This is a genomic window from Desulforhopalus singaporensis, from assembly GCF_900104445.1.
Lineage (GTDB): Bacteria > Desulfobacterota > Desulfobulbia > Desulfobulbales > Desulfocapsaceae > Desulforhopalus_A > Desulforhopalus_A singaporensis.
Map to the genome: position 1 here is coordinate 3,028 of NZ_FNJI01000014.1, position 57,671 is coordinate 60,698.

The window sequence follows — 57,671 nt, forward strand, 5'->3', positions numbered from 1 at the left end:
GACGAGGGTACCACCAGGGGCGAGGGGGATTACACCTATAAGGCACAGATAGTCGACAAGGCCGGCAATGTCGGCAACGTCGACACCCAGGATGTCACCATCGATCTGAGCGGGCCCCAGGATAACACCATCGACATTACTGGAATTACCGAGGATACCGGCCTGGTCGCCGACGATTATTATACCAATGACAGGACGCTCGTTGTCTCCGGTGTGCTAGGGGTGGCCCTGTTAGCGGGAGAGAGTGTTCAGGTTCAGCTCGATAATGGTAATTGGTATACGGCAACCATCGACGGAACCGGTACCGGTTGGAGTTTTGATTTCTCCTCCACAACTCTTGATGAAGGTGATCATGTCTTTAATGCAAAGATAGTCAACGCTGCCGGAAATGACGGTGCCACTACAAGCAAGACGGTAACCGTTGACCTTACTGCGGATACTGCGGTAGCCGAGATCACCTCCATTGCCGACGACACCGGAATGGTAACAGACGATTTTGTCACCAATGATACCACGCTCACCGTTTACGGTACCCTTGACAAGGCGCTGGGAGAAGGCAGTTATATCGAGATCTGGGGTGCAAGGGAAGGACAGACCCCTGTCAAAATCGGGGTTGCCACTGTCGACGGAACCGGCACCGGCTGGTCGTTTGACAACAGCGGCAACCCCCATGAGGACGGCGAGTATACCTACACCTACGAAGCAAGGGTGTTTGATCAGGGAGGAAATTCCGGTAGTGTCGATTCCAAGAACGTGCAGATAGACAGCGTCGGTCCTGAACGATTGAACCTGGATACCACCTTCGAAGTTCTTACCGATACGTACCACGGACTTGACCTGGATCCCGAAGATCCTGTCAGCGGAATCAACAACGATCTCATAACCAGGGATTATTCGATAACCATCGCCGGAGAGTTGAGCTCGTCCCTTCAGGCGGGTGAATATTTCCAGATTTCCACCGATGGGGAGAACTGGGAGACACTGCTGCAGGACAGCGGCAAAGCGTGGAGCTGGAAACCTGTCGATCAGGATTATAATGTTGACACCACGACAACCTATTACCTGCGCCTGGTTGACGCCGCCGGAAATGAGGCGACAGGTACGGTTTTCAAAACCGATAACGGGTATGAGGTAACCGTTGATCTCACAGCGCCGGACCCCATTCTGGTGGCACCGGGGGGGGTACCGGAGGTTACCAGCACCACGGAGGAATTCACCTTCGACAGCAATACGTATGGAAAGGTCGAGGCGAACTGCTATGTTGCGCTCTACAACGATGTGGCTAACGACGGTTCCTACCAGTTGGGGGTTGACAGGGCGATCCATTACGTCCAGGCGGATGCTAGCGGCAACTGGAGTATGACCACCAAACTCCCTGCAGGAAGCAACAACCTGACCTTTGCAGTATGGGACGAGGCGGGTAACAGGTCGCAGTTCGGACCGTCTACCAGCGTCGGCGTAAGTGAGGGCACCGGCAGTGAGCTCGACACCCTGACCTGGGGCGGTACCGTAAATCCCGGTCTTGGCCTCAACTCGGCCGCGGTGACTATCAATGAAGACGGCCTCTGGTCCTTCTTCCAGTCCTCTGCTGCTTTATCAGGAACCACTACCGCAAACGCCGGCTGGGTTTTCGCTGCGAAGAATCAGGACGACTACGGTGCGACATACCTGGAACAGCCCCGTGATGTTACGTCTGCAGCCTATGAGCGTTTCGTCAATGCCGCACTCTTTGCAGATTATAACCGTGACGGCTACGCCGATGTCATCTCGCAGGTGAGCTCTTACGGTAATGCAAGCCGTACTGCCATGTGGACTAATAACGGCGACGGTACCTACACGCCCGGTTCCATCAACCAGGGTACGCTCAACCACCTTGGCGGGGCCATTGCGTACGATAAGGAAGGTGACGGATATCTGGATTTTGTCCTCGCCGATTCCGAGGCTGACTCCCTGAGTTTTCTCAAAAATGTTGACGACGGCAGCGGAGGCAGGAAAATCACCTACGAATCCAATGCTGGCTATTACAACGGGGTACCGGCAGGGGTGGACAATTACACCAGCATCTTGCACGAGGTGAGCGCCGTCGACCTGGATAACGATGGATCTGTTGACATTGCCGCCCATACCGATAGGCTTGGGGGGGGGAACCCAGGTAGAGTGCTGACCGTTTTTCATAATGAATTCAATGACAGCAGTTCCCAGCAATTCACCATGCAGGACTACACCAATGTCTTCAGGAATGATGGTTACGTTGATTACGGCAACTTGTCCTACTCCATGACCTGGGGCGACTATGACGGGGACGGATATCTCGACCTGTTCCTCAGCAGGGGTAATATCAAGGGCGGGGTCGGCAATTCCGATGAGAGCCGGATCTACTTCAACGATGGAAGCGGAGGGCTGAAAACCGCGACTGAAGATGTAACGTGGATGGGTGATATTCTTGCAGGCGGGACCTCTTTTGCTGTGGACTGGAACCATGACGGCTTGATGGATATAGTGGAGCTTCCCAACTCCCGTGCTGTTCAGTTTGGCCCGACCTTGTATCTCAATCAGGGTGACGGCACCTGGGAAAGGATGACGATGACCGAAACCCTGGGAAGCACGATAACCGGTGGTGTGGCGCTCGACTATAACTGGGACGGTGCCATGGACCTGGTACTCTACCAACCGTCGTCCACTTCGTTGCAATCAGGTGCAGACCCGAACACTGCACCCTCAAAGCTTGTGAACAATACCAACATCGCCGCCGACGGGACTTCGCTGCAGTTGAGGATTCTCGATGCCGAAGGAATGAATGTTTACTACAGTAATACGGTAAAGCTATACGATTCCGCAGGAAATTGTGTGGCTACCACCTTGATGAATCCTCAGGGGTCGGGCTCAAGCAACGCCATGGGACTTGTCAGCTTCTACGGACTCGATGCAGATGAGACGTATTCCGTGCAATTGTTGAGGACCACTAATGGCGAAACGGACCATGTCGGTTCTGTTGCCAGCCAGGGAGGTTTTACCAACAGCACCGTTAATTCGAGCTGGGGAGGGTTGACCACCGGAAAGAGTCATGACGCCTATATCCTTGTCGGAGAATCCGACTCGTCCACCGCGAGTTCAACCAATGAGATCGGAATAGTCGGTAGCGGGTACAATGATACCTTTGTCAGCTCCGCTGGCGACGATATCTTCAACGGCTCCGGTGGATGGTCCCAGCTTGTAATTTCGGACAGCGTGTGGGAAGCCGACGGTGGATTGGATACGGTTGATTATTCTAAGGTCACCGGCGGAGGTGTCCAGGCCAACCTGGCAACTGGTGTTGTCACCGGAGCCGCCGGCAACGACACGCTCATCAATATCGAGAGGCTGCTTGGAACCAGTGCTGACGATACGTTTACCGATAACGCTGCCAATAACGTTTTTGAAGGCCGCGGTGGAAACGACACCTATATTCTGACAGGCGGAGGCAGGGACACCTTGCTCTACGAAGTCCTGGCGGATGGGGACGCTACCGGTGGTAACGGTTCGGACCGTATAAACGATTTTACCGTAGGGCTGGTCAAGGATGTTGCTGATGCAGACGTTATCAATATCTCCGATCTTCTCAACTATGGCGGCACCGTAGGTACCTACCAGGACAGCAGTGGCACCTATCATCTGGACAGGGCGTCAGAGGGGGTAAACGATTTTGTCAAGGTCACTACCTCTGGCGGCAATACCGAGATCGCGATCGATCGTGATGGTGCAGGCAACTATACCACCCTGGTTACCCTGGAGAACACCGAAACGGATCTGTTGTCGCTGCTGACCAATCAGCAGCTGATTGTCGAGTCCTCGGCGGACAGCGGTGCATCGGGTGCGGCTGCGTCTCAGCAGGAGGATGCTGAGGGTTCCACCGGGTCAACCGGCGGAGATGATCTCACTGCGTCGGACAGCTCGACCACGGCGCCGATTGCCGATCCTTCCGGGAATACAACGGATGGAAGCGGTGTTGTAGATCCCGCCGATGCGGTAACCACCCGAGTTGAGGATGATCTGGTAACACAGCTGAACAGCCCGACCGTGATTTAGCGGAATATCGTTGGGTTACAGCAGTAATTACAATGGACAACCAGGGCCTGAGTGCCCTGGTTGTCCGACTTATTTAGACAGGAAGGTGACGAAACCCAAATGGCTTTTCGCCCGGCCCTTCTCCGTATTCTCTTTTATATGACCAACAATTTACACGGTGGCGTTGCAATTGGAAGAGAGGGGACAGGAGGTCTATTGGAAAAAAAAATACTCTTGACAACCTGGTGAGTGGTGCAACATGGAAGTTGCTTCTATATTTTTAAAAAGATTGTTTCGGTCAGCCATTTTTGTGTGGGTTGGCATCCTGATTCTGAGTGGAAACGGTGTCACTGCTGTTGATCCGCAACAGGCTGTGCCGGAACTGGAAAGCGATCGTCAGCATAGTACAATTGACAAACCGACTCGGGGGGATATAGGTCAGATGTTTCCCGGATTTGCAGTGAAGGTTCTGGCCGTGGAGAAACAGCAGGATGATCACAACAACAACGAAGATAAAATAGCTGCCAAGATGAGGCAGCGATATCAGTCGCAGTTGCAGGCGAGTGAGGAACTGGCAAGCGCCGAGGCTGGTGAGACAGACCCTGACACACCAGCGCCGGCCGCTGCAACTATGCAGGGTGAAACCGCTGTTGCCTCGTCCGCTGGAACGGACCGTCAGGCTGATGCGGGCAAAGGTGATGTGTCCGGATTGATCACCGAGTCTTCCTACCCTGGAGATGATGATGGCGGCATCAAAGATTACAGTCGGATTGCGCCTGCCCCAGCCACTGCCAAAAGGAGCCACAACATCACCCTGGCCAAGAATCAACCACGAGGTGGCGGAGTTGCCGGTAACCTACAAAGCGATGGTGCAACCGCCGGTGCGGCGACAAAGATAGAAGCCGATCTTGGCAAAACAGATAATAAAACGGTGAGGGGGAAAACGGCAACGAAGTCTGTCTTTCCTGGGAGTCAGAAACTGGAAAGCCAATTTTACGATGAATCGGAATTTCGTCTTCTTGAGTATGAAGGTGTGTATCTGCGGCCAAGCAATCTCGCCATCGGCAGAAGTGACCGCCATGGTCCGGTCAGGCAATCCAGTCCTCTTGATTTGAGAGGTGCTGTGTTGCTGGCGCTTAACCGGCATCCCCTTATTCTGGAAAATATCAACGAGATAGCCGAAAAAAAAGCTGCAACTAAAATCCGCAAGGCTGACTATTACCCGATAGTTTCAGCCGGTTTTTCCGCCGGTCACCAGACTGATCCGGGAACACAGCACCTGTTCACCGTCTCCTTGACCCAGATGATCTATGACTTCGGCAGAGTGGGGGGGACCGTTGATGAATATGAACACAACGTAAGGGAAAAGCAGGCGCTATTGCTGCAAAATATAGATCAAATCTCTTTGGACGTTCTGGAATCGCTTGTCAATATCAGTCGTAACGGCAGTATTCTCGAGATTAACCGGAAAAAAGAGCAGGCGCTTCAGGAAGTAGTTGAAATCACGAAGCTGCGGTCGGAATCGGGAGTCGCATCAAAAACCGATATCATGCAGGCCAGGACACGTCTTGAAGATGCCCAGGCCAGTATCCTGAGCGTTGAATCGACCCTTTCCCAATGGCGACAGAAACTGACCAAGCTGCTCGGCTTCAACCATCCATCCGTCGCTGAGGATTTTGATGAAACGATACTCATGCAGGCTATAGAGCGTAGTAATAATGCAGATTTCAGGAAACATCCGAAGATTCTGATAAATATGGCGAGATATATGGCGTCCAAGGCTAATCTCGAAGTACAGAAGGCGGGTTTTTACCCTGTGTTCACCCTGGAAGGGGGCTACAGGCATGTGCTGAACTATGATGACTACTCGGAAGAGGACCGGTTAAATGAAGATGAAAACAGCCATAATATCATGGTTGCAACATCGATGCCGCTTTTTCAGGGGGGACGTGTTGTCGCAAGTGTGACCGCAGCCAAGCAGCTGATCAGGGCGAGAAAAGCCTCCATCAGGGATACCTTGAGAGACTCATATGAAAGAGAGCGGCTGCTCGTTACGAAGATGAAGTCGGACAAGGCAAGACTTGAGGTGTTGAGACAGCGCAAAGCCACCATAACCACCACCAACGAATTGTACCGCGACCAGTACCGGGTAGGTAACCGATCCGTTCTTGACTTATTAAACTCAGAGGAAGAAAAATATCAAGCTATGATTACCGAAGAAGAAAATTACTATGACCTATTACTGTCCTATTTTCGGGTGCTTGAAGCGCGCGCGATGCTTCGGGAAGTGCTGGGATTGCATGGGGCGGTCATCCAGGGAGTGAGCATCGAAAAGTGAACAGATATCACCTTTGGATAGAGGCATTTACCTATGTGGCCAGGTTTTACGGCGTCGGGTTCTCCCCGGAAAATCTCAAGGTCATGGCGGACTGGGATAAAGACTCGCCGGTTGAAGAAGCCGTTTTGCAAAAATTGGCAGATCAGATCGGGCTTTCGCTGACTGTAGATAAGTTTCGGGTAGGCAAACTGTCCCCATGGCGGGTGCCATTCGTCCTTGAGCTTGAAGATGGCACTATTGGTACGGTGGATAAAATTGACAGGAAAAAGAATATCAGTTTTATCGTTGCCGGAGAGAAAAACAAGATCGAGAAAATCAGCGTCGACCAGCTGAAAAACGAAAAAGGCCGCATCTTCTATCTACGGCCTCCATCTTCCGTAGCTGACGCCCGGGTTGATGAATACCTTAAACCATTTCGCAAAAACTGGCTGTGGACCAGAATACTGAGGGACTGGCGCAGGTATATCGATATTGTTCTTGCATCGTTGGTGGCAAATTTACTTGCGTTGGGTGGCATCATGTTTTCGATGCAGGTCTATGACCGGGTGGTGCCGTCGCAGTCAACCAGTACGCTCTGGGTTCTTTTTGCCGGGGTGTGTATCGCCTTTGGCTTTGAGTTTATTCTTAAGATCTGTCGAACAAGAATCTCCGATCTTATAGGCAAAAAAGTTGATCTGGGAGTCAGCGATCTGGTCTTCGGCAGGGCTTTGCGTATAAAAAATCAGGCGCGGTCAAAGTCAACCGGTACGTTTATTGCCCAGATACGCGAGGTGGAGAGTGTTCGCGAGCTGATCACATCGACCACCATCAACGCCTTGATCGATCTGCCTTTTCTGTTCATGTTTCTGGCAATCCTGTTTCTGATAGGCGGACCGTTGGTGCTGGTGGTGGTGTTGCTGCTGCCCGTTCTTATCCTTCCCGGCCTGATCGCGCAAAAACCTCTGGCCAGGCTGTCCAACGAGGGGATGCGGGAAGCCGCGCTACGAAACGCGATGTTGATAGAGGCGGTTGAAGGCATTGAGGATATAAAGCTTCTCCGCGCCGAACCCAGGTTTCAGAATCTATGGAACCAGATGCAGTCGGTGACGGCCAAGATCTCAATGGAGCAGCGGTTTATTGTCAATGGGCTGCAGACATGGACCCATCAGGTGCAGAGTTTCGTTTTTGTTGCAGTGGTCCTAACCGGCAGCTTTCTCGTGATGAATGGCGACATGACGACCGGCGCCCTTGTCGGTACGTCGATTTTATCCTCGAGAATGATGGCGCCGATTACACAGCTTGCCGGGGTAATGACTCGCTGGCAGAACGCTAAAGTTGCAAAACATGCTCTCGATGAGTTGCTCAGCCGTCCTCTGGATAATCCCGAGAAGCTATCGCTGGTTCACAGAACGAAAATAGATGGAAACTTCAATCTGCAGCGGGTCTCCTTTGCGTACAACAAGGACTCAAAGAAGATCGATCTGGCCATCGGAGGAATGAAGATTAAAGCGGGGGAAAAGATTTCCCTTGTCGGACGGATAGGTGCAGGGAAAACAACACTGCTGCATCTCCTTGCCGGGTTGTTGACCCCGGAACAGGGCAATGTACAGTTGGACGGCATGGAGATGGCGTTGCTGGACCCGGGTGATGTTCGCCGTGACGTTGGAATGTTGTCGCAAAACGCCAGGCTATTTTTTGGAACCGTACGGGAAAATCTCCTGTTGGGCCGACCTCTTGCTTCCGATGAGGAAATTCTCAGCGCGCTGACTATAAGCGGCGCCATAGATTTTATACAGTCGCTTCCCGGGGGGCTCGATTACCAGATCTGGGAGGGCGGGATAGGGTTGTCCGGTGGTCAGAAACAGTCACTGCTGCTGGCCAGGACAATATTATGTGACCCGAAGGTAGTTCTCCTTGACGAGCCGACCAGCTCATTTGACGAGGTAACGGAAAAGAATGTGCTGAAAAATCTCAGTGTTTGGGCGAAAGACCGCACGGTGATAGTTGCCACCCACAGGATGGCGCTCGTCGAGTGGAGTGATCGATTAATCGTACTCGAACAAGGCAGGATAATAAAGGATGCTCCGGTAAACGCGTTGCATCGGAAAACGCAGAAGAGAAGTGATATTAATGTCGCGAAAATGGAGAAGACGGGAAGTTGAACGAGAACAACGATCAATTTGATAGCGGCAGAATTTTTCTGAAATACTCCGTTGTCGTCTGGGTAATTTTTTTAGGCGCCCTGGTTTTCGGGGTGTGGGCATATAAATTCAAGCTTGATGAGGTTTCTACCGGTATTGGCAGAGTGGTTGCCACTTCCAAAGAGCAGCTGATTCAATCACTTGAGGGGGGCGTACTGCACCAGCTCGAGGTCCGGGAGGGGGATATTGTGGAAAAAGGTCAACTCCTGGCCCAGCTCGATCGAACGAAACTGGAATCTTCCGTCCAGGAGAGCAGATCGCGCTATTTAGCTTCCCTGGCAGCGGTTGCACGGCTCGAGGCAGAAGCAAATTCCAGGGCGATTAAGTTTCCTGAAGAAATTAAGGATGAGAAGGATCTTATCAAATCCGAGACCGCGCTGTACCAGTCGCGCAGAAGGAATCTCGACGATGCGCTCAAAGGTCTCAGGGAAGCAAAACGACTCATCGAAAAAGAGCTCGCCATGATGAGTCCGCTTGTTGAAAAAGGAGCTGCCAGCAACGTAGAGATCCTGAGACTGAAAAGACAGCTCAATGATCTCAATATTCAGTATAACGACACCAGAACTCGCTACTTTGTTCAGGTTCGCGAGGAACTGGCCAAAGGTAATGCTGAAATAGAGTCGTTGCGAGCGGTAATCATAGGCAGGTCTGACTCGCTCAACCGAACTCATCTCTATTCCCCGGTCCGGGGGGTAGTGAAGAATATTTCAATCACTACTGTCGGTGGGGTTATCTCTCCAAACGGAACCTTAATGGAAATTATTCCACTCGATGAAAAGTTGCAGATTGAAACGAAGATCATGCCAAAAGATATCGCGTATATTCATCCGGGGCAAAGTGCAACGGTTAAGGTCACGGCCTATGACTACTCGATTTACGGAGGACTCGACGGTGAAGTTGTGTTGATTTCTCCGGACACTATCCGCGATGAAATAAGTAAGGACTACTATTATCGGGTCCATATCAGAACTTCAACTGACTCTTTGAAAAGCAAAGACGGGCAGATAAAATCCATTCTACCCGGAATGATTTGTTCGGTTGACGTTCATACCGGATCAAAGACCGTTCTGCAGTATCTCATCAAACCGTTCAACAAAGCCAGGGAAGCCTTGAGGGAGCGCTGATGAAATTTTGACGTGGTATATTCCTGCACATTCGCATCACTGATATTCGTGCAGCTGTCGTTCACAGAAATGGACATCTGTGAAGACTCAATAAATACTGTTTACTGTTAGGAGAATTACTATGAATCGAGCTGCGTTTGTGTTTTTTTCATTGCTACTTGCTGTTTCGGCCGGCTGTTCTTTAAACAAAAAAGCTCATCAAGGGGAAATATACAAGGAATTGATGAGTGGAAATGGATCAACCTCCAGGTATACCGAGGAATTTTTTATTATCGATTTTGATGCTAACGACCGGAAAATAAGCTGCTGGACCACAAATCCCAACCTGGTAGACAGGCATGAAAAATGGGAAACCGTCTGTTTTCCCGGCAGTGGTGCCAGCAGCGGAAAATATATATCGATTGAGACCAGTCTTCTGTTCGACTTTGACTCTTCCGAGCTGAAACAGGATGGTGATACCCAGAGAGTTCTCGACAGTATTGTCACCGCAATAGCAAATTTTGAGTCGCTCTCCACGGTGACGGTGATTGGCTATACCGACGAGATCGGCTCAAGTGATTATAACTCCAGGCTTTCGTTGGCAAGAAGCAAAACGATTGGCCAGATCATTCAGAAATTAGGCGTTGACCAGTCAATAATTACCGTTATCGGACGTGGAAAAGAAAATCCGATTGTATCCTGTCCTGACGACGGCGGAATAGTGAATGCTGAGCAGATCCAATGTCTTGCACCGAACAGAAGGGTTGAGATTATTATAGAAGGTGAGGTGAGAACCGCTCAAAACAGTCAGGCTGATGCAGCAAAGCTTGGGGCGTGACGTTTGCCTCGAAATACATCCTCAGCAAGAGCGACCTGCCGCCCCTTGATCCTGGATGCAACAGCGGCACAATATAAAGCCAGGGCCATGGCCCTGGCAAGCAAAAATCAGATGCCTGAGGTGGTGCCAAAATTGCGGGCACTTAAGGTTTAGGCTGTAAGTGCTTTTTTTCTTACGGGAACTTTTTTCATCCCCCTTCTTTGAGGTAGATCCAGTAAAGCATCATTTATACGCTTTCAGTTGAATATTATGCTTTTTCAACTTGTACGCTAGGGATTGTCTTGAAATACCAAGGAGTTCTGCTGCTCTGGACGCATTTCCGTGAGTCTGTTCAAGCCTGAGTCTTATTGCCTTTTCTTCCGTCTGATCCTGAATTTTTCTTATTCCGCCTTCGGGCCAGTCGTCTTTGCCCCGGTGGTGCAGGAACTCTTCTTCCTGAATGGAAATATTACGTTTGAATATCCTGGGTAGGTGACGGGTTTCAAGCTGAGTCTCCATGGGGCTGGCTCGGTTCATAGCCCCCTCAAGTATATGTTCAAGCTCTCTGACATTTCCGGGCCAGTGATATTGGGTGAAAAACATCATGAGTTCCGGGTTTAGGGTTTCTATTTGTCGCCCAAGTTTCATGTTCATCTTCTTAATGAAAAAATTACACAGCAGTTTTATATCCTTTTTGCGCTGTCTCAGGGGGATGATTTCTTCAAACACAACTGCCAATCTGTAATAAAGGTCCTTCCGTAAAAGGCCCTGATCAAATAATTGCTCGGGCAGGTTGTGTACTGTACTGATCACTTTTATATCGAGTCTGATCTCATGGCTGCCCCCAACCCTTCTGACACGAAAATCCTGCAGAACCCTCAAAATTTTGGCCTGAAGTTCCAAGGGCATAGAATCAATCTCATCCAACAGCAGGGTGCCGCCGTTAGCTTCTTCAAAAAGCCCGGGTTTATCCACGGCCCCTGTGAATGCCCCCTTTGTTGTGCCGAAGAGCATACCTTCCAGGAGATTTTCAGGGATAGCTGAACAGTTGACAGCAATAAACTGTTTCCTGTCTTCGCAGTTGTTGTGTATAGCTTTGGCAACCAACTCTTTTCCTGTTCCAGTTTCACCGCAGAGCATGATGGGGGATGGTGATTGGGAGGCATTCATCAACACGTCCAGGGTGTCGATAAAATATGGATCATTGGTGATAATATCCTGGAATCGGGAAGCTTCAAATGGAATCTCAATCTTTTTTTCATGCATAGTCCCTTTATGCATCAAACCGGATTTAATCTGGGGATACACCCTGACGAAACAAATGCATCCGGTCATTTCGTCGTCCTGAACAAGTGGGAAAGCACTCTGGTTTGCATTTACAGCCTTCCCTTTGATGGTTTTATACACGGTCGAGTTATTCAGCACGGGTTTTCTTGTTTTAATGCATTTAAGAGTGGGACTTTGGAGAGTTCTAAGGTCATAGGCATCCATCATGTGCTTGCCCACCACAGACGAGGATGAAAGCTCATCCAATTTTGACAGTGCCTCATTATAGTAGACAATTACCCCGTCCATGTCGGCAATCAGCACACCTTCATCGAATACATCCAGATACTGGATGAACATATCTTCATTGAGATTAAACCTGGATTTCAGATCCATACCTTATCCTTACTTCTTCTAAGAGATTAAATGTAAAAAAATGTTTACATAAATTAGTTATGTAAAAAAGATTTTACAACATGTTTGCCAAAGAAAAATCCCGGAACTAGGAAATTAAAAAGACAATTTTTAAAAAAACAAGAATTACAGTTAATTATTGCTGCTGTTCATCTTGTGTTTTGACTCCCCGGTTTACCTGGCGCATTTATTGCTTTATGCATTGACGTTAAGAAGGTTGGTATTCAAAGATGTTAAAAGCGGAATACTGTCGACATACACTGTAAAAATGTAATTAAAAATAGGAGCATCAATGAAAATAACGAGTGTAAAAGCAATAGCGGTGAACATTCCTTTTAAAACCCCTTATAAATGGTCAGTGGGTGCCTACACCGGTATCACACGTGTCATCATTGAGGTGCACACCGATGAGGGCATTTCCGGATACGGAGAATCTCCTTCTTGGGAAAGTGAAGAAGAAATCAATACCTTTATGGCCCAAAGGCTTATAGGGATGGACCCTCTGGATATGGAAGGTTGTGAAAGGGCTTGCGTTCCCGAGATGAGGGTGCTTGCAAACACCGACGGCAATACTCCTTTGAAATCTTTTGGCGGTATTGAAATGGCCCTCTGGGATATCAAGGGTAAATATTTCAGGCTTCCACTTTATATGCTTCTGGGCGGAGCAGCTCGAAAAAAAATCCCCATGTGTGAGTATTTTTCATACAGGATGCTCAATAAAGGAGGCACGGATGGTGGAGAGGCCACGCCCCTTGATGTGGCCAAATACTGCGCAAGGATGCGAGAAGAACACGGTTCCACCTTTTTTGAAGGCAAGTGCTATACCGGTGATGTCAAGGCTGAGATCAAAATGGTAGAGGAAATTCGGTCAGCTCTTGGCGAAGATGCCATGATCCGCCTAGACGGAAATATGGCTTGGTCTATGAGCAGCGCAAGGGAATTATTAAAAGGTCTTGAGCCATACAATATCAGGAACTTCGAAGATCCTGTAGCTTCTTTTTGGGACATGAAAAAACTGCGCATGCACAGCGCTATTCCCTTTTCAACACATAACCCTGATCCTGCCCTTGCCTTCCACTTAGGAGTACCTGATTCTTTTGTTGTCAACCTTACTGTTCTAGGCGGACTGAGAAAGACTCTTGGCTTTATTCATACATGTGAAAACTTAGGGTTGAATGTATGGTGCTACAGTGGGGATACTGGTCTTGCAACTGCTGGATATCTCCACGTCAAGGCAGCTGTTAACCATATGCATGAGCCCAGCCAGTCCCTTTTTAGGTTCATGGAATTCGATATCATTGAAGAGGGTCCCTTTTCTCCCAAAAATAACTTTCTGGATGTGCCTGAAGGCCATGGTTTGGGTGTCAATATCCATAAAAAGAATCTTGAATACGGCCATAAACTATACAAAGAGAACGGTCCCATGGACCAATTCTATAATGAGGCCGATCCCAAAAAGTTTATCCGCCTTCCCATCAATTAGGAACCACTGCCAAGGTTGGAAAAGGAATTTTTATGACCAGCACATTAGAAACAATTCACGACGCTTCCCTTGCGATTCTAAAAAACACGGGAATGATCTTTCACGCCCCCGAAGCGGTAGACATTTTGCACAAAAAGGGATGTATTGTAGAAGGCAACAGGGTCTTTTTTCCTGAAAATGTCCTCATGGACCTAATCTCAAGCGCTCCGGAAAGCTTTACCCTATTTGCCAGGAATCCTGCTTTTTCCATTGAAATCGGAACCGGAACTCCTACATATAGCGTCGGATACGGGTGTCCCAGCATCATTGAAAGGGACGGAACCAAAAGAAATGCAAATTTCGATGATTATCTGAACTTTGTCAAACTCATCCAGGGAATCGACAACTTAAGAATTAACGGCGGTATCCCTGCCCAACCAAATGACATCGACATGGAAACATGCAGCCTGTTAATGGTTGCCACAGCTCTTCTGTATTCGGACAAGTGCATTATGGCCCAACCCGGATCCCGGCAGCAGGTGGAGGAGATGTTCAACCTAGCTGCTTTAACCTCCGGTGGCATGACACAGATGAGAAAAGAACCCAGGATCATTACCCTGATCAACACCCTTACACCCCTTCAGATGGATGCCCATGCAGTGGACACTCTTATGGTCCATGCTGAAAACGGCCAGCCAATTGTTATCTGCAGCGGATTTATGCAGGGCACCACCGCCCCCATGACCATGGCCGGTTCCATGGCACTTGGAAATGCAGAAACCCTTGCAGGGGTCGCACTGACCCAGGCCATCCGACCCGGAACACCTGTGGTCATGGCCATAAACGGATCACCTGCGAACATGCGTACTGGTGCCCTTGATATTGGCTCTCCCGCCCATGCCATTGAGGTCAAATGCTGTGCGGCACTTTCCAAAAAATACGGGATCCCATGCCGTTGCGGAGGAACAAGTACTGACGCCAAATCCGTTACGGCCCAGGCCGGTTACGAAGCTATGATGACCATGCAGACATCCATGGAAAGTGGGGTAGATCTGATCATCCACTCAGCGGGTATCCTCAATTCTTACGCCGCGATGAGCTATGAAAAATTCATGCTGGATCTGGAAATCATCTCTAAGCTCGAATACATTGCCGCCGGCATTCCCATCAACGACAAGACCCTAGCCCTTGGGGTAATTGATACGGTGGGTCCGGGAGGACAATATCTTACCCATATGCACACAATGGAAAACTGCCGTATTGAGCCTTGGCAATCCCCCATTGAATCCCTGGTAAAGCAGGAGAGTAATGAAGGGGACAATGATTTTCTCATCAGGAATCTTAAAGCTAATGTAGATAAACGAATCGCAGCTTATGAGCGTCCGGTGTTGCCTGAAGAAACCGTCACTTATATAAAAAATTTTCTCCGTGAAAAAGGGGTTCCGGAACAGGATATCAAAAGGTTGAACTGATCCTGAAACTGGCATTTTTTTCATGTGAGGCTTTTGCAAAAGCAGAGTACTCGTTCAAGATTAAGGCATGTGAAAATTATACCACGGAATATAAGTGATATTCAGATGGTAAAATTTTTCACATAACATAGAGATTGGGCGAAAAGGCAGTTTGGCAAGTGGCTCATATGCTAAGCGCCAACCAATTAAAATGAGGAGTATATAGATGAGTTCCAATGGAAGTATCGTTGATGAAAGCGTTCAGGTTAGTCAGAGCCGGTCGGAGGGTTCATTTTTCGACCGGGTTGATATGTTTATTCTGAAGTTTTCATGTGTATTTATTGTCGCCTTTCTCGGGTGGGCCCTGCTGGATTCAGACAATATGGGGGACAGCATGAAGACCATATTCCATTTTGTCACTAATCAGCTGGGATCATTTTACCTATTTACCGGGGTGTTCTTTGTATTGTTTGCAATCTGGCTGGGGTTCGGTCCTTATGGAAATGTAAAGCTTGGAAAAGAAGATGAAAAACCCAGATTCTCCTATCTGAGCTGGTTTACCATGACCTTTGCCTGCGGCTATGGTATCGGTGTTGTGTTCTGGGTGGCAGCAGAGCCCCTGAACTTTCTGGCAAGTCCTCCATTCGGGCTGGAACCCATGAGCAAAGAAGCAACGGAAATAGCATTGTCCTATGCCTTTTTCCACTGGGGATGGACACCTTGGGCCATCTATCTGGCCATATCCGCTCCCCTGGCCTATATAATGTACCGCAAGGGACAGCCCCCGAAATTCTCAATTATGCTACGCCCCTATCTTGGGAAAAAAGTCGATGGTCCCATTGGAAAAACCGTTGACACCTTTCTAATTCTGGGCACCATCTTTGGCATCATTACTTCGGCGGGCCTGGGAATCAAGCAGCTTCTCGGCGGTCTTGATTTCGTATTCGGCATTGAGACCAGTACAACGCTTACCATTGGCATCGCTTTGCTCTGGTTCTGTATCTATACGTTTTCAACGGTATCTGGTCTTGATAAAGGCATCAAGGTTCTGTCCAATATTAATATTCCTTTAACCATGATTCTCATGCTGATTGTATTTCTTATCGGCCCGTCACGGTTTATAATGGACTATTTTTCAAACTCCCTAGGCGAATATGTTTATAACTTCCCCAAAATGAGTTTCTGGACGGATCCTGTGGGCAAAGGCGGATTCCCCCAGGGATGGACCACTTTTTACTGGGCTTGGTGGATTGCTTGCGCTCCCGCCACAGGTCTCTTCATTGCAACCACAAGCCGAGGCAGAACCATAAAGGAAGTGGTCATCATGCACATGACCGTTGCCCCCTTTGCCACTTGGGCCTGGTTTGCAACCATCGGCGGAACAGCTGTATTTCAGCAGACAGTTCAGGGAATTGATTTGGTAGGGGCTATGAAATCCGGAGGCGGCGACATTGTTTATACTGTACTTGCCAACCTGCCTATGGGCACTACCCTGACAGTCATGTTTATGGCGCTTGTGGTCCTCTTTCTATCAACAACCCTGGACTCTTTCTCCTATGTCTGCGCCCAGGTCATGACACCTGTTGATAAAAATCCTGAAACCCCCCATGTAGGCCTGAGGTTGTTCTGGTCTACCACAATTGGTGGAATAAGCCTCATCCTCCTTCTTGTAGGCAAGGGAATTACAGGCCTTCAGCTATCGTCCATTGCAGCCAGCCTTCTGATCATTTTCATCATGATCGCCATCTGTTTCAGTATGGTTAAAATGCTCAAAGAAGAAGAAGGGACAATAAACAGGAATTAAAGATGACTCTGTATCCACAGTTCTTACCCCAAAAGTAAAAGTAGCCTAGCAGTATAAGGGCGAGGGGGGCATGGACCAAACTATAACGCCGGTAATCAGTCTGCATCACCAGCGTTCACTTGTTCTAATCCTGCTTGCTCCCCCGCTCATTATCTATAGGATTGATCGGCAGGACCGCAGAATAGTTGCGGTCCTTTTCTATGTAAGGAGAAAAAATGAAGGAAATCTTTGGCAATATAGTTGAACAGGGGGAAGGGGAAGTGCAACTTTTTTGAGACGTTGGGGAGTGTTCAGGAGTCTGTGTCATCTTCCTTAGTACCCCCACTATTGCCTCAAACGGTAGCGGAGGTAAAAGTCGGCACCGAGAATGGGCCCTTGAAGCATGCTCGTCGGAGGTGCTGGCTTTTGTCGATGGTCGAGTCCGTAATCATGGCCCGTCTAGCCGCCCAGAAAAACGATGAAACAGCGATCGTTGATCCTTTGCAGGAATTGTCAGCGAAACACCTTTCGCTGTGCAGGATGATACACGGCAAAAAAACCTGCTGTTTATCTATGACAATGTATAGAGGAAGAATCTGCCCAAAAGGGTCAGGCTGCCATTTTCAACAGATTGATTAGACCAGCAACCACAAAATGTCCTCCAACTCAAGTTAAATCGTTTGTCATACAAAAAATATTTTACCGTCATTACCGACGGCAATTGACGCTACGTCGCTTACGTCAGTAAAATTTCGAAATTATTTTATAGCAACATCATTACGCTTCAGCCAGTTATACAGATTCGGCAAGGAAGTATCATAACGCCTGGCGACAAATTGAGATGCTTCGGGCCAGTCCTTTTCGACCGATGCAAACGCTTGGAAAGACCCTGATGAACTGGCTGAACCCTGTGGTTCGAATGTTTCGTTTCTATAGAAGCAATGGAATTCTAGAAGGCTTCCATCGAAAGATGAAGCTTATCCAACGAAGAGCTTACGGGTTCAGAAACTTTGAAAATTACCGATTACTGGCAGGTAGTGCAGCAAGAGTGCAGCAGAAAGCAAAAAAGGGTTAGTGCAAAATGCACTAACCCTTTGATATTAGTGGTGGAGCTAACCGGGATCGAACCGGTGACCTCTTGACTGCCAGTCAAGCGCTCTCCCAGCTGAGCTATAGCCCCACATGAGTTGCGATCAACGAGCGCTATCAATACCAAGTTATAAAATCGGTGTCAACAAAAAATAGAAATAAACGATAATTGTATTGTCCATAGTTGTTGATTATGAAATTGAGGTTTGGTATGTTTCATGGTCTTCTGGAAACAACCTGTTATCCTTCATCTTCACGTTAAAAAACCGACGGATTTCACTCGCTTACTTACTGCTGATATTTTATATAGTTTCGGTGTCTTGACACCCTAAACCCTGAGGAAAAAATGCATGTACTCACCGTTTAATTTTTTGTTCGGCTGGCTGTCCAACGATCTTGCCATTGATCTGGGAACGGCAAATACCGTGCTCTATGTCAAGGGCAAGGGTATAGTTTTAAGAGAACCGTCGGTTGTTGCCGTACGGCAGGATGGACGAATGAACAAGGTTCTTGCTGTCGGCCAGGAAGCAAAAATGATGCTTGGCAAAACTCCCGGCAATATCAACGCGATCCGTCCGATGAAGGATGGTGTGATTGCCGATTTCGAAGTGGCGGAGGCTATGTTGCGCTACTTCATCAATAAAGTGCATAACAGGAGAACCCTGGTTCATCCGAGAATCATGATTTCCGTACCATCTGGTATAACCCAGGTGGAAAAAAGAGCAGTGAAGGAATCCGCCGAGTCCGCAGGAGCTCGCGAGGTCTATCTGATCGAGGAACCGATGGCCGCGGCGATCGGGGCCGGGTTGCCGATCACCGAGCCCACAGCCAATATGATCATCGACATCGGCGGGGGAACCACCGAGGTTGCGGTTATCTCGCTGGCGGGTATTGTGTATGCGAAATCGGTCAGGGTCGCCGGAGATAAGATGGACGAGTCGATTCTCCAGTACATAAAGAGAAAACATAACCTTGCAATAGGTGAGAGAACGGCGGAAATGATAAAGACCACCATCGGCAACGTGCTTCCGGAAGAACCCTACGAGACCATGGATATCAAGGGCAGGGATCTGGTGTCAGGTGTTCCAAAGACGCTGCAGATTACCGCCAAGGAGATACAGTCGGCGATAGGTGAGCAGGTCGACGTTATCGTCGAGGCTGTACGTGTCGCCCTTGAGCTGACACCGCCAGAACTTGCCGCAGATATTGTCGATAACGGTATCGTCCTCACAGGTGGCGGAGCGTTGCTGAAAAACCTTGACCAGTGCCTCAAAGAGGCGACCGGTATGCCGATAATTGTAGCGGAAGATCCATTGTCGTCGGTGGTTATCGGGTCTGGCAAAGCTCTAGACAACCTGGATATATTGCGCGAGGTGACCATCGACTGAACACTTTGGCGGTCCCCCAAGACCGATTGTTGATTATGGCCGGGTTCTGCGTCTATCAATACTGTTATGTAGTTTGATCCGTGAGAAAAAAAACAAAAACCAACAAAGGGCGATCGCTCATAGCAACAATCAGAATTTCTTTGTTGATCCTGATTCTTGCCATGGTGGTGCTGCTACTCCTGGCATCTATGCTTGGCGGTCGTTTCGGAACCCCCCATCAACTCACCCTGGATGCCATCGGACCGTTGCAGAGTATTGTAACCCGATCCGTTACCGGGCTGATCGAGTTAAAACATGACTATCTGGATCTCCTGAATGTGCGGGATGAAAACAAGAGGCTGCAGCAGCTTGTCGACAAGTATCTTGAACAGCTGGGTACCTACCGGGAGGGGTATGTAAGGTATCTGCACTTTGAGGAGTTGCTTGAATTCAAAAAAAAATCTAACTTTAAACCGGTTTCCGCCCGCGTGGTCGGCAAGGAGCCGGGCTTCTGGTACCAGACCATTATTGTCGATCGCGGTAGAAAAGACGATATTCTCGAGGGGATGATTGTGTTGTCGCCTGCAGGAGTGGTGGGCCAGATCATTCATACTTCGGAAAACTATTCCAAAGTGCTGTTGGCCAATGCGCCCAGCAGCGCCATTGACGCAATGATCCAGAAGAACCGGACTCGTGGTATCTTGAAGGGTACCGGGGAAAATGGCTACATTCTCCAGTATGTGTTGAAAAATGCCGACGTTGCCATTGGCGATTATATTGTAACAGCTGGAATTGGAGGGATATTTCCAGCCGGGATACCTCTTGGCCGCGTTTCTGAAATTCATCGGAAACGGCGGGGAATGTTCCAGGAGATAGAGGTGCGGCCGCTGGTGGATTTTCAAAAACTGGAGTATGTATTTATTGATCCCACAGACCGAAGAAAGATTCTCGAGTCAATGAATCTTTCAACCGAGAGGTAGTCTCCTTGAAGCTGGCGGTAATTTTCTGGTTCACCGGTGTGTTGTTAGTTGTGGCTCAGACCACGATTCTGCAGTTTTTGCCGTCTTGGCTGGGACGTCCTGACTTCCTCTATATTTTTGTTGCTTTTATCGCCTATCGCTTTGCCTGGATTCCTGGTATCGTGACGGTATTCAGCCTGGGGTGGATAGTGGATGTGATTGCCGGCATTCAGCTTGGGTTTTACCCGCTACAATGTCTTATCACCTTTGCCACCCTGAAGACACTTACCCACAAAAGTCCGGTTAAGGAAACGACATACCAGATTCCGCTGGTCGGCCTCAGCTATTTTGCGGTGCAGATGCTGCTCTATTTTGTCTATTCCCTCGCATCTCCGGAGTTGCTTTCTGAATGGTCCTGGGGGGTGATGCTGCAGAGAACCGCACTGATTACCGTTTCGGCCATTCCGGTATTCGTGTTATGTACTAAATTTTACGAATATCTTCTCAAAAAGCAGCTTAAGGCAAAATCACTGAAAAGACGCCCTAGAAAGTATTAGACCGGCAGATAAGATGGAACTGAAACTTTTGCTCAATGATGAACAGAAAATTGAAGAAAGAGACGATGCAGCGCTCAACCTCCTGAAGAGAAGGCTGCTCGCCGCCGGAGCAGTAGTGCTGTTTTTTTTCACCGTTGTAGTGCTGCGTCTGTGGTATCTGCAGATTTCCCATGGCAAAGACTATGAAAATCGGGCGTACAGTAACCGGGTCAGGGTCACAACCCTGGTTCCGCCCAGGGGGCACATATATGACCGTTTCGGCAGGGAAATAGTAACCAACCGCCCATCTTTTAACGTGGTGCTCACCAAAGAAGATTCGGCTGATATGAGCGATGTACTGACTCGTATTGCCCCGGTGCTTGACACCGATGTTACTGAACTGTGGGGAAGGGTGCGAGAGGCAGCGGGGGCTCCCCGGTATATGCCGATCACCTTGAAAGAGGATATCGACTGGCAGACCCTTGCCTATCTGGAAAATCACAACCAGGAATTTTCCGGGGTCCGCACCGAGGTGAAACCGGTGAGGGTATATCATTATAGCGATCTTGCCGCCAACGTGCTGGGTTATCTTGGGGCGATTTCGAAAAAAGAACTGGAGATGATGGATCCGGATATTTATCATGGTCAGGACATCATCGGCAAGCGCGGCCTTGAAAAGCTGCGCGAAGCGGACCTGCGCGGAGAAAAAGGACGCCGCTATACTGAGGTTGATGCGCGGGGCTTCGAGCGTCAGGTGATGAAGACCGTTGAGCCGTTACCCGGCAGGGAACTGCACTTGACCCTTGACGTAGATCTGCAGCAGATAGCCGAAAGCTACATGGCAGCCGGGGAGAAAGCCGGCGCAGTGGTGGCACTGGAGGTCAACAGTGGCAGGGTTCTTGCCGCCGTCTCCAGCCCTAGCATACATATTGAGGATTTTGTCGGCGGGATCTCCGTCAAGAAATGGAAAGCGCTGCTCGACAACCCAAAGCATCCGCTAATCAATAAGGTTGTCCAGGCCGCCTATCCGCCAGGTTCGACGTATAAAATGATCACTGCCCTTGCCGGGCTGAGCAGGGGGGTGATCGACAAGGATACCGTGTTTTATTGTCCGGGGCATTATCGCTTCGGCAATCGCACCTATCGATGCTGGAAGCACAGTGGCCACGGATCGGTGAACCTTGAAAAAGCCATAGCCCAGTCGTGTGATGTATACTTTTACCAGGTTGGCCAGCGGGTAGGGGTCGACGGACTGGCAGAGACCGCCAATCAGCTGGGGCTTGGTATACGTTCCGGAATTGAGATGGAATATGAAAAGAGCGGAATCATTCCCACCAAGGAATGGAAAAAAAAGTACCGGAAATCAAAATGGCAGGAGGGGGAGACCCTGTCGGTGGCAATAGGTCAGGGGTTTAACCTCACCACTCCTTTGCAGATATGCTCAATGACCGCCACCATCGCCAACGGGGGAACCCTGTATCGGCCCCAGCTGGTGGAGAGAGTAGTCGATCCTGAGGGCGCCATGACCGAAAAATTTACGCCGGAAATCGTGTCGCGGCTCAGCGGCATCGACTATTTTTTCAGTTTGATCAAGCAGGGGATGGAAGAGGTCGTACATGGCAAACGCGGAACCGCCAGAAATGTCCGCATCGATGGGTTGAGGATAGCGGGAAAAACCGGAACAGCCCAGGTGGTGAAAGTGGCCCAGTACAAGCACCTCAAAGAAGAGGATATCCCATATAAATATAGGGACCACGCCTGGTTCACCTGCTTTGCCCCTGCAGAAAAACCGGAAATTGCAGTGACGGTGATGGTGGAACACGGCCTGCACGGCGGATCCGGGGCGGGGCCGATAGCCCGGGCGGTGCTCAACCAGTATTTCACCGGCAGACTCAACCAGATTGTTGAATAATACAGGGTTGTTGCCCACCTACTGTTAACCGATAACCGCGGACCCAAAAATGAAGATGTTGCGAATCGACAGACGGCTTCTGGAACATTTTGACGTAATTCTGCTCCTGCTGATAGTCCTTGTCTGCACAATGGCATATTTCAACCTCTACAGTGCGTCTTTTTCCCCGAAGGCTTTAGGAACTCCGCCCTATGTGAAGCAGGGGATTTTCTTTCTCATGGGGTTTGCCTCTTTTGTTTTTATCATCAGTTTCGACTATCAGGAGCTGCACTCGTGGAACTATCCGTTTTACGGATTGATCGTGCTGATGTTGCTGCTTGCTTTTTTCGTCGGAGACAAGGCGGGAGGAGCGCAGCGATGGATTAATCTGGGGTTTTTTAAACTGCAGCCGTCTGAACCGGCAAAACTGATGCTGGTCATAACCCTTGCAAGCTACTATTCAAGAAAGGAAATTAATGACGGGTACAGTATCACGGATCTTTTTGTTCCGGTACTGCTCACCGCAGTACCTTTTCTGTTGATTCTGCTGCAGCCTGACCTCGGAACGGCCCTGATGCTCGGGATAATCTTTGTTTCCATGACGGTGTTTGTGAAACTGCGCATGTCGACCTATCTGATCATGGGAAGTCTCGGCATGGGGATTGGGGTTTTCGCCTGGGAAAAGTTGCTGAAACCTTACCAGAAACAGCGTATCCAGACTTTTCTCAATCCGGAAAACGACCCGATGGGCCACGGCTACCAGATCCTGCAGTCTAAAATTGCCGTAGGCAGCGGTGGAAAATTCGGCAAGGGGTATCTGGAGGGAACCCAAGGCCATCTCCATTTCCTTCCTGAAAGACACACAGACTTTGCGTTTTCTGTCTGGGCTGAGGAATGGGGCTTTGTCGGATCGCTCATCTTTCTCGGCACCTATTTCCTGCTGCTGTTCTGGGGACTTTATGTCGCAATGAACGCCAGGGACCGGTTCGGCGTTTTGCTGGCGTTCGGAGTGGTGGTGCTCATCTTCTGGCAGGCGATTATCAATCTGTTCATGATAATGGGGTTTCTTCCGGTGGTGGGGATTCCTCTGCCGCTGGTTTCCTACGGCGGTTCATCGCTGTTGACGACGGTGTTGGGGCTTTCCATCCTGATGAATGTCAGGATGAGGCGGTTCCAGCCGTCTATGTCAGGCGACTAGCAGCAGGCGTCAATTCATTGCCGCCGGCAAGCGCCAGCCGGTGAAGCGCTTTGATGAACAACGGCGAGGTGTTCAGCCCCCGGGTGGAAACAAATTCCATGCCAAGCTCCATGGCCTGCTGCCGATAGAGAATATCGATTTCATACAGTGTCTCGATATGATCGGAGACAAAGCTGATCGGCACCATGACAATGCTCCGACATCCTTGTTTCCCAAGCGTCGTTATCATCTCCGGGGTGGAGGGCGAGAGCCACTCCACCGGACCGGAGCGGGACTGGAAGCAGAGTTTCCCCCTCATCAAAGTGATTTTTTCAACCGCAGCTATGGTCGCTTTGATATGATCGACGTAAGGGTCACCTTCCTTGATAAACGAAACAGGCAGACTGTGAGCGCTGTATACGACCTGGACCTTCTTTCCGATGACTTTCGCCGCTTGAAGAATATGTTGGGCCAACACTTCAACATACGCTTCTTCAGTGGGCCAGCTGTTGATACAGCTGACCGGTACGGACCATTTCGATTTTTCGAGGCACGCTAAAAAATGGTCGATCGATGAGCCGGTAGTCGCCCTGGAAAAGTGTGGGTAAAGAGGGAGCAGGGTAATGTTTTGTACCCCGCACGCCTTGAGCTGTTCAATGGCGTGTGACGCGTATGGCGGCCAGTAACGCATGGCCACGGTCACCTCAAAATCGCCGGCCTGGCGCAAGGATTTTTTCAGGGCCGCACCCTGGGCCTCGGAGATTTCCCTAAGCGGTGATTTCCCGCCGATCTTCTCATAGAGTTTTCTCGATTTCGGCGCCCTTTTACGGGCAATGTACCAGGCGATGACTTTTTGCAGGAAGGGGGGACCGAGTCGTATAATCGACCTGTCCGAAAAGAGGTTATAAAGAAATGGCCGGACATCATCGAGCCTGTCCGGCCCGCCCATGTTCAGGAGGACGATTCCCTTTTTATCGGCGGTCATAAAAAACTCCAGTCGATTCATTATATTGCTCAAAGGTTCGTATTGTACAAAGATTTAACCATAAATGCCATTATTCTGGAAAAATGGCGGAATAAAAAGTTAGATATGCCTGAAATACTAGGGTAAAGCAAACCCGGTTCCTTGATTAAAGTCGATGTTGGAATATAATATTTGTATGAGCAGTTACCATCCGGCACTTCGTCTGGCGATCGCCCTGCCAGGGATGATGGTCCTGCATGGTAAGCGCTTTAAAGCGCTTGGGGAGAACAGTGCTTCGGCCACTGTTTGAATCTGAGATGGAGGAATTATATGGAACTGAAGATCGAAGCCCGAAATGTTGAATTACGTAAAGGATGGCAGACAAAGATCCAGGAGGAGCAGGAAAAGCTGATCCGACATTATGCGAATTTTGTACTCCACCTGCGTGTCAGCATTGAAGCCACGTCCCACTATAAGGAGGGAGGGTTTGAGATCAAACTTGTTGCATCGGTGCCAAACGATACCGTTGTGGTCACAAGAAATTCCGAAACGGTACGGGCGGCGCTTACCGAGTCGTTTGACGTGCTGACGTTACAGCTCAAGGAAATCCAGAGAAAGAAAAGGAAAAGCAAGAAGGTGCCCGCCAGTCCCGAGGCTGCAGAAGGAGTTGGCGTAATCCGCAAGCTTTCTCCGCATGAATCCTACGGATTTATAACTTCTGCAGATCAAAGAGATATCTATTTCCATGAAAATGCGCTCAAAAACATCAATATGGATGATCTTACCGAGGGCGACAGCGTTGCCTTCGGCGAAACCTATGGAGACAAGGGTCCCCAAGCGTCGTGGGTGAGGTCGAACAACTAAGACGTATTACACATAAATAGTTTTTAAAGGTCCGGGACGAGTTACTCCCGGACCTTTTTTTGTTACAGGCAGCGGTGAACTGCATGCATCTGTAGGAATTTTAGGATACTATATCCTGTCTTGTCGGTAATAATGACAAAACAGCCAGTAGAGCTGTAGGTACCTGATGAATTACCGGCTCGCACCAATATCCGGAAATAATAACATTGGAGCAATTTCTTGAAAAACCAACTCTATCTCATAGACGGCAGCGCATATATCTACAGAGCCTATCATGCAATCGCCCCGCTTTCAAACAGTCGGGGGACGGCAACCCATGCGATTCTCGGTTTTGTCAACATGGTCAACCGGCTGCTGCGCGAGCGGAAGCCGGAATATATGGCAATCGCTTTTGACAGCAAAGGCGAGGTCTTTCGACATCAACTGTACCGCGACTACAAGGCCAACCGGCCGACTATGCCAGCCGATCTCCAGGAACAGATCCCGTATATAAAGCAGTTCGTCGAGGCGACCAATATCATGATGCTTGAAACCCCGGGAGTTGAAGCCGATGATATCATCGCCTCGGTGGTCGATTTCTTTACCAGCCCCGAAAACGAAGTGGTTGTTGTTTCAGGGGACAAGGACCTGTTGCAGCTGGCTGGCGATTCGGTGACGATTTACGATCCGATGAAGGAAAAGGTGATTGATGCTGAAGGAGTCATGGATAAGTACGGGGTGAGCGTGGCGCAGCTGCTCGACTATTTCGCCCTGGTTGGTGACTCGTCCGACAATATCCCCGGGGTGCCGGGGGTCGGGCCGAAAACAGCCCAGAAACTGATACAAGGCCATGGTTCACTTGACGGATTATATGATAATGTTGCCGGGTTGAAGAAATCGAAAATGAAAGAGAAGATTATCGCCAACAAGGAGCAGGCCTATCTCTCCAAAACCCTTATCGATCTCAAGCGGGACGTTGAAATTCCAAAAGATCTTACAGCATATCACGTAGTCGAACCTGACCAGGAAAAGTTATACAATCTCTATGCCGAGCTTGAATTTACCAACCTGTTGAAAGGAGTCGATCTCTCAACCAGAATCGATACCAGCGGTTTTGTCTCGGTTCGATCAGAAGACCAGCTGCAAGGGTTGAAGGAGGAGCTTGATCAGGCTGACATTCTGGTGATCGATACCGAAACAACCTCCCTGGTTGCCCGCAAGGCCAGGCTGGTTGGCATCTCGCTCTGTACCACCCTGGAAAAAGCCTATTACCTGCCGGTTGGGCATCGGGATGAAGCCGGCAATTTGGAGCCGGATCAACTGGGAGAGGAGGTGGTCCTGCAGTTTTTAAAACCCTACCTGCAGTCGGAGCATCTCCTCAAGGTCGGTCATAATATAAAGTATGATTTCACGGTGCTCTTTACCAGCGGGATTGAGCTCAAGGGAAAAATCGCCGACACCTTGATCGCAGCCTATCTCAACGAATCAGGAGGCCGGTCGTTAAAACTCGACGATCTGTGTCTGGCAAAAGGCTTCAAGCTCACCCCTTTTAGCGAGGTCGTGGGGGGGGACAAGAGGGAGGATTGTTTTTCGTACGTGTCCATAGAAGACGCAACCGACTACAGTTGCGAGGATGTGTACGGAACCCTAATGCTGTGGCAGGAATTCGAGGCCGAGATGGACAAAAAAGGGGTGGTGGACCTGTTCTGGAATGTGGAGATGAAGGTGCTGCCGATTCTCGCCCATATGGAGATGGCCGGAATATGTGTCGACTCCAACGTGCTGCAGAGACTGAAGATCGAGTTCGGCGAGAAACTGCAGGGACTTGAAAAGAATATTCATGATTTGGCAGGCCGCGAGTTCAATATAAACTCCCCGCAACAGCTCGGGACAATCCTGTTTGAGGAGCTGGGGCTGCCCCACGGCAGGAAAACAAAAACAGGGTTTTCAACTGATGTCAAGGTGCTTGAAAAACTGGCCAGAAAGCATGACCTGCCTGCCCGGGTTCTTGCCTACAGGACGACGGCTAAACTGCTTTCCACCTATGTCGACAAACTCAGCCAGCTCAAGGATGACCGGACCGGTAGAATTCATACATCATTTAATCAGGCGGTGACCGCCACCGGCAGACTGTCCTCAAGTGAGCCGAATCTGCAGAATATTCCTATCCGAACCGAAGAGGGCCGGTCGATCAGGGAAGCATTTGTTCCCCAGGAAAACAAAATTTTTCTTTCAGCCGACTATTCGCAGATCGATCTCCGGGTGCTGGCCCACTATTCCGGGGACAGGGCGCTGATAAATGCCTTCAGGTCCGGTGAGGATATACATGCAAGAACCGCGGCGGAGATTTTTGGTGTATCGTCGCTACTGGTAAATGACGAAATGCGCCGGGTGGCAAAATCTATCAACTTCGGCATCGTTTATGGCATGAGTGCTTTTGGCCTGTCGAACCAGCTTGATATCAGCCGCAAGGATGCCCAGCGGTTTATAGATCGGTACTTTAACCTCTATACCGGCGTGCAGGATTTTATGCGGGATATCGTGGCCAGGGCCAAGGAAGAGGGGAGGGTGACAACCCTGCTTGGCAGAACCAGAACGGTGGCGGATATACACTCGAAAAACAGGGTTCAGAGAGAATTTGCCGAGCGGATGGCCATCAATACGCCGATCCAGGGAACGGCCGCGGACATCATCAAGCTGGCAATGATAGAGTGCCAGAAAGCGATCGATGAAAATGGGTTTTCAGCAAAGATGCTGCTGCAGATCCATGATGAACTGGTATTCGAACTCCCTGAGGACGAGGTGGAGCAAATGCGTCCGGTAGTTGCCAGGGCAATGGAAAACGTCATTGACCTGGAAGTTCCCCTGGTGGTCAATTTTGAGCTTGGCCATAGCCTGGCTAAATGATGGGAAAAGAGCAATGAACACTTTCCGGCGGCACGGCAGCCGCCGGAAAGTTCTGAGATTACCGGTCTTTCATCGGGACAAAGGGCCTTCTGGTGTTGCCTGCGTAAACCTGGCGGGGACGGCCTATCCTGGCGTTTTCCTTGTCTTCTACCATTTCAGTCCACTGGGCGATCCAGCCGGGCATGCGACCCATGGCAAACATAACGGTAAACATATTGGTCGGTATTCCCATGGCCCGGTAGATGATTCCGCTGTAGAAATCGACATTAGGGTAGAGGTTTCTTGACACAAAATAGTCGTCTGTTCTGGCAATCTCTTCAAGTTCAAGGGCGATATCAAGAAGAGGATCGTTTATTTCCAGCAGGTTCATTATTTCCGCACAGGATTGCTTGATGATTTTTGCCCGCGGGTCAAAAGTTTTGTAAACCCGGTGACCAAACCCGCTCAATCTGAAGGGATCATTTTTGTCTTTGGCTTTTTCGATATATTTCCGGAAGTCGCCGCCATCGTGGAGGATCGCCTCGAGCATTTTGACAACCGCCTGGTTCGCCCCGCCGTGAAGCGGCCCCCACAGCGCGCTTATCCCTGCTGAAATTGACGCGTAGAGGTTGCAGCCGGAGCTGCCGACAAGCCGCACCGTGGAGGTGGAGCAGTTCTGCTCATGGTCGGCGTGGAGGATGAGAAGTTTATTTAATGCCGACGCAAATTCCGGCCTGATCCTGTAGGGAAGATTGGGCCGGTCGAACATCATGTTGAGAAAATTTTCACAGTAGTTCAGCCTGGCGCTTGGATAGACCAGCGGATGGCCTATGCTCTTCTTATAGGAAAAAGCGGCAATAGTCCTGATCTTTGACAGCAACCGCGCCGCGGTCACCGTGTATCCGCCGTAAGGGTCCAGCTCCTCGTCCATCTCCGGATAGTAGTTGTGCAGTGCATTGACGGAGGTCGAAAGAATTGACATGGGTGAGGCGTTGGGGGGAAAATGGTCGAAGAAATGGATCATATCCTCATGGAGCAGGGCAAATCTTACCATGTCGTGCTTGAACGACTCGAGCTGGTCGTAGGTTGGCAGTTCCTTATGGAGGATGAGATAGGCTACCTCGGTAAAGGAACAGTTCTCGGCGAGCTCTTCAATCGCATATCCGTAGTAGTCGAGGATACCGTTGGCACCGTCGAGGTAGGTTATTGCGGAAGTACAGGAACCGGTATTGGAAAATCCGCTGTCAAGAGTTATATAACCAGTCTGTCTCAACAGGGACCGGATATCGATAGCCTTGTCTCCCCTCGTTCCCTCGATGAGTGGCAGCTGATACGTCTGGTCCTTGATTGTTAGGGTAGCATATTCTTGTGACATATTAATTCCTCTTAAAGTTGCGAAACGGTGATTCAGCGTAGAACTCCCACTTCAATTTTATAATTTTTCCTGCCGCCTGGTGGTGAGGTGATGGAGCCTGGCAGGGTACTGGTCGGCTGGATATCAGGTGTCCGGCGCTTTTGGAATATTTGCCGGGATGGTGTAACAGGCGAAAAAAATTCAGATTATGAGGGGGTTGATTCTGTGAAATATCCGTTTAAACGGCTATTGACCAAAATATATACTATATTTTTGACTTTTTAGCAAATCACATTAATATTCCCTGAGACAGGCGACCGGCGGTGCTGCTGTAATCCGGTCGTAATTAAGCTGACAACAATAACCCAAGAGAAACAGATGGCGGTGGCAGAGCAGGCAAAACAACTGGTGGAAGATATCGGGCTGCTGATTGATTACGGTGTCGACAGCGGAGGGGAACAGGCGAAAAAATTGGTGGCAGAGTATTGCCGCAGCATCCTCGTTCTGAAACTGCTCAAAAATCACTACTCGATTCTCCCGGAGGCGCGGGAGGATGCTGTGATCAAAGTATCGAAATTACAGTATAAAGATGGTATTTACCTGTTCGTGGTTGCAACCGATCACCACGCTTACCTCTATCTTTGCTCCCAGGACAGGGTGGTTTTCATCGGAGAATATCTGAGCGAAATGGAAACCGAGGTGCTTACTTTTTTTGAGTATTCGTCACAGAAAGAGTTTCGAGAATCGTGTCCTCCCGTTGAAAAGCTTGCTGAGTATCCTAAAACCGGCGGAGAGGAAACCAATACCTGCCCGGTCTGCGGAGTTGAGGGTGGAGAATATCATCTGCTGGGTTGTGTGGTGGAGGTGTGTCCGTGGTGCGAAGGTCAGCTGGCCAGCTGTAACTGCAGGTTTGAATTGCTTGATGTGGACGAGATCGAAGACGAGGACCAGCTTGAAGCGTTTGCCGATCTTCTGCACGACAAGGGAAGGATTGTTTTCTCTAAAGAACAATCGCCTGCCTACCCTGGGACCAGCAAGGGGGTCGACAGAGCAGGCAACAAAATAAAAAAGGAGCGGCCGTAACAGCAACGACAGCTCCTTCAGATCATGCTCGCCTAGGGATCCGTTCTGTTATTTCCCTTCAATGGATTTCAGGAACCTGTAGAGATCGGAATCAGATGACAGCACCAGCGAGGAGTTCTTGCCGATGATATCCTTGTAGCTTTCAAGGGTCTTCTGGAAGGCGTAGAATTCCGGATCCTGGGAGTAGGCAGTACCGTAAATCCTGGTCGCCTCCGCATCGGCCTTACCCTTTATGGTTACCGCTTCCTTGTTGGCTGTGGAGATGATCTCCTTGAGTTTTCTGTCGACGGTACCCAGGATTTCCGCTTTTTCCCCTTCACCCATGGATCTTTTTTCTGCGGCTATACGCTTTCTTTCCGAGATCATTCGATCATAGACCTTCAGCCTGACCGAATCGATATAATTTACCCGCTTAAACATAACATCGATAAGTTCAATGCCATACTGGGGGGTTACTTTGGAGGCGAGCTCGAGAATCTGGCTGGCTATCTGATCCCTGCCGTTGTTCGGTTTTTTTCCTATGGTTGCAGGGGATGCGGTCTCCGACATGGTCTCAACAGACCAGTCTGAGCTGCGGATAATTTCGATAAGGTCGTTTTTGTTAACCATATCGCGAACTGTACCGTCGATGATGTCGCTCAGCAGGGATTGCGCCCTCATGGTGGTCTTCACCGCTTGAAGAAATTGCAGGGCGTTGGAGATGCGCCACCGTGCGGTCACATCGAGATATACGTACGTCTTGTCGTTGGTGGGAATCTGGTTCGGGTCCCCGTCCCAGATAAGTATCTTCTTCTCGAACACTTCGGTCTGCTGGATAAAGGGCATCTTGAAGTGGAGACCGGCTTCGGTTACCGGATCGCCGACCGGCGCGCCGAACTGGGTGATGACCACCTGTTTTCCTTCCTCAAGGATGAAAAACCCGTCGTAGACTATGGCGATGGCCAGAAGTACCAGGCCGACAAGAAAGAATTGAACTATCTGTTTCATGATGTTGTTCCTCTATGTAGATTCGTCTGTTTTTACTATTTGGTTTGCCCGCCGAAAGCAGAGGGAGAGGTAAGGTTCAGCAGCGGGATCGGCGCCTGCTGGTCCTTGTCGATTACGTAGACGGATTCTACATGCGGCAAAATATCTTTCATGGTCTCAATGTACATACGCTGCCTGGTGACTTCCGGGGCATTTCTGTATTCTTTGAGAATGTCGTTGAAACGCTGGGTTTCACCCTGGGCGTCGTTTATGCGCTGTGACTTGTAACCGTACGCTTCCTCGATAATTTTCTTTGCATCACCGCTGGCTTTGGGGATGACACGGTTATAGGTTTCCTGCGCTTCGTTAACCAGTCTCTTCATGTCCTGATCCGCCTCGTTCACTTCATTGAACGCCGGCTTGACCGGATCGGGCGGATTGATGTCCTGGAACTGGACGGTGCCGATGGAAACACCGCTCATCCCTTTGGGGAAAAGGCCGTCGAGCTGCAACTGAAGCTCCTGCTTTACCCCGGCAGCGAGCAGGTCGCGGTTGCTGAGAACGTAGTCAAAATCCATGTTACCGACAATTCGCCGGGTAACACTTTCGGAAATGTCACGGATAGCCTGCCGGACATCCGCTACCTTAAAAAGAAAGGCATAGGGGTCGGCCACTTTGTACTGGACGATCCAGGCGACGTTGATGACGTTTTTGTCGGCGGTCAGCATAAGGGATTCAACGTCGTATCCGCGTCTGTCAAAGGTAGTCTGCTGACCGGGAAATCTGCTGCGGAAGCCGAACTCTTCCTTGCGGATATTTTCAACATCGACTTTGTAGAGTTTATCTAAATAGGGAATCTTGAAATGCAGTCCCGGGGGAGTTGTCCGGGAATACTCACCCAGTCTGAGGACCACGCCGACTTCACTCGGGGCAATTTTGAAAAATGACGAATAGACTCCCTGGAGAACAAGCAGAACCAGAGCTATTGCCAGTAATTTTCCGATATTTGGAAATGGCGAGGATGAACCGCCGGAAGGGGGTTCGGATCCGTTGTCCTGCCGTGAGGATTTTTTGTTGTCCGCGAAGAAATCCTGCAGTTTGTTGATGATCTGCGCAACTACTTCCTCTGGGCTCTGGGGCTTGTTCTTCTTACCCCAGGGAGGCTGTTGATCCTGGTTGGGCATTAGTGAGTCTCCTGCTAGATAATTTGGTATAAAATTTTTGGGTCCTGAAAAAAAAATCAGAGACCGGCTTGGTTAACATGCAAACGCCATTAGGTTAATAACTCATTGATGTGAATGCAATCTGAATCGTCAATTTATTCTGCGATATAGGGCTATAATGACGTCTGCCGCTGGTGATTGTGCGGCTTGGAAAGAGCGGGTGGCGCAAAGCACCACGCAAAAAACATAAGGTTGTTCAGTGCAGCAACCGGCCGTTTGTCAAAAAGTAGTGTTGCCAAAAGCCAGCTGCCAGCTGCCGTAAATACAGAAAAAAAACAGCAGCGACAAAAAGAGCTGCAGGGGTGTTGATCGCCGCCACACGTCAAAGCTCTTTAACCTGACGACATTGCCGCCGATCAATCCGGTTACCAGTCCGAAAAAATGGGCACCCAGATCAGTTCTCTCGCCACCGGATCCAACAAGGGCAAGCAGGGCGAGTCCAGCCATTATCGGCATGACTGTCTTGTAGACCGCCTTTTTCCCGGAGGTGGCGTAATTGATTGTACAGAGCATCCCGATGACGCTGAACACCGCGGTTGAGAACCCCACGAAAAGATGGCCGGGGCCATGGGCGAGTACGTTGAGATAATTAGCGATTGTGCCTGTGACCAGTATCGCCGCAAGGCCGATGCCGTTGCCGGTGAGCTGGAGAAAAAAATGGATGAGAAATCCACCGAGGATGGTGTTGCCCAACAGGTGGACTGCGTCGGCATGGAGTGTGAGGGCGGTGATCAGCCGGAAATATTCGCCATGGTCGAGAATGGCTCCTGAATCCCCGCATCCCTGGGCGAACCAGGGCCCATTGTACCGCCACTGGCCGGTCTGCAGATAGATGTAGACCAGGATTGCCATCAGTGTCGGACTCATTGCCTTGAACGAGGGGGCAAAGTCATCATCTTTTTCCACCGGCGGCCAGTCTCTGTTTTCCTGTTCGTATAAAAGTAGTTCCCTGTCGGCTGACGCAAACTGATCAGGGTGAACGTAAATACGGAAGTGGTGCTGGTCGAACCACTGGATGCGGTGGGTGATTTTCTTGGCAGACAGGACCAGTGAACTGGTATTGAGCTGGTCAGGATCGGTTATGGTACGCAGCAGGACCTCGTGTTCGGGCGGTGGTGTAGGGTGGCTCTCGCTCATTGACCGGGATACTGTCTGGTGGTTTTTCCCCGCAGCAAGATCGGGGAGTAGGGTGTCAAGAGCACACGTCCTGCACCCGGAAGAGGTGCAGCCGCAAGGAGTGCGGCTGCACCGGCATGGGTCAGGCCAGGTTATCTATCTGGACCACTGGACCAAATTTTTCCTTGAGCCCTAGAAGCTCCTTTTTTTGTCCGTCATATACCTCGAAAAGGGTTGAGGGAATGTCGGCCTCCTTGCTGTAGGCTTCAGTCTGCAGGTCGATACGGGCAATGATCTTATCGACATAGATCGCAAACTGCATGTCGTAGAGTGCTTTGGGGTACTCCTTGTTGATGGTGGCAAACAGTTTGGCCAGGTCGTCATACTTGGGAACAATACCGATGGGAGTCTCGATACCTTCGACATCACCGTGCGCATAGAGTTCAAGCCAGCCGAGCCAGACTTTAACGTCCCGTTTTTCACCAAGCAGCCCGCTGCCTTCGCCGCCCCTGTTTTCATGGGTCAGGAAGTAGTTGAGACCGGCGATTATCGGCCGGTTGCCATCACTGAACCTGGTGGAGTTGAAAAAGGTGAACTGAGCTTTCATGTAATCGGCCAGGGCCCCGGGGATGAATGGGGCGTTGGCCCAAGGCTGCCTGTTCACCCCGGTTGCGCCAACCTCGGTGGCGGTAGCCTTGGATACGATTGAAGCACCTATTGCAACGCCATTGTCCGAATTCCTTGCAACCCATACCGGGGGCATGGTATCGGAGTCACGCCCCGAATAGGTGATCACCTTGACCGGTACTCCCTTGGGGTCTTCGGAAAGCTCTGTCGCATGATTGGCAATGGCCGATGCCACCAGAGTGCACCGAGAATTTTTGTGGGACATGGGCACGGGATTTCCGGCTTCGTCGGTTTTACCCTTGAACCACTCTCCCTGGAAATTAACTCCGGACTCCGGAGACGTCTCTCCGTTGCCAACCCAGTAGGGGACACCATCCTTTATCAGTACGTTTGACCAGATGACTTCGGTGCCTTCCCCGCGCAGACAATCCATAAGGTGCGGGTCTCCTTCGCGGTTGACATCCTCGACGATGCCGAAAATACCCTTTTCAGGGTTGATCGCTCGAAGGATTCCCTGCTCGTCGATCCAGAACTGGGCAAGGTCGTCGCCGATGAAGTCACTGCCCACCATGGCGGTGGTGGTTTTACCGCATCCTGAGGGGGCGGCGCCGGCGAAAAAAGTCTTGCGTCCTCCGGGACCGGTCAACCCGGTTATGAACATATGTTCCGCGAGCTGCTCTTCGACCTTGTAGTAGGTGGCGTAGTCTACGCTGAACCGGTGATTACCTTTTTTGAGCAGAAGGGTGTTGCCTGCGTAGGTGCAGAACGTGGCAAAGGTTGTCAGCCAGCTGCGGTCCATGAAGATGCGCGCATTGGGAACATCTTCGGAAGTGTTGTCTCCCTCGGAGTGCAGGTTGGTGAAAAACAGCCCGCACCGTTCGACCTCCGCGTCAAAATCGGAAAAGCAGTTCCGGTAGAGCAGCTCGGCTGAATGTAGTACATATCCTGAAGAAGATATCTCAATGGCGGGTATTGCGGCATTTGCTCCCACGGGGCCTCTGCTGTAGAAACCGACGATAAGAGTTTTCCCCGTCATGATGCCCGGCATGAATTGCTGGACATATTCTTTGGCTTCTTTTCTCGGAACGGTCTTGGCCAGAGAACTCATCTTTTCGTTCTCGTTGACGATGTAGAAGGTCTGCTTGACCAGTCTGGCTTGATCCTGGGGAAGATCGAAGTGAATAGTGTGGCCTTCCTTGGCCAGTTTTTTCTCTTCACCCTTGCTGAGCGAATATTCCTTGATCCATTGTACATCGGCTGCTGACCCGGTGTTGACGAAAACATTATCCGGTTTACACATCGCGATGGCGTTGGCGATCTTTACAAGCGCTTCCTCGTTTTTGATTGCGGCCAGTTTCTGTTGATTGTCCGCATCAATAGTCCTGCTGAAGAGCTCCCTGGCCTGGTCAATGTCTTCTATGCCGCCGACAGTGGCCAGGATATCTTCGCCTTTTTTCAACTCAAGCATTACTTACTCCTGTAAATATATATAGTCACACCATTTTAAAAGAATTACCCCTAAACACATCAATTGCTGAACGAGGCCATAATATGTTTTTTTCATATGGTCGTCAACCAATGATTTTAACCAGACATGAAAAAATCAAGTCGCCAAAACCACATGATTTCATGAACATCAGCTGGCTGTGTCGCTGAATGGCGATTCAATTCAACAGTATCGTGATAATGTATGGTGAAGTTATGTATCAGGATTTGTGATAAATATCGAGAAAATGCCTGACAAAAAGCCAAGGGGTCTTGCGTACTTTTCCGGTGGCCTGCGCAAGGTTTTAGCAGCCGTCGGATGAAAGCGCAAAAGGAGCAAAAGTTGCACCACGGCTTTGGGGCGTCGGTGAATGGGTAACACCAGGCGAACTGTCTGCGGCAACAGTTGTGGGCAGACCAGATAACGATCAGTTCTTTGCGCTGATGCGCTGAGGAGAATGGGAGATTGCAACTCCCGCCGATTCGTGCTATACCCATCCGGGTTTCGCTTTGCTCTGCAATTTCTCAGGGGTAAAGTAAAACCGGACCGAGGTGAAAAAAACGCTGGTGGAGTACGCTGTCCCGGCTGGGCTGGAGTGTGTATGGCCGTGAAAAGTTCACCGAAGAAGAAACGTTCACCGAAGAAGAAACGCGTGGCTGCCATGCTGGTGAAAGAAAACCGTGCAGGTGCCATGGCGCCTTTGATTGTTGATTGAAGACCAGGAAGTTGAGCTTTGCGTTACAAAGATTGTGGGAAGTGGTGCCAGATGGTATACGGTAAGAGCCAACAAAAACAAAAAGGGCTGCAGTCAACGTTGACTGCAGCCCCTGAAATTTTAAAAATGGTGCCGAAGAGAAGACTCGAACTTCCACGGGGATACCCCCACTAGACCCTGAACCTAGCGCGTCTACCAATTCCGCCACTTCGGCAACGCGCATGAATATGCTTCGAGAAGGGAGTTTTGTCAAGACTTTCTTCACACAAAATGAAAAAAATATTTCCGTCTAAAGTGAAGTTATGAAAATATACAGAAGCCCGGATGAAATTAATCACCCTTTTACCAACAGTTGTGTGACCATCGGTAACTTTGACGGCGTTCACACCGGCCATCAGCAGCTGTTTGCAACAGTGGTTGAAAAGACAAAAACAACAAAAGGTACCAGCATCGCCATTACCTTTGATCCGCATCCCCTGCAGGTGCTGATGCCTGATGGAATCAAGCTGATATCCACCTATGCGCAGAAAGAGGAATTGATAGAAAAGGCTGGAATTGATGTGCTGCTGGTCATCCCTTTCACCAGGGAGTTTGCCAAGACAACCGCTGAGAGTTTTGTCAACGACTTGCTGGTTGAAAAACTCGGAGTCAAGGAGCTGGTTGTCGGTTACGACTACGCCTTTGGCAAAGGCCGCAGCGGCAATATCGAATTTTTGAGAAAACAGGGAGAAATTTTCAATTTCCCGGTGACCGTTGTTGACGCCCACTACATAGAGGGCGAGCTCGTCAGTTCCACAAAGATCAGGGAAATGGTCCGCGAGGGTCAAATGGCGAAGACCCGGATTTTTCTCGGCAGGAACTACCAGATAAGAGGGACGGTGCAGGTCGGCAAGCAGCGCGGCGGTAAAGTTATAGGATTTCCGACCGCCAACCTCAAGTTCAACGAAGAAGACCTGGTGCCAAAGCATGGCGTATACGTCACCCAGGTGGTTTATGGAGGGCGGTGTTACGGCGGCATTCTCAATATCGGCTACAACCCCACGTTTGATGAAAAACAGCTGGTTGCCGAAACCCATATTTTTGACTTTAATGAGGACATCTACGGCAAACCGTTAAAGGTTAACCTGCTGAAGTTTTTGCGCAGTGAGCGAAAGTTTGCCGGGCCGGAGGAACTGGCGGAGCAAATTATAAAGGATGTGGCCGTGGCCAAGCAGGTCCTGCAGGAGCATGCCGTTGAACTGGTCATGTCCTGTTCGGATCAGACCGAGTAGAGCGAGCGAGTATGTTGGCCGGCTGGCATACTGGCAACCCGGTATTTTATTGTTGCAAGTATGCCCAAGGTGTCTATAGTGTATGCGCCTGTCTGAGCAGGGAGAACTGAAGGTCTGCCTTCAGGCGGCGATATGAGATATACGATAACAGCAGGCAACAGTGGTCGTTGCCGCTGGCAGCAATAATTGTGGCGTTACATACACAGAGGGGCGTTATGTCTGAAGAACTGCGAGAAGATTTACCAAAAGTTATTGAAGAACTGGAACAGAAATGCAAGGAGCATCCCAACTCCGTGATGGCTTTCCATCATCTCGGATTGGTATATATGAAGGCCGGACGGATCGAGGAAGCGGTAAAAGCTCTTGAAAAGGCAATTGTAATCGATAACCTGAGCAGTGAATCGATGATAAATCTCGGCGCCATATATTTTGGGCAGGGCGATCTCGACAAGGCGCAGGAGATGAACGAAAAGGCAATCGCCGTCAACTCAGACAGCGGCCAGGCCCATGCCAACCTCGGCCTGATCTGGCAGCAGAGAAGTGATTTCGACAAAGCTATATCGGCTTATAACAAAGCCATACAGTGTAACCCGAAACTTGCCAGCGCCTGGATGAACCTCACCTCGGTACTTACCATGAAAGGCGAGGACGATCGGGCGATTACCGCCGCGCGAAAAGGGCTTGAACTGGAACCCGATTCGCCGCTTGGCCATAATAATCTCGCAGTGGCGCTCTATTTTAAGGGCAACTTCTCCGAGGCGAAAATCCACATGGACAAGGCAAAAGAGCTCGGCTACTCGGTCGATCCAAATTTTGTGGCAAGCCTTGAAGAGAAGCTGGCGTAGCCGTGTCGCTGAATCCGGCCAATTGAGAATTTGAGAACTTTTGATGGGAAATGAACATAGTATAGTCAGGCCCTGGTGCCCTTTCTGCGGGATAGAAGTGGGCCGACCCTCCCACGCGCCGGTCCGCAAGATGAATGAATTTCCGGTGGGACGTTGCCAGTGCGGAGCGGTCTACAGCTGTGACGCGACCGGCCATAACGTCGGTTCGGCAATAGTTGAAACCCTCGTATATGCATGTAACGACAACGCCGATTTCGCCTGGGAACTTATGCCTGAGGACGATTACCTGACCGGGCGGATTGAAAACTATGACGAGCAGGAACACCGGGTGGTCGCCACCAAAAACATTGACGGGCGTGCCGTCCGGGGTGTCCTCTATTTTGTCCGGCTGCACACCGATATTCAGGAGATAGCAAAACGAATAGAGGACAAGAAGCAAGATGAGCTGCAGCAGGAGACGGCAGCTCTTAGGCAGCGGCGTCCGGCTAAACCTGTGGTGATTCCTGATGACAAGCGGGTGAAGCAGAAAGCAACCAAGCGGCTGGTGAAAAAACTTGTTGAAGCAGGTGATGTGGACGGGCTGGTAACGCTCTGCCTTGACGACAAAAAGACCCTGCGGCTGCTGCAGCGGCTGCTGTATGAACCCGATGAACAGAGAAGATGGGAAATCGCATACCTGATAGGCAGGGTTTCCGAGCGGGTCGCCACCAGGGATCCGGGAGCGGTTAGCGAATTGCTCCACCGTTTTTTTGAAGCCTGCTCCGATTCCGCCGCAACCCCGTGGGGGATGGTTGAGACCATCGGGTATGTCATCGCTTTTCGTCCGGATATCTTTGGCGCGTTTACCCGGTACCTGCTCAATTATATCGGTGAGCCCTCTACCGTCAACCAGAGTATCTGGGCTCTTGCCGAAATTGCGGGAAACAGGCCGGATCTGATCCGCAAAACACCTTTTTACAACCTGTTTCATTTCCTTAAGCATCCCCAGCCCCAGGTCAGGGGACAGGTGGCACGGCTGCTGGGGAGGATCCGGGCGACCGAAGCGGTCATGCAGCTCATGGAACTGAGCAGCGATGAAAGCAGTTTCCGGTATTTCAAGGAAGGGGAGATGGTTTCGATGACGGTCGCTGCGGCTGCACAACAGGCAATAAAGCTTATACACGGAGGAAACGATTAAAATGAGTAGTGATATACAGCCTCTCAACTCCATAGGTCCGATGGGACAGGCTGGCAATCCGGAAAAAAATGATGACCCGGTGCAGGCTGAATATGAAGAAGGGAAAAGATACCTTGAAAACAGCAATCTGGGACAGGCCGCTGTTATGCTGCACAATGCGCTGGTCGGGTTTGAGGAAAAAAAGGATGAGAACGGCATCGCCAACGCATCCAACCAGCTCGGTCATGTCTGTCTGGCCAAAGAAGACTATGTAACCGCGCTGACCCATTACCAGCGGGCTTTTGCCATATGCGATAAAGCAAACGACAGGATGAGTGTTCTCGCGGTGCTCGACAAGGTTGCCGTGGCGCAGAAAGGACTCAAGAAGTACGATGACGCCATCTCCACCTGCCTGGATATCCTTGACCAATATCAGGACAACAGAGATCCCCAGGGAGCAGTGTCGACGCTGGAGAAGATGGCGCAAATCTATCTTGAGAAAAACGATAAACACAAAGCTGCCGATACGTATCGCACCATCGCATCCATTCACAGAAATTTCAGACATGAAAATATTGCCGCTGACTTTGTGAAAAAAGCAGAAGAGCTTGACAACTGATGACGGCAAAGGCCGGTGAGAACCATGTTTACTGGAATTGTTCAAGGACAGGGTAAAATAAGAGGAAAAAAGAAATCGGGAGGCGGGCAGGTTTTTAACCTCGAAGCCGATTTCGACATTTCCGATCCCGAAGAGGGAGAGTCCATTGCGGTAAACGGAGTTTGTCTTACGGCCTATAACATCCGGGGACGAAGTTTTACGGCGGATGTCTCTCCTGAGACGCTGTCAAGAACCAAGCTCGGTTTGCTGGCTACCGGGGAAAGTGTCAACCTCGAGCGCGCGCTGCGACTTGCGGACAGGCTCGGCGGGCACCTGGTGTCTGGCCACGTGGACTGTATGGCTTCGGTTTCGGCAATCAGGCCGGTCGGTGATTATACCCTTTTCGATTTTTCCATAGGCGAGGTCCATGACCGATACATCATTGAAAAGGGGTCGATAACCATTGACGGGGTCAGTCTCACCGTGAACAGTTGCACCGCGGGATCTTTTTCTGTATCGATAATACCCCACACCCTCAAGGTCACTACACTTGGGGAACTGAAGGTGGGGAGCCGGGTGAATATCGAGGTCGATATAATCGGCAAATATGTTGAGAAACTGCTTGCGCCGAAAACGGCGGGGACGCAGGCGGCTGCACCGGAATTATCCGACTCCATCAATCCGGAATTTTTGGCTAAACATGGTTTTTGGTAATTTTCCGGGATGAAGCCGGAAAGTTCGTTCGATGAATCTTTTACAAGTGTGACTATTATGGCGGTTAGTGCAATTGAAGATGTAATAAAGGACATTCAGGCCGGGAAAATGGTTATCCTGGTTGACGACGAAGATCGGGAAAACGAGGGTGATCTGTACATGGCGGCAGAAGCGGTGGACGCCGCCGCGATAAATTTCATGGCCAGGTACGGTCGCGGGCTTATCTGTCTTACCCTCAGCGGCGATCTCGTCGACAAGCTCGGTCTGCCGATGATGGTGCCCAACAACACCTCTCCCTACGGAACCGGCTTTACGATCTCCATTGAGGCCAAGACCGGGGTGTCCACCGGAATCTCGGCGGCGGACAGGGCACGGACCGTTCAGGTGGCGGTCGACCCGGAATCGGGTCCCGGCGACCTGGTCAGTCCGGGCCATATTTTCCCGTTGCGAGCTCGTGACGGCGGCGTTCTCGTCCGTGCCGGACAGACCGAGGGATCGGTCGACCTGTCGCGGCTGGCCGGTATGATACCTGCCGGTGTTATTTGCGAGATTATGAATGAAGACGGCACCATGGCGCGGATGGCCGACCTGGAGGAATTTTCCAAGGAACATGACCTCAAGATCGCGACCATTGCCGACCTCGTTGCCTACCGGCTGCGGGAAGACACCTTGGTCAAGCGGCAGGTCGAGGCGCGGGTGCCAACCGAGCATGCGGGCGAGTTCAAGGCCATCGTCTATTCCAACTCGGTCGACAACCTTGAGCACCTCGCGCTGGTCAAAGGTGATATTGAAAATGCCGAGAAAGTGCTTGTAAGGGTCCATTCGGAGTGTCTGACCGGCGATGTATTCGGCTCGTCAAGATGTGACTGCGGCCTGCAACTGAATGCGGCTATGAAGATGATCGACCAAGCGGGATGTGGAATTGTCGTTTACATGCGCCAGGAGGGCCGGGGGATCGGCCTGGTGAATAAGCTCAAAGCTTATTGCCTCCAGGACAACGAGGGCGTTGATACCGTTGAGGCGAACCTGCGGCTGGGATTTAAAAGCGACCTGCGCGACTATGGCATCGGAGCGCAGATTCTCAGGGATCTCGGGGTGTCGAAAATGTCCATTCTGACCAACAACCCGAAAAAAATTGTCGGCCTTGAGGGATATGGTATAAAGGTCGTTGAAAGGCTGCCGCTGGAAATGCCGGCCAGCGAGGAAAGCAAAGAATATTTGATGTGTAAACGGGACCGAATGGGACACCTCATCGAGGTGAAAAAAGATTGATCCGGAACACTACTGTAATCAACTGATATTGGTGAGAGAAAATGGCAAATTTTATTGAAGGTAACTTAAAAGCGGATGGCAAGAAATTCGCGATAGTGGTCGCCCGCTTCAACTCCTTTCTGGTTGAGAAGCTGCTGGAAGGCGCGCTTGACAGCCTTGTCCGCTCAGGAGCAGCCCCTGCGGATATCGACGTGGTACGTGTCCCCGGTGCATTTGAGATTCCGCTGATCGCCAAGAAAATGGCCGGATCCCAGAAATATAACGCTGTGATTGTACTCGGGGTGGTCATCCGCGGAGCGACTCCGCATTTTGACGTCGTTGTCAATGAAGTTTCCAAGGGATCGGCCCAGGCAAGCCTTGAGACCGGTGTTCCGGTGCTCTTCGGCGTCCTGACCACCGAGACTATCGAGCAGGCCATTGAAAGAAGCGGAACCAAGGCCGGCAATAAAGGGAGCGATGTTGCTGTCGCCGCCATTGAGATGGCTAATCTCATGGAGTCTCTTCACTGAACAAGTCCCCCTGCAATCGGACCGCCCTAGGCACCGAAGCAGCAGGGGGGAGTTTTCCGGGCTACAGACAGGTTTCTGTCTGGCCCGGACTGTTTTTTATAGCTCAACAATCTACGCCGGACGGTTTACGACAATGGGATCTCGCCGCATTTCAAGGGAAACTGCGTTACAGTTTTTATATCAAGAGGACTTTACCATAGGTCCGGAGCAACAGCACTGTTACGACCTGGACGACCGGTTCGAGCTGTTCTGCTCACTTTTCCAGGTGAATAAAAAGGCCCGCGACTATGCCAAGACGCTTCTTGGCGGAATCAGCGCCAACCTTGGGAAAATAGATGAACTCATAGGTGAGGCAGCCAGCAACTGGCGAGTAGCAAGAATTGCCGCAACAGACAGGAACCTCCTGCGGATTGCCATCTTCGAGATGATCTACGCAGAGGATGTCCCTGCCCAGGTTGCGATTAATGAAGCGGTGGAAATAGCAAAACGGTTCGCCGGGACCGATTCACCGAAATTTATCAACGGAATTCTCGACGCTATCCTGACACGACATAGCTCCGCTTGAGCCCCACCCGGACTATCCCAGCTGTTGCCTCCACTTCTTGCATAATTTGCGCTTTCCGGGTACATATTCGCCCGGAAGCATTGTATAAATAGGTTGCCGGCCAGGCCCGGCGCACGACCGCGCGGAGCCCGATTCACCCCTCTGTTGCCGCAACCGCAAGAAAACCCTGACAATATTCATATCCGCAAGTGGACAGTGCAGCATGGCCAAACAAAAAGAACAACCATCACATCCAGGACTGAAACAGGAGGCGATTGCCGTTTTGGGCGTCTTTATCGCGCTCTTTCTCTACCTGAGCCTGTTTTCCTACATACTGAAACTTGACGGCAACCTGAGCGGACGGGTGGGGACCCTGGTCGCCAGAATCCTGTTCAGCTTCATCGGCTGGGGCGCATATTTCCTGCCGACCATGGTCCTGGTCAGTTCGGTACTCTTTTTCGGCTCACGGATCTCCTTTACCCGTCTGCCCCAGGTGGTGATAGGTCTGACCGGGGCGATAATAAGCTTTTGCGGACTGCTCTCCTCGTTTACCATCCACAATCCGGTACTTCTCGACGCCGGCGGTTTTCTGGGAAAAACCGGTTTTGTCCTGCTTGAGGCGGGAGTCGGGCACGGCGGTGCGGTCCTTGTTTTCCTTCTTGTGTTTCTTATTTCGCTGATGGTGTCCATCCAGTTTTCTCCATACATGGTGCTGAAATCGGTCACTTCTCTGACCGGGCGGGCGATGGGGTGGATAAAGTCGGCAACAGCGCGAAAAACAAGTGAAGCAGTGGGTGCCGCAAAACCGGCTCCTGTTGCCAGGTCAAAAAGTCCGAAAGAGGTCGCACCTGCAGAGAGCGCGACCGGTGAAGCGACCTTTGTGCCGGTAGTCAGGGAGACAGGGGGCAGCGGTTCTGCCACCAAAACCGATGAGGAGTTTGCGGCCAGGCCGGTGGCAAGAGGTGACTGGAAGCTGCCGCCCCTGTCGATTCTCACCAAAAGCGACAATGATGACAACAAGGTCGATAACGAAGTCTATTTTAAACTTTCCCAGCAACTGGAACAGAAACTGAAAAATTTTGGGGTCTCTGGCAAGGTCGTTGGTATATCTCCCGGGCCGGTGGTGACTACTTACGAATATACCCCTGCTCCCGGGGTGAAAATTAATAAGATTGCCGGGCTCGCTGACGATTTGGCCCTCGGATTGAAGGCGCAATCGGTCAGGGTCGCCGGATCTGTTCCGGGAAAGGCCGCTTTGGGGATAGAGATTCCAAACGAGAAAAGGCAGATTGTCTATATTCGCGAATTGATCGGTGCCAAGGAGTATCGCAAGAGTTCCAACAAGCTCTCCATCGCCCTCGGCCTGGATGTTGGCGGCAACCTGGCGATGGCGAATCTTGCGAAAATGCCGCACCTGCTTATCGCCGGCGCCACCGGAGCCGGAAAAAGCGTCGGGATCAATACTATTATCGCCTCCATACTCTACAATGCAACGCCCGAGGAGGTTCGGTTTTTGATGGTAGATCCGAAAAGAATTGAGCTTTCCGGCTATGAAGGCATTCCCCACCTGCTGCACCCGGTGGTGGTCGACCCGAAGCTTGCTTCCAGGGCTCTGAACTGGGCGGTTCGTGAGATGGAGAGGCGTTACCGGCTGCTCGAGGAGGCCAGGGTTAAAAGTTTCGATTCCTATAACGAGGTAAACGAGGAGAAGCTTCCCTATATCGTGGTTATAGTCGATGAGCTTGCGGATCTCATGATGGTTGCGTCAAAGGATGTTGAGGCGGCTATAGCGAGGTTGGCCCAGATGGCAAGGGCCGCTGGTATTCATATGATTCTTGCGACCCAACGGCCGTCTGTGGATGTACTTACCGGCCTGATAAAGGCAAATTTCCCAACCCGTATCTCCTTCAAGGTGTCTTCCAAGATCGATTCAAGGACAATTCTCGACGCATCCGGTGCAGAGCACCTGCTCGGGGCGGGAGATATGCTGTTTCTTGCTCCGGGTACGGCCAACCTCAAACGTATTCACGGGGCCTATATCTCCGAGAAGGAGACATCCGAGATCGTCGAATTCTGGAAGAACCAGGGGAGCAGCACCTATGACGAGACGGTGATGGAGGAGATCAAGGAAGACGCAGAGGGGGCAGACGACGAAGACCAGGCGGATTATGATGACCGGTACGACGAGGCGGTGGCCATAGTTACGGAGGCGGGGCAAGCTTCCATTTCGATGGTGCAGCGGCGCCTGAGAGTGGGCTACAACAGGGCTGCTCGAATGATTGAAATGATGGAAAAAGAAGGAGTTGTCGGCCCTGCTGACGGGGCTAAACCAAGAGAAGTAATTGTAAGAAATGAGTACGACTGAGCATGAATGAGACGGTGAGGAATTTTCTTGACAATTACCCGGCAACCTAATATAAAAAGTCCTTGACCGGAAAATGAGTAACCATTCAGTGACGGGGTGAAAATCCCACTGAAATTAAATAGGTTTTACATGTAGTGTTACTCGACTTCCTGGTGCTGAGAGCCTCAGGGGGACGAGCGATTTTCGCAGTATAGAGTTCAAGTGGATCCTGCTTGTTCAGGATCACAACAGTTAATGTAAACTGAGGAGGTAGTTTAATGCCAAGTTATGTAGATCCTGCTAAGTGTGACGGCTGCAAAGGCGGCGACAAGACTGCATGCATGTACATCTGTCCCAATGACCTGATGGTTCTGAATGTTGAGGAGATGCTCGCCTACAATCAGGAACCGGACGCTTGCTGGGAATGTTACTCCTGTGTCAAGATTTGCCCGCAAGGTGCAATCTTTGTTCGTGGCTACGATGACTTCGTACCCATGGGCGGTCAAGTTCATCCCATGAGATCTTCTGATTCCATTATGTGGACTGTCAAGTTCCGCAACGGCAACATGAAGCGCTTCAAGTTTCCTATCCGCACCACCGCTGAAGGTGCTGCCAATGCTTATGTGGGCGAGAAAGGTGCCAGTCTTGATGATCAAGCCCTGTTTCTCGAGTCAGATCTTCCGACCCCCAAGTAAGTTGAAGACAGAAAATTTTTGGATATAAATTCATTATTCTAAGGAGATTTGAATATGGCATTACCAAACAAACCAAAAGGTGAACTGAAAGCCGTAGTGAACCCTGAGGTCGTCGAAATGGAAGTGGACGCTCTCATCGTAGGCGGTGGTATGGCTGCCTGTGGAGCTGCTTTTGAAATCAAGAAATGGGCACCGGATGATATGAAGATCCTGCTCGTTGACAAAGCGTCTCTCGAGCGTTCTGGTGCTGTTGCCCAGGGTCTTTCCGCAATCAACACCTACATCGGTGGCAATGCGATCGAAGACTACGTGAAGATGGTTCGTAACGACCTTATGGGCGTTGTTCGCGAAGACCTTATCTACGACTGTGGTCGTCACGTTGATGAGTCCGTTAAGCTTTTCGAAGAGTGGGGACTCCCGGTCTGGAAAAAAGACGCCGACGGAAACAACCTCGACGGCGCCAAGCCTGCTCCTTCCCTGCGTGAAGGCGGCGAGCCTGTTCGTACCGGTAAATGGCAGATCATGATCAACGGTGAGTCTTACAAGTGTATCGTTGCAGAGCCCGCAGCTACCGCACTCGGCGCTGACAATATCCTTGAGCGTGTATTCATCGTTAAGCTTCTGCTCGACAAGAACAAAGAAAACCAGATCGCCGGTGCTGCTGGTTTCTCCACCCGCGAGAACAAGGTATACATCATTAAGTGTAAAACTGCCCTGGTCGCTTGCGGTGGTGCGGTTAACATTTTCCGTCCGCGCTCTACCGGTGAAGGTAAAGGCCGTGCATGGTATCCGGTATGGAACGCCGGTTCCACCTACACCATGTGTGCCCAGGTCGGCGCAACCCTGACCATGATGGAAAACCGTTTCACCCCGTCTCGTTTCAAAGACGGATACGGCCCTGTCGGTGCATGGTTCCTGCTGTTCAAAGCTAAAGTATCCAACGGTCTTGGTGAGTTCTACGCAGGCGGCGACGCTGCCAAAGCCGAACTCGAGAAGTTCATGCCTTACGGCGCCTCCGCTGTTACCCCGACCTGTCTGCGTAACCACCTGATGCTCAACGAGCTCAAGGAAGGCCGCGGACCGATCTACATGGCAACCGACGTAGCTCTCAACGCTTTCCTTGATGAGCGTCGTGAAGCCGGTATGGACGAGAAGTCTCTTAAGAAGTTCTGGAAACATCTCGAGTCTGAAGCATGGGAAGACTTCCTTGATATGTCAGTCGGCCAGGCCGGTCTCTGGGCTGGTGCAAACGTTGAGCCTGAAAAGATTGGTTCTGAGATTATGCCGACCGAACCTTACATGCTCGGTTCTCACTCCGGTTGCTGCGGAATCTGGACCTCCGGTCCGGATGAAGACTGGGTACCCGAGATCGACAACGAGTCTCGCGTACATAAGTACAAGTGGGGCTACAACCGTATGACCACTGTCGACGGTCTGTTCACTGCTGGTGACGGTGTTGGTGCTTCCGGTCATAAGTTCTCTTCCGGTTCCCACGCTGAAGGTCGTATCGCCGCCAAGCAGATGGTTAAGTTCTGCCGCGACAACGCAGACTTCAAACCTGAACCGAAGCAAAGCGCTCAGGAAATCGCCGATGAAATCTACGCACCTGTTAAGCGGTACGAAGAGTTCAAGGGTGCTTCCACTGCAGCAGACGTCAACCCGAACTACTGCAAGCCTGCCGGTCTGATGATGCGTCTGATGAAAGCTACCGATGAGTATGGTGGTGGTGTTGCTACCTACTACATGACTTCCGGAAAGCTGCTCAACATCTGCCTCGATCTTCTCCGTCTGCTCCGTGAAGACGCTGCGAAGATGGCTGCTGGCGACTTGCACGAACTGCTCCGTTGCTGGGAAAACTACCATCGTATCTGGTGTGTTGAAACCCATATCCGTCACATCGAGTTCCGTAAAGAGTCCCGTTACCCAGGATTCTACTACAGGTCAGACTTCCCGACCTGTGATGACGAGAACTGGAAGTGCTTCGTCAACTCCACCTTCAATCCTGAAACCGAGGAGTGGAAGTGTGAGAAGGTTGAGTGCGTGAACATCGTTGAAACCGAACCGTGGATCTAATTAATGATACCTGGTCGTTTTTTGACATGACGTAGGAAAAAATCTCCAGGAGTCTTAGGCTCCTGGAGATTTTTTTGTATATACAGTTTTTGTCTTATGTTGCCAGGAGAAGATTGTATCTGCTTGCAACATAAGCTAAAAATCGGTTACTGATGTTGTCTGGATGTGTAACGTTCAACAGTTGTCATGTTTCGGCGGATCTCATCGCCGGAAGGGGCAATGGTACAATATTTTAAGAGCAATAATGGAGGTTAGGTATGACTGACGAGCAAAGCACCACTGGTGCGGTATTGGTCGTAGGCGGAGGTATCAGCGGGTTAACTGCTGCCCTTGAAGCCGCTGAAGTCGGAAAAGATGTCTTTCTCGTGGAGAAAGGTGCATCTTTTGGTGGGCGTGTGGCACAGCTCAACCAGTATTTTCCGAAATTGTGTCCCCCGAGTTGCGGTCTGGAGATCAACTTCAGGCGTGTAAGAGACAACCGGCGGATCAGGACCTACAGCATGACCACCGTTAAATCGGTCTCAGGTGCGCAAGGCAACTACGAAGTTACCCTGGAGACGGCACCTCGCTATGTTAACAGTAACTGCACTGCATGCGGTGACTGCAGCGCCGCCTGTCCTGATGAGAGAGACAATGATTTCAACTTCGGCATGGACAAGACAAAAGCTGCTTATCTTCCCCACGAGATGGCTTTCCCTCGCCGCTACGTCATCGACAAGAATGCCCTCAGCGCCGCCGGAGCGGAAGCGGTAAAGAGCGCATGCAAATACGATGCGATTGATCTCGATATGCAGGCGCAGACCCGCACCATCAACGTTGCATCCATAGTATGGGCCACAGGATGGACCCCCTATGACGCAACCAAGATGGAAAATCTCAAGTTCGGTCAGTCCCAGTCCATCGTCACCAACATGATGATAGAGCGGATGGCCGCTCCCTCCGGGCCTACCGGGGGAAAAATCGTTCGTCCAGGCGACGACAAGGAAATCGAGTCGATCGCGTTCGTACAATGCGCCGGCTCCCGTGATGAAAATCATCTGGAATACTGCTCGCATATCTGCTGTATGGCTACCTTCAAGCAGATGAGCTATGTCCGCGAGCAATACCCCGACGCCAAGATATACGTTTTTTACATTGACCTGAGAACTCCCGGAAAGTATGAGAAATTCCGCGAAGCGCGCATGGCCGACGAAAACGCTACCTTTATTAAGGGCAAGGTGGCGGATATCGCCATCGAAGCGGACGGGTCGGTTACGGTTACCGCCGAGAATGCACTGACCGCTGAGAAGATCTCACAACAGGTTGACATGGCAGTTCTGGCAACCGGAATGCAGCCTAATTTCGCCATCGAACAGGCCCCGGCCGATCTGCAGATAGACAGCAACGGCTTCGTCATTTCCGATCCCAACAGCGCTATGATCTCAGCGGGATGTGCCAAGAAAGCCGCAGACGTAGTAACCTGTACTCAATCTTCAACAGCAGCCGCCCTTAAGGCAATTCAGGTTTCCAGGAGGTAACAGACGATGGATAAAAAATACTGCGCGTATATTTGTGCTGGTTGTGGCATTGGTGATGCGCTCGACCTTGAAGCTCTCAGTGGAGTAGTAAGCGGTGAGATGTCCATGGAGTGCAAGACCCATGAATATCTCTGTGGCGCCGAGGGTCGGGCCTTTATTGAAAAAGACATCGCTGACGGTGTCAATACCGTTGTCATAGGTGCTTGCTCTCCAAGGGTAATGACCTCTGAGTTCAATTTCGGCGACGACAAGATAACCGTACGGGCAAATCTTCGCGAGCACGTGGTGTGGACCGAGGTCAAGCCCGGCGAAGGTGAAGAACCGAATGCTGAGGCAGCGGAGTTTCTCGCAGAGAGTGCTGCCGATTACATGCGGATGGCGTGTACTAGGGCCAAGAAAACCCTGCTCCCCGAGCCGTATCAGCTGGAGGTGCTCAACAAGAAGATCCTCGTTATGGGTGGCGGGTTGGCGGGCCTTACCGCCGCCAAAGAGGCTGCGGCAGCAGGATATGAAGTGCTTCTCGTGGAAAAAGAGGACAAGTTGGGCGGCAAGGCGCTTGGCTGGAGAAAATCTTTTCCCACAGGGGCGCCCTGGACTGATCTTGAAGAGAACCCCATCCATGCCCTCATTGCCGAAGTAGAAGGTGACGCAAGAATAAGCGTTGAGACCGGAAAAGAGGTCGCCAGGATCAGCGGCGCCCCCGGCCAGTTCAATGTTACCTTGAAATCTGCCGGCACCAGGACCGAATGGGACGCCCCCTCCCGCGTCACCGTTGATGAACGCGAAAAAATAGAAAAAGGTGAAATGGAAGATCCCAACGCCGGTTTCGTCGATTACACCAAGATCAACCCCGACGGGGTTATGGTCGGTTCGGTTGTATTGGCAACCGGTTGGAAGCCGGCGGATGTTTCACAATATGAACATCTCGGCTACGGCTCGGTGAAAAACGTGGTCACCAACGCCGAGTTTGAAAGACTTGCCAAGGAAGGCAAGGTCCCGGCCAACGTGGCGTTTGTCCAGAGCCCCGGCGGCAAGGAAGACGACAAGGATTTTCCCTACTGCAACTCGGTAACCTCGATGGTTGCGCTGAAGCAGGCGCAATATGTAACCGAGGACAACGCTGATGGTAAGGCGTATATTCTGTACCAGCACATGAGAACTCCGGGCTCCATGGAGCTGTTCTACAAAAATGCGCAAAACCGTGACGGAATTTTTCTAACCAAGGGTTCGGTAATGAAGGTTGAGGAGGCCGGCGGCGGTCTCAAGGTTGCGGTAGAGGATACTCTTCTTGGCGAAGATATCGATCTTAACGTCGATATGGTGGTACTTGCCGCTGGTATGGAACCCACCACCCTTCATCAGAACACTATCAACCTCGCCTATCGCCAGGGACCCGCTTTTAACGATCTCGGTCTCTTCGACGGCTACGCCGACTCCCACTTCATCTGCTTTCCCTATGAAACACGTAGAACAGGCGTGTACGCAGCCGGAGGCGTAAGAAAAGCTGAAACGATGGAAGAAGCGGTAGACGACGCCACCGGTGCAGCTCTCAAGGCCATCCAGTGTATCGAATCCGTGGATCGCGGAGTGTCGGTTCACCCGAGGTCAGGAGACGCCACCTATCCGGATTTCTTCATGCAGAGATGCACCCAGTGCAAACGGTGCACCGAGGAATGTCCGTTCGGCGCCCTCGACGATGACGAGAAAGGGACACCGCTGCCCAATCCGACCCGCTGCCGCCGTTGCGGGACCTGCATGGGCGCCTGCCCGGAGAGGATTATCGGATTCAAGGATTACAATATCGATCTCATCGGGTCCATGATCAAGGCAGTCGAGGTACCCGAAGACGATGACGACCGGCTGCGAATAGTCATTTTTGTTTGTGAAAACGACGCCTACCCGGCCATCGACATGGCAGGAATGAGACGCAACGGAATAAACCACATGGTACGGTTTATCCCGGTCCGCTGCCTCGGTTCGGTGAATATGGCCTGGATCAGGGATGCCATGTCCGCAGGTATGGACGGGGCGATGCTTCTTGGATGTTCCTATGGCGACGATTACCAGTGTCACTTTGTCAAGGGCTCTGAAATCGCAAGCAAGCGTATGGAAAACATCGGGGATACCCTGTCCACGCTCGGATTGGAGTCGGAAAGAGTTGTTGCCGAGCAGGTTGCAATTACCGACTACGACAAGATCCCGCAGATTATCAATGATTTCGTAGATGAGATCGTGGAAATGGGACCAAATCCATTCAAGGGCTTCTAATCTGTTTTTATCAAACCCCTCGCCGGCCTGATGGCGGTGAGGGGTCGGTAGGTGGTGACGTCATGTCATCAAATTGTAATTATATTTGATAAGATAGCAGGAGAAAGAAATGATTGTTCAACCTGATTTAGAGTTTATAAAGTCCCTGAAGGAGGCGGGTGGCGATACATTGAAGAAATGTTATCAATGTGCAACCTGTTCCGTTATGTGTCCTCTTTCAAAAGAGGGCAAACCGTTTCCACGCAAGGAAATGATCTGGGCACAGTGGGGTATGAAAGACCAGCTGCTCAACGACCCCGATGTGTTTTTGTGCCACCAGTGCGGTGATTGTACCGCCAACTGTCCTAGGGGCGCCAAGCCCGGTGACGTGCTGAGTGCAATTCGCTCCTATGCTTACACTTTTTACGGCTGGCCGAAGCCGCTTGCCAAGCTGGCATCAAGTGCTAAGGGGCTGCCGATGATGATCGGTATCCCGGTGGTGATTATTTTTATTATGTGGCTGCTCGCCGGAGCTACCCACATTCCGTCCAAAGAACAGTTCGCCAACATCGGCTATACAAATTTCTTTGGTCACTGGGAGTTCAAGTGGTACGCCAAAAACATCTTTTTTATCGTGCTGATCATGGTCCCAAGTCTGGGACTTGGTCTTTTCTCCGCCTTCATGGGGGTAAAGAAGATGTGGTCCACAATGGCCAAGCAGGCAGGAGTGACGAACAGCTTCAGGCCTTCAGCCGTTCAGTTTACCAAGGAATTCCTCTGGCCGTCGCTGGTTGAAATCATAAAGCACAACCGTTTCAACGAGTGTGGAACGCATCTAGACAGGGTAAGAGGGCACTTGCCGCTGATGCTTTCATTCATAGGTCTGTTTATAGTGACCCTCTGGTCTTTGCTAAAGCAGGACGTTCTCGGGCTTATCTGGCCGTCTCTGCATGGTCCGTTGCCGCTGATGGATCCGTTCAAACTGTTGGCAAACGTAAGCGCCATAGCACTTCTTTTCGGTATTGTAGTACTGTGGAACAACAGGAAAAAAGCAGAGGCTGAACTCGATACCCAGGCGACTTTCTACGACTGGTTCCTGATCTGGGAGATCACCGCCGTCGGCGTGACTGGGCTGGGCGCCGAACTACTGAGATGGGGAGGAATGCCGACTCTTGGGTATATTATCTATTTCCTGCACCTTGTCTCGGTAATGATGCTTTTTCTTTACCTGCCGTACACCAAGCTTGCACACCTGGTATACAGGACCACTGCCTACGCGTTTGAAAAATATCGTGAGAGCCAGTTCGTAAAAGCGGAATAATTTATCTTAATACTGATTTGCCCCTGAAAATTTTCAGGGAGAAAAAGTGCAAAAAGCCGGATCTTTTGATCCGGCTTTTTGCTTTTTGGGCGAAATAGGGATACAATACCTTTTAAACCATGAATTAAATTATATCGTAGATTTAGGATGATAGTTGCGTCTGGAAAAATCCGGTCGGAAAAAGCGGGGAAAAATTGAATCATCTGTAAAAAAGTTGTTGAATATTGAATTTGAAGTGAGTATATTCTCTCGTCTTGTAAGCTGGCGTAGCTCAATTGGTAGAGCTCCTCACTTGTAATGAGGTTGTTGTGGGTTCAAGTCCTATCGCCAGCTCCATGAAAATAATGCTTTACAAAGTGTGAAGAAGAGTATAAATAGGTATCCGTCTAACTCAGACGGTCCCAATGGAGGGGTTCCCGAGCGGCCAAAGGGAACAGACTGTAAATCTGTCGGCTCAGCCTTCGGAGGTTCGAATCCTCCCCCCTCCACCAATTCTTCTCACTTGTGTAAAGGGTGAAGATATCCCGAGCGGGAATAGCTCAATTGGTAGAGCATCAGCCTTCCAAGCTGAGGGTTGCGAGTTCGAGTCTCGTTTCCCGCTCCAAAGTTTGTTCTTGTGTTGCAGCAGGTTGCCCACGTAGCTCAGTTGGTAGAGCGCATCCTTGGTAAGGATGAGGTCACCGGTTCAAATCCGGTCGTGGGCTCCAGGTGGACACCGGTAAAATCTGAAGAAAATTTTTCAACGGTCTGAGGAGACAAGGAAATGTCAAAAGCAAAATTTGAAAGGACTAAGCCGCATGTCAATGTTGGTACGGTAGGACATATTGACCATGGTAAGACCACGCTGACCGCTGCAATCACCCGCGTACTGTCAACTAAAGGACAGGCGTCGTTCACCGATTTCAGCGAAATCGATAAGGCACCGGAAGAGAAGGAGCGTGGAATCACCATCGCCACCGCTCACGTTGAGTATGAGAGCACCAATCGCCATTATGCCCACGTAGACTGTCCCGGCCACGCCGACTATATTAAAAACATGATCACCGGTGCCGCGCAGATGGACGGCGCGATCCTGGTTGTTGCTGCAACCGACGGCGCCATGCCGCAGACCAGAGAGCATATCCTGCTCGCTCGTCAGGTCGGCGTTCCGGCGATCGTGGTATTTCTCAACAAGTGCGATATGGTAGACGATGAAGAGCTGATCGAGCTGGTTGAGATGGAGCTTCGCGAGCTTCTTGACAGCTATGAGTTCCCGGGAGACGATATTCCGTTTATCCAGGGTTCTGCGCTGCTCGCTCTTGAGAATCCCGAAGATGCGGAAAAATCAAAATGTATCTGGGACCTCATGGACGCAATCGACTCATACATTCCCGAGCCCAAGCGGGACGTTGACCAGCCGTTCCTGATGCCGGTCGAGGACGTGTTCTCGATTTCAGGCCGCGGAACAGTTGCCACCGGCCGTATCGAGCGCGGAGTTATCCACGTGGGCGACGAGGTGGAGATCGTCGGTATCAAGCCGACCGCAAAAACCACCTGCACCGGTGTAGAGATGTTCCGCAAGCTGCTTGACGAAGGCCAGGCAGGCGACAACATCGGCGCTCTGCTGCGCGGTGTGAAGCGTGAGGAGATTGAGCGTGGCCAGGTTCTCGCGGCGCCCAAGTCGATCACTCCGCACACCAAGTTCAAGTGCGAGTGCTATATCCTCGGAAAGGACGAGGGCGGTCGTCATACTCCGTTCTTCAACGGTTATCGTCCACAGTTCTACTTCAGGACTACCGACGTTACCGGCGTGGTAACTCTCGCTGAAGGAGTGGAGATGGTAATGCCTGGTGACAACATCGCCGCAGGCGTTGAGCTGATCACCCCGATCGCAATGGATGTCGGACTGCGCTTTGCTATCCGTGAAGGTGGCCGGACCGTCGGTGCTGGTGTTATCAGCGAAATTATCGCTTAAGCTGCACTTGAAAAATGATCACTCTTGGTGGCGTTTTGCCGGTCAGGAGTGATTTCTCATATGGGATATGTCGATGAGAGATATTGTAACCCTTGCATGTGGTACATGTAAGCGTCGTAACTATACGACTACAAAAAACAAAAAAAATACTCCAAACAAACTGGAGTTTAATAAATATTGTCCTTTCTGCAGGGTTCATACTCCGCACAAAGAGACCAAGTAAAGGTTTCCCGCAGGCCAGTAGCTCTAATTGGTAGAGCGCCGGACTCCAAATCCGGAAGTTGGGGGTTCGAGTCCCTCCTGGCCTGCCATGTTTGTTTCAGGGACAAGGTGTCAGCAAGAGACAAAACGTTATTGTAAACGGTTGCTGAATTTTGCTAGAAGGAGCAGTAAGACGATAATGGCGGCGAAAGGAAAATCCAAAAATAAAGGTGCTGTGAAAACCGAAAAGATGTCGGTTTTTTCGCCGACACAGATCAAGACCTTCTTTGGGGAAGTGAAAACCGAGTTTATGAAAATAGTATGGCCCGACAAAAAAATGACTCTGGGTCTCACCGGCATCGTAGTTGTTCTGGCACTGGTGCTCTCTATTTATCTCGGCTCGGTGGATCTGCTTCTAGGTAAAGTCGTCTCCTCGTTTTTGAGATAAATCTGGCTGGTACAGGCAAGGATGACCGCGATGTGAAAGAATATTGCGGCTCGATTTCTAAACCTTTACTTTACAAAGTAGGACATATGGCACGGCAATGGTACATACTTCAGGTTCACTCCGGCTTTGAAGAAAAAGTAAAAGCGACGCTTGAGGAAAGAATCCGCAAGGAAGGTCTTGAGGAGTTTTTCGGCGAGATCCTTGTCCCGACCGAGCAGGTGGTTGAGATGATCAAGGGTTCAAGGAAAACTTCGTCCAGGCGCTTTTTCCCCGGCTATATGCTTGTAAGTATGGATCTTAATGACGAAACCTGGCATACCATTCATCACAATATGCCAAGAGTCGTCGGTTTTGTTGGTGATGACCGGAATCCGGTGCCTCTCTCCGACGAAGATGCTGCGAAGATAATAGGCAGAATCCAGGACGGATCCGAGCGGCCCAGGCCGAAAGTGGTATTTGACGTTGGTGAGGTCGTACGGGTTATCGACGGACCTTTCGCCAATTTTCAGGGCGTGGTGGACGAGGTATACCCTGACAAAGGCCGTGTCCGGGTAATGGTGTCGATATTCGGCAGGGAGACCCCGGTTGAATTGGAGTTTGTTCAGGTGACCAACACCTGACAGCAAAATGTGACTACGTCGGCCAAGGCTCTTCACAAAAGAGTCGCGGATAGACGATGTAAATAAAGTTAGTCGGAGTAGAAAAATGGCAAAGAAAGAAACGGCTTACATAAAGCTGCAGATACCAGCTGGAAAAGCCAATCCGTCTCCGCCTGTTGGACCTGCACTTGGCCAGCACGGCGTGAATATCATGGAGTTTTGT

At 50.6% G+C, this 57,671-nt stretch carries 42 protein-coding genes, 7 tRNA genes and 1 pseudogene (1 of these 50 running past the window's edge); 41 read left to right on the forward strand and 9 right to left on the reverse strand.

Annotated features, from left to right (window positions below):
- From BLQ17_RS22600 to BLQ17_RS10870, 5 genes are all read left to right on the forward strand, one after another.
- On the forward strand, positions 1-4,065 hold a 4,065-nt coding region (locus BLQ17_RS22600; protein WP_176761184.1), incomplete at its 5' end, for an Ig-like domain-containing protein.
- A gap of 238 nt (positions 4,066-4,303) precedes the next feature.
- Positions 4,304-6,382 (forward strand): TolC family protein, encoded by a 2,079-nt coding sequence (locus tag BLQ17_RS10855; RefSeq protein ID WP_092222720.1) that lies wholly within the window; start codon positions 4,304-4,306, stop codon positions 6,380-6,382.
- Positions 6,379-8,523, forward strand: a complete 2,145-nt coding sequence (locus BLQ17_RS10860; RefSeq protein WP_218121767.1) for a type I secretion system permease/ATPase — start codon at positions 6,379-6,381, stop codon at positions 8,521-8,523. The genes BLQ17_RS10855 and BLQ17_RS10860 overlap by 4 nt, the downstream gene beginning before the upstream one ends.
- Positions 8,520-9,686 (forward strand): beta-barrel domain-containing protein, encoded by a 1,167-nt coding sequence (locus BLQ17_RS10865; protein WP_092222722.1) that lies wholly within the window; start codon positions 8,520-8,522, stop codon positions 9,684-9,686. Before BLQ17_RS10860 ends, BLQ17_RS10865 begins: the two co-directional genes overlap by 4 nt.
- 223 nt (positions 9,687-9,909) lie before the next feature.
- On the forward strand, positions 9,910-10,503 hold the full coding sequence (locus BLQ17_RS10870; protein WP_176761185.1) for an OmpA family protein: 594 nt from the start codon (positions 9,910-9,912) through the stop codon (positions 10,501-10,503).
- A gap of 222 nt (positions 10,504-10,725) precedes the next feature.
- Here the strand turns inward: BLQ17_RS10870 and BLQ17_RS10875 are convergent, their stop codons facing one another.
- Entirely contained in the window at positions 10,726-12,144 is a 1,419-nt protein-coding gene (locus BLQ17_RS10875; protein WP_092222726.1) for a sigma-54 interaction domain-containing protein, read from the reverse strand.
- A 310-nt stretch (positions 12,145-12,454) separates the two neighbouring features.
- Here BLQ17_RS10875 and BLQ17_RS10880 point away from each other — a divergent pair, with 310 nt between their 5' ends.
- From BLQ17_RS10880 to BLQ17_RS10900, 4 genes and pseudogenes are all read left to right on the forward strand, one after another.
- Positions 12,455-13,645, forward strand: a complete 1,191-nt coding sequence (locus BLQ17_RS10880; RefSeq protein WP_092222728.1) for a mandelate racemase/muconate lactonizing enzyme family protein — start codon at positions 12,455-12,457, stop codon at positions 13,643-13,645.
- A gap of 32 nt (positions 13,646-13,677) precedes the next feature.
- Entirely contained in the window at positions 13,678-15,096 is a 1,419-nt protein-coding gene (locus BLQ17_RS10885) for a trimethylamine methyltransferase family protein (protein ID WP_092222730.1), read from the forward strand.
- A 205-nt stretch (positions 15,097-15,301) separates the two neighbouring features.
- Positions 15,302-16,879 carry a BCCT family transporter gene (locus tag BLQ17_RS10890; RefSeq protein WP_092222732.1) on the forward strand — a complete coding sequence of 526 codons (1,578 nt, stop codon included), beginning with the start codon at positions 15,302-15,304 and terminating at the stop codon, positions 16,877-16,879.
- A gap of 787 nt (positions 16,880-17,666) precedes the next feature.
- Positions 17,667-17,933 (forward strand): annotated as a pseudogene (locus BLQ17_RS10900) (transposase); the annotation flags it as partial.
- Between the two features lie 29 nt (positions 17,934-17,962).
- On the opposite strand, the gene BLQ17_RS10905 reads toward BLQ17_RS10900, so the two are convergent.
- Positions 17,963-18,038 (reverse strand) — tRNA-Ala (locus tag BLQ17_RS10905).
- 259 nt (positions 18,039-18,297) lie between these two features.
- Here BLQ17_RS10905 and BLQ17_RS10910 point away from each other — a divergent pair.
- The 5 genes from BLQ17_RS10910 to rodA all read left to right on the forward strand — a co-directional run bounded on the left by BLQ17_RS10910 (position 18,298) and on the right by rodA (position 23,898).
- On the forward strand, positions 18,298-19,335 hold the full coding sequence (locus BLQ17_RS10910; protein WP_092222736.1) for a rod shape-determining protein: 1,038 nt from the start codon (positions 18,298-18,300) through the stop codon (positions 19,333-19,335).
- Between the two features lie 80 nt (positions 19,336-19,415).
- Entirely contained in the window at positions 19,416-20,294 is an 879-nt protein-coding gene (gene mreC / locus BLQ17_RS10915) for a rod shape-determining protein MreC (RefSeq protein ID WP_092222738.1), read from the forward strand.
- A gap of 5 nt (positions 20,295-20,299) precedes the next feature.
- Positions 20,300-20,830, forward strand: a complete 531-nt coding sequence (mreD, locus tag BLQ17_RS10920; RefSeq protein ID WP_092222740.1) for a rod shape-determining protein MreD — start codon at positions 20,300-20,302, stop codon at positions 20,828-20,830.
- A 13-nt stretch (positions 20,831-20,843) separates the two neighbouring features.
- The gene (gene mrdA / locus BLQ17_RS10925) at positions 20,844-22,721 is read left to right on the forward strand and encodes a penicillin-binding protein 2 (protein ID WP_092222742.1); all 1,878 of its coding nucleotides are present in this window, start codon (positions 20,844-20,846) and stop codon (positions 22,719-22,721) included.
- A 49-nt stretch (positions 22,722-22,770) separates the two neighbouring features.
- Entirely contained in the window at positions 22,771-23,898 is a 1,128-nt protein-coding gene (gene rodA, locus BLQ17_RS10930; RefSeq protein ID WP_245695109.1) for a rod shape-determining protein RodA, read from the forward strand.
- On the opposite strand, the gene hemH is transcribed toward rodA, so the two are convergent.
- Positions 23,882-24,862 (reverse strand): ferrochelatase, encoded by a 981-nt coding sequence (gene hemH, locus BLQ17_RS10935; RefSeq protein WP_092222744.1) that lies wholly within the window; start codon positions 24,860-24,862, stop codon positions 23,882-23,884. The genes rodA and hemH overlap by 17 nt on opposite strands.
- Positions 24,863-25,171: 309 nt before the next feature.
- Here hemH and BLQ17_RS10940 point away from each other — a divergent pair, with 309 nt between their 5' ends.
- Together BLQ17_RS10940 and polA are read left to right on the forward strand one after the other, a co-directional pair.
- Positions 25,172-25,705 carry an HPF/RaiA family ribosome-associated protein gene (locus tag BLQ17_RS10940; RefSeq protein WP_092222746.1) on the forward strand — a complete coding sequence of 178 codons (534 nt, stop codon included), beginning with the start codon at positions 25,172-25,174 and terminating at the stop codon, positions 25,703-25,705.
- Positions 25,706-25,924: 219 nt separating this feature from the next.
- Positions 25,925-28,591 (forward strand): DNA polymerase I, encoded by a 2,667-nt coding sequence (polA, locus tag BLQ17_RS10945; protein WP_092222748.1) that lies wholly within the window; start codon positions 25,925-25,927, stop codon positions 28,589-28,591.
- A gap of 58 nt (positions 28,592-28,649) precedes the next feature.
- Here the strand turns inward: polA and BLQ17_RS10950 are convergent, their stop codons facing one another.
- Positions 28,650-29,945 carry a citrate synthase gene (locus tag BLQ17_RS10950; RefSeq protein ID WP_092222750.1) on the reverse strand — a complete coding sequence of 432 codons (1,296 nt, stop codon included), beginning with the start codon at positions 29,943-29,945 and terminating at the stop codon, positions 28,650-28,652.
- 357 nt (positions 29,946-30,302) lie between these two features.
- Here BLQ17_RS10950 and BLQ17_RS10955 point away from each other — a divergent pair, with 357 nt between their 5' ends.
- Complete coding sequence (locus BLQ17_RS10955) at positions 30,303-31,007, forward strand: hypothetical protein (RefSeq protein ID WP_092222752.1); 705 nt, start codon at positions 30,303-30,305, stop codon at positions 31,005-31,007.
- A gap of 48 nt (positions 31,008-31,055) precedes the next feature.
- On the opposite strand, the gene hflC is transcribed toward BLQ17_RS10955, so the two are convergent.
- The 5 genes from hflC to BLQ17_RS10980 all read right to left on the reverse strand — a co-directional run bounded on the left by hflC (position 31,056) and on the right by BLQ17_RS10980 (position 37,354).
- Positions 31,056-31,994, reverse strand: a complete 939-nt coding sequence (hflC, locus tag BLQ17_RS10960; protein ID WP_092222754.1) for a protease modulator HflC — start codon at positions 31,992-31,994, stop codon at positions 31,056-31,058.
- Between the two features lie 35 nt (positions 31,995-32,029).
- A complete protein-coding gene (gene hflK / locus BLQ17_RS10965; RefSeq protein WP_092222756.1) occupies positions 32,030-33,157 on the reverse strand; it encodes an FtsH protease activity modulator HflK in 1,128 nt (375 codons plus the stop codon).
- Positions 33,158-33,415: 258 nt separating this feature from the next.
- Positions 33,416-34,333, reverse strand: a complete 918-nt coding sequence (locus BLQ17_RS10970; RefSeq protein ID WP_092222758.1) for a rhomboid family intramembrane serine protease — start codon at positions 34,331-34,333, stop codon at positions 33,416-33,418.
- A 121-nt stretch (positions 34,334-34,454) separates the two neighbouring features.
- Positions 34,455-36,407: a phosphoenolpyruvate carboxykinase (GTP) gene (locus tag BLQ17_RS10975; protein WP_092222760.1), complete on the reverse strand. Its 1,953-nt coding sequence runs from the start codon at positions 36,405-36,407 to the stop codon at positions 34,455-34,457.
- Positions 36,408-37,267: 860 nt separating this feature from the next.
- Positions 37,268-37,354: transfer RNA gene (locus tag BLQ17_RS10980), tRNA-Leu, on the reverse strand.
- A gap of 88 nt (positions 37,355-37,442) precedes the next feature.
- On the opposite strand from BLQ17_RS10980, the gene BLQ17_RS10985 reads away from it, so the two are divergent.
- The 24 genes from BLQ17_RS10985 to rplK form a co-directional block, all read left to right on the forward strand.
- Positions 37,443-38,411 carry a bifunctional riboflavin kinase/FAD synthetase gene (locus tag BLQ17_RS10985; protein ID WP_092222762.1) on the forward strand — a complete coding sequence of 323 codons (969 nt, stop codon included), beginning with the start codon at positions 37,443-37,445 and terminating at the stop codon, positions 38,409-38,411.
- 215 nt (positions 38,412-38,626) lie between these two features.
- On the forward strand, positions 38,627-39,256 hold the full coding sequence (locus tag BLQ17_RS10990; protein WP_092222764.1) for a tetratricopeptide repeat protein: 630 nt from the start codon (positions 38,627-38,629) through the stop codon (positions 39,254-39,256).
- Positions 39,257-39,299: 43 nt separating this feature from the next.
- Entirely contained in the window at positions 39,300-40,433 is a 1,134-nt protein-coding gene (locus tag BLQ17_RS10995; protein WP_092222766.1) for a DVU0298 family protein, read from the forward strand.
- A 1-nt stretch (position 40,434) separates the two neighbouring features.
- Positions 40,435-41,031: a tetratricopeptide repeat protein gene (locus BLQ17_RS11000; RefSeq protein ID WP_092222769.1), complete on the forward strand. Its 597-nt coding sequence runs from the start codon at positions 40,435-40,437 to the stop codon at positions 41,029-41,031.
- A 24-nt stretch (positions 41,032-41,055) separates the two neighbouring features.
- The gene (locus tag BLQ17_RS11005; protein ID WP_092222771.1) at positions 41,056-41,724 is read left to right on the forward strand and encodes a riboflavin synthase; all 669 of its coding nucleotides are present in this window, start codon (positions 41,056-41,058) and stop codon (positions 41,722-41,724) included.
- Between the two features lie 57 nt (positions 41,725-41,781).
- A complete protein-coding gene (locus BLQ17_RS11010) occupies positions 41,782-42,996 on the forward strand; it encodes a bifunctional 3,4-dihydroxy-2-butanone-4-phosphate synthase/GTP cyclohydrolase II (protein ID WP_092222773.1) in 1,215 nt (404 codons plus the stop codon).
- 41 nt (positions 42,997-43,037) lie between these two features.
- On the forward strand, positions 43,038-43,505 hold the full coding sequence (ribH, locus tag BLQ17_RS11015; protein ID WP_092222775.1) for a 6,7-dimethyl-8-ribityllumazine synthase: 468 nt from the start codon (positions 43,038-43,040) through the stop codon (positions 43,503-43,505).
- 133 nt (positions 43,506-43,638) lie between these two features.
- Positions 43,639-44,070: a transcription antitermination factor NusB gene (nusB, locus tag BLQ17_RS11020; protein ID WP_092222777.1), complete on the forward strand. Its 432-nt coding sequence runs from the start codon at positions 43,639-43,641 to the stop codon at positions 44,068-44,070.
- 202 nt (positions 44,071-44,272) lie between these two features.
- A complete protein-coding gene (locus tag BLQ17_RS11025) occupies positions 44,273-46,414 on the forward strand; it encodes an FtsK/SpoIIIE family DNA translocase (protein WP_092222779.1) in 2,142 nt (713 codons plus the stop codon).
- 257 nt (positions 46,415-46,671) lie between these two features.
- Entirely contained in the window at positions 46,672-47,088 is a 417-nt protein-coding gene (gene aprB / locus BLQ17_RS11030; RefSeq protein ID WP_092222781.1) for an adenylyl-sulfate reductase subunit beta, read from the forward strand.
- A gap of 54 nt (positions 47,089-47,142) precedes the next feature.
- Positions 47,143-49,161 carry an adenylyl-sulfate reductase subunit alpha gene (gene aprA, locus BLQ17_RS11035; RefSeq protein WP_092222783.1) on the forward strand — a complete coding sequence of 673 codons (2,019 nt, stop codon included), beginning with the start codon at positions 47,143-47,145 and terminating at the stop codon, positions 49,159-49,161.
- A 257-nt stretch (positions 49,162-49,418) separates the two neighbouring features.
- The gene (locus tag BLQ17_RS11040) at positions 49,419-50,678 is read left to right on the forward strand and encodes an FAD-dependent oxidoreductase (protein ID WP_092222785.1); all 1,260 of its coding nucleotides are present in this window, start codon (positions 49,419-49,421) and stop codon (positions 50,676-50,678) included.
- A gap of 6 nt (positions 50,679-50,684) precedes the next feature.
- Positions 50,685-52,946: a hydrogenase iron-sulfur subunit gene (locus tag BLQ17_RS11045; RefSeq protein ID WP_092222787.1), complete on the forward strand. Its 2,262-nt coding sequence runs from the start codon at positions 50,685-50,687 to the stop codon at positions 52,944-52,946.
- A gap of 109 nt (positions 52,947-53,055) precedes the next feature.
- Positions 53,056-54,246: a quinone-interacting membrane-bound oxidoreductase complex subunit QmoC gene (gene qmoC, locus BLQ17_RS11050; protein ID WP_092222789.1), complete on the forward strand. Its 1,191-nt coding sequence runs from the start codon at positions 53,056-53,058 to the stop codon at positions 54,244-54,246.
- A gap of 260 nt (positions 54,247-54,506) precedes the next feature.
- Positions 54,507-54,582, forward strand: a tRNA-Thr gene (locus tag BLQ17_RS11055).
- Between the two features lie 70 nt (positions 54,583-54,652).
- Positions 54,653-54,737 (forward strand) — tRNA-Tyr (locus BLQ17_RS11060).
- A gap of 37 nt (positions 54,738-54,774) precedes the next feature.
- A tRNA-Gly gene (locus BLQ17_RS11065) sits at positions 54,775-54,850 on the forward strand.
- 27 nt (positions 54,851-54,877) lie between these two features.
- Positions 54,878-54,953, forward strand: a tRNA-Thr gene (locus BLQ17_RS11070).
- A 56-nt stretch (positions 54,954-55,009) separates the two neighbouring features.
- Positions 55,010-56,200 carry an elongation factor Tu gene (gene tuf / locus BLQ17_RS11075; RefSeq protein WP_092222791.1) on the forward strand — a complete coding sequence of 397 codons (1,191 nt, stop codon included), beginning with the start codon at positions 55,010-55,012 and terminating at the stop codon, positions 56,198-56,200.
- Positions 56,201-56,273: 73 nt separating this feature from the next.
- Complete coding sequence (rpmG, locus tag BLQ17_RS11080) at positions 56,274-56,423, forward strand: 50S ribosomal protein L33 (protein ID WP_092222793.1); 150 nt, start codon at positions 56,274-56,276, stop codon at positions 56,421-56,423.
- Between the two features lie 11 nt (positions 56,424-56,434).
- Positions 56,435-56,511, forward strand: a tRNA-Trp gene (locus tag BLQ17_RS11085).
- A 125-nt stretch (positions 56,512-56,636) separates the two neighbouring features.
- On the forward strand, positions 56,637-56,849 hold the full coding sequence (gene secE, locus BLQ17_RS22605) for a preprotein translocase subunit SecE (protein ID WP_176761187.1): 213 nt from the start codon (positions 56,637-56,639) through the stop codon (positions 56,847-56,849).
- An 86-nt stretch (positions 56,850-56,935) separates the two neighbouring features.
- Positions 56,936-57,469, forward strand: a complete 534-nt coding sequence (nusG, locus tag BLQ17_RS11095; protein WP_092222796.1) for a transcription termination/antitermination protein NusG — start codon at positions 56,936-56,938, stop codon at positions 57,467-57,469.
- An 85-nt stretch (positions 57,470-57,554) separates the two neighbouring features.
- A protein-coding gene (gene rplK, locus BLQ17_RS11100) for a 50S ribosomal protein L11 (protein WP_092222797.1) crosses the window boundary here: on the forward strand, positions 57,555-57,671 show its 5' end (the start). The gene runs 309 nt beyond the window's last position; the window shows 117 of its 426 coding nt (coding positions 1-117); the start codon lies at positions 57,555-57,557; its stop codon lies beyond the right edge, outside the window.

Excerpts from the sequence above, each read along its gene's own strand:
- BLQ17_RS10990 (WP_092222764.1), top strand. The coding sequence starts at position 38,627 with ATGTCTGAAGAACTGCGAGAAGATTTACCAAAAGTTATTGAAGAACTG.
- BLQ17_RS10950 (WP_092222750.1), bottom strand. The coding sequence starts at position 29,945 with ATGTCACAAGAATATGCTACCCTAACAATCAAGGACCAGACGTATCAG.
- rpmG (WP_092222793.1), top strand. The coding sequence starts at position 56,274 with ATGAGAGATATTGTAACCCTTGCATGTGGTACATGTAAGCGTCGTAAC.
- BLQ17_RS10885 (WP_092222730.1), top strand. The coding sequence starts at position 13,678 with ATGACCAGCACATTAGAAACAATTCACGACGCTTCCCTTGCGATTCTA.
- aprB (WP_092222781.1), top strand. The coding sequence starts at position 46,672 with ATGCCAAGTTATGTAGATCCTGCTAAGTGTGACGGCTGCAAAGGCGGC.
- BLQ17_RS10910 (WP_092222736.1), top strand. The coding sequence starts at position 18,298 with ATGTACTCACCGTTTAATTTTTTGTTCGGCTGGCTGTCCAACGATCTT.
- nusB (WP_092222777.1), top strand. The coding sequence starts at position 43,639 with ATGGGATCTCGCCGCATTTCAAGGGAAACTGCGTTACAGTTTTTATAT.
- BLQ17_RS11010 (WP_092222773.1), top strand. The coding sequence starts at position 41,782 with ATGGCGGTTAGTGCAATTGAAGATGTAATAAAGGACATTCAGGCCGGG.
- BLQ17_RS11025 (WP_092222779.1), top strand. The coding sequence starts at position 44,273 with ATGGCCAAACAAAAAGAACAACCATCACATCCAGGACTGAAACAGGAG.
- nusG (WP_092222796.1), top strand. The coding sequence starts at position 56,936 with ATGGCACGGCAATGGTACATACTTCAGGTTCACTCCGGCTTTGAAGAA.
- qmoC (WP_092222789.1), top strand. The coding sequence starts at position 53,056 with ATGATTGTTCAACCTGATTTAGAGTTTATAAAGTCCCTGAAGGAGGCG.
- BLQ17_RS10970 (WP_092222758.1), bottom strand. The coding sequence starts at position 34,333 with ATGAGCGAGAGCCACCCTACACCACCGCCCGAACACGAGGTCCTGCTG.
- BLQ17_RS11000 (WP_092222769.1), top strand. The coding sequence starts at position 40,435 with ATGAGTAGTGATATACAGCCTCTCAACTCCATAGGTCCGATGGGACAG.
- BLQ17_RS10995 (WP_092222766.1), top strand. The coding sequence starts at position 39,300 with ATGGGAAATGAACATAGTATAGTCAGGCCCTGGTGCCCTTTCTGCGGG.
- BLQ17_RS11045 (WP_092222787.1), top strand. The coding sequence starts at position 50,685 with ATGGATAAAAAATACTGCGCGTATATTTGTGCTGGTTGTGGCATTGGT.
- BLQ17_RS10870 (WP_176761185.1), top strand. The coding sequence starts at position 9,910 with ATGAGTGGAAATGGATCAACCTCCAGGTATACCGAGGAATTTTTTATT.
- BLQ17_RS11040 (WP_092222785.1), top strand. The coding sequence starts at position 49,419 with ATGACTGACGAGCAAAGCACCACTGGTGCGGTATTGGTCGTAGGCGGA.
- hemH (WP_092222744.1), bottom strand. The coding sequence starts at position 24,862 with ATGACCGCCGATAAAAAGGGAATCGTCCTCCTGAACATGGGCGGGCCG.
- BLQ17_RS10880 (WP_092222728.1), top strand. The coding sequence starts at position 12,455 with ATGAAAATAACGAGTGTAAAAGCAATAGCGGTGAACATTCCTTTTAAA.
- BLQ17_RS10955 (WP_092222752.1), top strand. The coding sequence starts at position 30,303 with ATGGCGGTGGCAGAGCAGGCAAAACAACTGGTGGAAGATATCGGGCTG.
- BLQ17_RS10940 (WP_092222746.1), top strand. The coding sequence starts at position 25,172 with ATGGAACTGAAGATCGAAGCCCGAAATGTTGAATTACGTAAAGGATGG.
- BLQ17_RS10855 (WP_092222720.1), top strand. The coding sequence starts at position 4,304 with ATGGAAGTTGCTTCTATATTTTTAAAAAGATTGTTTCGGTCAGCCATT.
- BLQ17_RS11005 (WP_092222771.1), top strand. The coding sequence starts at position 41,056 with ATGTTTACTGGAATTGTTCAAGGACAGGGTAAAATAAGAGGAAAAAAG.
- BLQ17_RS10985 (WP_092222762.1), top strand. The coding sequence starts at position 37,443 with ATGAAAATATACAGAAGCCCGGATGAAATTAATCACCCTTTTACCAAC.
- tuf (WP_092222791.1), top strand. The coding sequence starts at position 55,010 with ATGTCAAAAGCAAAATTTGAAAGGACTAAGCCGCATGTCAATGTTGGT.
- BLQ17_RS10975 (WP_092222760.1), bottom strand. The coding sequence starts at position 36,407 with ATGCTTGAGTTGAAAAAAGGCGAAGATATCCTGGCCACTGTCGGCGGC.
- hflC (WP_092222754.1), bottom strand. The coding sequence starts at position 31,994 with ATGAAACAGATAGTTCAATTCTTTCTTGTCGGCCTGGTACTTCTGGCC.
- BLQ17_RS10890 (WP_092222732.1), top strand. The coding sequence starts at position 15,302 with ATGAGTTCCAATGGAAGTATCGTTGATGAAAGCGTTCAGGTTAGTCAG.
- mrdA (WP_092222742.1), top strand. The coding sequence starts at position 20,844 with ATGGAACTGAAACTTTTGCTCAATGATGAACAGAAAATTGAAGAAAGA.
- hflK (WP_092222756.1), bottom strand. The coding sequence starts at position 33,157 with ATGCCCAACCAGGATCAACAGCCTCCCTGGGGTAAGAAGAACAAGCCC.
- aprA (WP_092222783.1), top strand. The coding sequence starts at position 47,143 with ATGGCATTACCAAACAAACCAAAAGGTGAACTGAAAGCCGTAGTGAAC.
- ribH (WP_092222775.1), top strand. The coding sequence starts at position 43,038 with ATGGCAAATTTTATTGAAGGTAACTTAAAAGCGGATGGCAAGAAATTC.
- BLQ17_RS10875 (WP_092222726.1), bottom strand. The coding sequence starts at position 12,144 with ATGGATCTGAAATCCAGGTTTAATCTCAATGAAGATATGTTCATCCAG.
- rodA (WP_245695109.1), top strand. The coding sequence starts at position 22,771 with ATGAAGATGTTGCGAATCGACAGACGGCTTCTGGAACATTTTGACGTA.